This window comes from Sutterella massiliensis, from assembly GCF_016899755.1.
GTDB lineage: Bacteria > Pseudomonadota > Gammaproteobacteria > Burkholderiales > Burkholderiaceae_F > Sutterella > Sutterella massiliensis.
Window position 1 is genome coordinate 1 of the sequence record NZ_JACJJC010000010.1, and the last position, 56,582, is coordinate 56,582.

A 56,582-nucleotide genomic window follows, 5' to 3' on the forward strand; every position below is an offset into this window, starting at 1 on the left:
CGTGGAATGGAAACAACCGTACGGCGCCAGGCTCTTGCCAAGAGTGCGAATAAATGCCCTCCATTCCGGGGTTGAACTGCCCTAAAGAATGGAAATGGAACCGGTAGATTTAACCGGTTTCGGGGAACGGTGATTTGAAAGAGGTCAGGCGGCTGACGCGCAGAATGCCCCGGCGGAACAAACCAAACGAACAAACCAAACGAACAAAGGAAAAGCGCCGCGCGTTTGCACGTGCGGCGCTTCCGAGGTCGAGGACCGGCACCCGGCCGGTCTCATCGGGGCGAATTATTCGTCCTTGATCAGGAGATCGTCTTCGCTGTAGCCCTGCTTGAGGAGGTCGGCCATCCAGGCGGGCTGGCGGCCGCGGCCCGACCAAGTACGGGAACCGTCGGGGCTGCGGAATTTCGGGGCAGCGACGCCGCGGCGCGGACGCACGACCTTTTCTTCCTTGCCGAACTTGAGTTCGCCGGAATTGATCTGCAGCACGGAGATGAGGCGCTGGGCTTCATCCACGGCAAGGCTGCGAGCCTGTTCCTGCTTGACCTTGATCTGGTTCTGAAGCTCTTCAATTTCTTCCAGGATCTTCTGCAGTTCGGGCTTCATTTTCTATCTGTCTCCGAAATGAATAATTGAATTGTCGAATGATTCGCTGATTACGACAAAAAGCAAAGGTGCTGAAAATCTTTCAAGCGCTGCATGAAATACCGATTCTCTCATTGCCGGCTTTCGGCATAAGTATTTTGAGAGGCTATCTCGCCATTGATTCAAAGCACGTCTCGAATTCTATCACCGCTTGCTTCGCATTTATAGATGCGCTTCGATTTCAAAAATAAAGACGGAAAACCGGCGGCATTGCCGGTTTTTCGCCTCAATGAAGAGAAAAGAAGAGCCGATACACAAATTCACGCTTTTTCGTGTTTGAAATGCGTAAAATGGTCGGCGCCTGTTCTCAGGCGCTTTTTCTCTCGGGTTCCGTGCGCCGTAGCGCTGCGAATCTCCGGGAAAAACAAGCATCAAGCAATCGAAGCGGATTGCTGTAAAACCTTTGGCGTTCTTAAAGCGAATCTGCTTGAAGCGGATTATATATGGAAACGGATAACAACGTGACAAAAGCAAATGTGCCTGCGGGCGAAAAGCGTTTTACGAAGCGTGCAGCGATCGGTGCGGCCGCCGTCATTTCCGCGCTTTATGCTGGCATGCTGCTTGCTCAAAATATCGAGGGCAATACGGTCAACGATTCTTTTTCGAAAGCCAAGCGAATGCTTGAGCGTTCGGTGTACTTCGACCACCGTGTGACGCTCTATTGCCGCGCACCCTTCGACGAAAAGAAAAACATAAAGCTGCCCGAGGGTTTTAAGACGCCCAAGCACGAAAAGCGTGCGGTGCGCGTCGAATGGGAGCATGTCGTGCCGGCAGAAAACTTCGGTCGCTTTTTCGTCGAGTGGCGCGAAGGCGCCGACGTTTGCGTCGACAACAAGGGCCGTAGCTTCAAGGGGCGCAAGTGCGCGGAAAAGGCGAACGAAACTTTCCGCTACATGCAGGCCGACATGTACAACCTCTTTCCCGCGATCGGCGCCGTGAACGCGCTGCGATCTAACTACAACTTCACGATGCTTTCGGGCGTGCCCAACACGTTCGGCACGTGCGAAATGAAGATCGACGGGCGCCGTGCAGAGCCGCCCGAATATGCGCGAGGCGAAATTGCGCGCGCGACGCTTTATATGGCGGCCGCCTATCCGCAGTATCGGCTCTCGAGCCAGCAGCGCAAGTTGATGGAAAGCTGGAATAAGCTCTACCCGGCGACCGAGTGGGAGTGCGAGCGCGCCGATCGCATTCGGGCGCTCCAGAAGAACGAGAATCCGTACGTCGTTGAGGCCTGCCGCGCCGCGAGACTTCGCTGATCGGCGGCGCTTTGGTAGCACCACAGGCGCCACGCAAAGAAAAGCCCGAACCGTGCTCAGCGCGATTCGGGCTTCGATTTCTTCGGCGGCCGCCGGCGCTGCCGGAAGTCCCTGGCGGAACTCAAGGCGCAGGCTGCGGCCGCTGACGGCGTCGATTAGTAGTTTTCGGCGCGCACTTCGAAGAAGGCCTGGGCGTAGCCGCAGACCGGGCAGACTTCGGGGGCCTTCGGGCCGACGACGAGGTGACCGCAGACGCGGCATTCCCACATCGCCTGGCCGGCCTTTTCAAAGACCTGCTGCATTTCGACGTTTTCAAGGAGCTTGAGGTAGCGGATTTCGTGCGTGCGTTCGATGTCGGCGACGAGGCGGAAGCGAGCGGCGATTTCCGTAAAGCCTTCGGCTTCGGCTTCTTCAGCGAAGGTCTTGTACATGTCGGTCCATTCGTAGTTTTCGCCTTCGGCGGCGGCCTTGAGGTTTTCAGCCGTCGAACCGATGCCGCCCAGGGCTTCGAACCAGAGGCGGGCGTGTTCCTGTTCGTTGCGTGCGGTCTTCAGGAAGATTTCCGCGAGCTGTTCGTAGCCTTCGCGCTTGGCGACTTCGGCAAAGTACGTGTACTTGTTGCGCGCCTGGGATTCGCCGGCGAAAGCGGCCTGCAGATTCTTTTCCGTCTTCGTGCCGGCGAGCTTGCCGCAGCACTTCTTTTCTTCTTCGACCTTTTCAAAGAAGGACGCATCCTTGTGGCAGATCGGGCAGACGTAGCCTTCGGGCAGTTCGTCGCCTTCGTAGACATACCCGCAGACCTTGCAGCGATACTTCATTTTCTTTTCTCCTAATTTCAAGTCCCGACTTCTGTCGGTGTAGGTCGTATGAAGAAGTTCTTCGGCGAGCGGCGAAAGAGGCTTGCCGTAGAAGCTTCGGTAGAGTTCCTGAATTTCTTCGTTGGCGTCGCTCGCACGGCAGGCGAGTGACGCGTCGCGCTTGTAGAGTGAGGCGTTGCGTGCGGCAATGCGCTTCGTGCGGTCGTCGCCGAAGGCCTTGGGCTGTCCGCCCCCGCCGATGCAGCCGCCCGGGCACGTCATCACCTCGACGAAGTCCCAGTGCTTCTCGCCGCTCTGAATGGCGCGAATCAAACGTTCGGCGTTGGCCGTGCCGTATGTGACGGCAATCGAAATTTTCGCCGCGCCGAGATCGACCTCGGCTTCGCGCACTTCTTCCATTCCGCGAACGGGCTTGAATTCGTAGAACGCATCGGGCGCATCGGTCTTGTTGATGAAGCGGTAGGCCGTACGCAGCGCCGCTTCCATGACGCCGCCCGTGTTGCCGAAGATGACGCCTGCGCCCGAAGCCGCTCCCATGAGATTGTCATAGGGCTCGTCGGGGAGCGACGCAAAGTCGATGCCTTCGGCTTTGGCCCATTCTGCGAGTTCGCTCGTCGTAACGACGTGGTCCATGTCGCGCATCTCGGGCATGCCGAGGTGGCGGCCCGCGGCGTTCATTTCTTCGCGGCGGATTTCGGCCTTCTTGGCGGTGCAGGGCGTGACGGCGACGTTCACGATGCGCTTGGGGTCGAGCCCGCGCGCCTTGGCAAAGTACGTCTTGATCGTCGGGCCCTGCATGCCGATCGGGCTCTTCGCGGACGAAATGTGCGGGCGCATTTCCGGGTGGAACGTTTCGCACCAGCGCACCCAGGCCGGGCAGCAGCTTGTGAACTGCGGCAGCGGCGCCGTTTTCTTCGTCACGCGCTCAATGAGTTCGCTCGCTTCCTCCATGATCGTGAGGTCGGCGGCGAAATTCGTGTCGAGCACGAAGTCGGCGCCGAGTCTGCGAAGCAGCGCCACCATCTTGCCTTCGACGAAGCTCCCCTCGGGAAGGCCGAAGGCTTCGCCGAGCGCGGCGCGAACGGAGGGCGACGTGGAGAAGATCACGATCTTCTCAGGGTCGGCAATGCAGTCCTTCACCGCAGCCCATTCGCTGCGGATGCGGATCGAGTCAACGGGGCAGACCGCCGCGCACTGACCGCAGTGGGTGCAGATGGCGCGCCCGCCCGTCTGAGCGAGATCGTACCTGCCGAGCACGCCGATGGCGTCGCGGCAGACCTGCGAGCAGAGCGTGCACTTGACGCAGCGGGATTCGTCGCGCCAGATGGCGACATTGTCCGCGTCAATGGGAACGCGAATACTCGGATCGAGATGAGTCATTTTTCTGGGCCTCCTATCGGGAAGCAAGCCCCACAGCCGAAACCAGGGCGCGCAAAAATGCCTCTCCGAGTTTGCCGCTGGCAGCGTATCTTGACGGCAGGGACAGAGAAAGGCTTCTTTCCACGGTACACCGAAACCGGCTGCTCACTCTGGAGCTGGGGTCGGCCGTTCGGCGCGGCAGGGGCTACTTTATACCCGTATTCGCATTCTATAGGCAAGCGACTCCTGATAGCGATCTTTTTCGAGCAACGAGTTTCATTAGGGAGAACGCTAATTTACGGCGTACGGGACACAATCGAAGAGGTGGCGGCGAATAGAGGCAGCATATTGCGAAAGACGCTCGAAAACGAACTGTTGCGGCTGTGGCGCAGAGGCGACAATTCGTAACGGCTGCGCAGCCCGGCGAAAATATCGGGGAAGTGCTTGGGAATGCTTATGCGGCAGTCGATTCTAGGTGCTCGAGCGCCGAGGAAGCGGTCGGCCTCGCACGGGCGAGAAGAATTTTGCAACATTTCCGTCCCGCTCTCGAGTACCCGCGCTTCGTCAGGCGGAGAGCGGCGACGGCATAATAGGGCGAAATACGCGGTCGGGCGTCCCATGGCGGCGCCGAGCGGCTTTCTGCAGCGGCTGCGTGAAGAAGAACAACAAGAGGTGCCCGCAGCGGGCGGGCGCTCCAAAATCAACCCCCCCGCCTTCTCGAAGAAGCGCGGGCAATCGAGAGGAAAACGGGCTCTAAGCATGGTGGTTATCTGCGAATTCATCAGAAAGCACTGCTGGGCGGTGAGTGCCGCGTTCATCGTCCTGATTGCGGCCGACGGCCTCTATATCTTGAAGCAGCGCGATCTGCAGGATGACTTGATTGCCGAGCTTGTCGAACCGGGGTCTGTTTCTCCCGCACTTATCATCACGGCGCAGCCGCGCGAGTCGAGCTTTTTCGAGCGACGCGACCGCCTGCGCGTCACGGTCGCTTCGAGCATTCTGAGCGACAATCCGGCCGAAGCGCCCATTACGCTCGACTTTGACGTTGTTGCGCACTTCGGGCCTTTCGGGCTGACGGGTGACATTTTTGCGCTCAACGACACGCCGAGCTCGGCGCGCCTTTTGGCTGCGCTCGAGGGTCGACACCCGCGCCTTTCGATGCGCTACGGCTGGTCGCTCTTTTCCGGCGAATTCCGCTTGGCCTTCGAGGCTACGCCCTTCGATATGCGGCTCGGCACGGTGACTTCCGGAGTCGGCCCGATGACGTGGCACCTTGCTTCGAGCGAGCCGATCAAGCTTTCGCTCACCTTCAGCAAGAGCCGCGCCAAGTCAAAATTCAGTGCGGCAAATCTGCTCACGGAGCTCACGGACCCTGCGGGGAATGTTCTTTCCTTCAAGACGAAGGATGCCGCTGCGGAGAATCTCTTCGATCTGCGCGAAACGCCTGCGGGCGGGCTTGAGTGGTTCCTTGTGAGAAACAACGGCCGCGCCGAACAGGTTGAGGTCCTCGCGGGCGACTGGCGCGGCGGTCTCACGGCGGTATTCCGCGACGTGCGCGCGCAGGCGCACCAGGAAGCCGCGCAAAGCGAGAGCGTCATTTCCGGCCGCTACAACTTCCGGGCCGAGGATGCAGAGGTGAAGCTTCTTGTGAATCGCGAGTCCGCACTTGACCGCAAACTCGAACTTGAGGCGATCGAGCTCGACATGCATGCCGAGAACGTGCCCGTTTCGCTCATGAGGCCCGTCGACGACGTTGAGCTCGAGCGCATCGTGCGCGAGAGCGGCCTGATGCATCTCGCGGTGAAGCCCTTCACCTTCAAGACGGACAAGGGCGAAACGGCGACCTTTACGGCCGAGCTCACGAGCGGTATGCGCGACGGACACAAACCTACGATCGAGGCCTCGATCGAAACACGTGTGCCCGAATCCGTCATGCGGCTCTCCGAAACGGTGCTGCGCGGTTCGCGCCGGGCGCTGAGCGAGCTCGAACTCGCCGACTTCATGAAGCGGGAGGTTTCGGACGAGGGCAACTACTATTCGCTCGACCTCAAGGCGAGTCTCGAAGAGGGCGTCATTCTGAACGGCACGCCGCTCCTCGCGCCGATCGGTACAGCTGCGCCCGAACGCTTCCACGAAGCGCCGCTCGCGCCCATGCCCTGATTGCGGGCGCTGCAGCTGCCGGCGACGCCCACATCGGGGTGGCTTTTACCTACGTATAATTGTTTACTAAGCATTTGGGGGCAAATCTTTTTGGCGCCAATACCTTTTCCCAATGTTGACAGATTGAGCGGACATGTAAAATAACCTCACACATAATAGGTATTTCCCTCAACCTGTCGCTCGTTGGTTTCGGAGCTATCGGGCGATTCCAGTTCAGTTTCCCTGCTATGACCGAACAATTCGATCAAGGTGCGGCCGTAGAAACCAATCGCATGCAGCATTTGCTGCCCGGCTGGACCGATCCTGTCGATCCGGGCATGCTTGTCAAAATTCGTCGTCAGATCCACCGCAATCCGGAACCGGGCTGGTGCGAGTTCGAGACGACGGCGCTCATGGCGCGCATATTCTCCGAGGCCGGCTTTGAGCTCAAGTTCGGTCCCGAGTTCATTGCGCCTGAATTCATTCGAGGCCGCGACGTTCAGGAAGCCGCGCGCGCAAAATCGCGCGCTGCAGCCGAAGGGGCCGATGCGCAGTTCCTCGAGCGCATGGGCGACTGCCCGGGGCTTGCAGCAACGTATGACACGGGGCGCCCGGGCCGCACGCTCGCGATTCGCGTTGAACTCGATGCCATCTACATGGACGAGCCCTCCGATCCCTCGCACATTCCCGCGCGGGAGGGCTTTGCGTCGTCGCGTCCGGGCATCATGCACGCCTGCGGCCACGACGGGCACCTCGCCGTTGCGAGCGGCCTCGCGAAGTTCGTCGCCGCCAACCGCGACCGACTCTCCGGGCGCATCGTCTTCATTTTTCAGCCCGCCGAAGAAGGTTCGCGCGGAGCGTACCCGATTCTGCAGTCCGATCTTTTGAAGGGCGTCGACATTCTGCTTTGCGCACACCTGGGCGTCGATATTGAGGACGGTCTCGTCATTGCGGCGCCGAACAAGTTCCTCTGCACGACGAAGATCGACTTTGAATTTGCCGGCAAGCCTTCGCATGCGGGCATGCAGCCGCAGATCGGGCGCAATGCGCTGCTCGCGGCCGCCAATGCCGCAATTAACGTGATGGGTCTGCCGCGCCACGCCGAAGGCATGACGCGCGTCAACGTCGGCGCGCTTCACGCGGGCGAAGGCCGCAACGTTGTGCCGAGCCACGCCACGATGGAAGTCGAGGTGCGCGGCGAGACGGCCGCCATCAACCGGGAGCTTACCGACGAAGCCTTCATGCGCGCCCGCGGCGCCGCAGCGAGTTTCGGCGTCGAGTGCCGCAGCCGCATCGTGGGCGAAGCGGTCGATTTCATTCCCGACGATTCGATCACGCAGTTCGTGACGGTTTGTGCGCGTCGTGCGCGCTACTGCCGCAAGATCGGTCCGACGATGCCCTACAACGGCTCGGACGACGGCACGCTTTTGATGCGCCGCGTTCAGGAGTCGGGCGGGCGGGCCGGGTACTTTATGGTTGGCGCGGCGCTCCCCGAGCACACGGGGGAAGCAGCCGTCGACTTTGATGAGCGCGCTCTTGTGACGCTTTACGACACGTACGCGCATTTGATTACGGCGTTCCTCAGCTGCTGAAAGTTGGGTTCAATCGCTGCGAGGTCCCGCTTGCTGCTTCGCCAGAGCGCTCGAGAAACCGCCGCTCTTCTTCACACGGAAGGAGAGCGGCGTTTCTTTGCGCGAAGGGAGCCCGGCAAGAAGGGCTGCGCAACTTCGCGCATGGAAACGGCCGCTGGGCGCGGAGCGCGCGGGCGCGAGCCGATTTTCCGATAAGGTTCACGAAATTTTAGAAGCGTATAAAACTTCTCGAGTTGTTTCGGCCCCGCCCACAGGAGATCCGCGTGGATACGCGCACGAGCGGAGGCTAGCAAAGTCGATTTCTTCTAAAAAGGACTCAGGAAAAAATGATGAAGACCACGATTGCCGCCGCCCTCGCTCTCGCGCTTGCTGCCGGCTCCGCCATGGCTGAATTCAAGGACTTCACCGTCAACGGCGAGCTCGTTACGAAGGCTCAGCAGGAATCGGTAGCGGCCGAAGCGCTTGCGAACAATCCCAACGCCAACCAGATGATCGCGTCGCCCGACTTTGAAAATCAAGTCAAGCAGATGGTCACCGAATACAAGGTGATGGCCAAGTACGCTCGCGACAAGGGCATCGACAAGCAGGACGCCGTCAAGCAGGAAGTCTCCACGATGACGGACATGATTCTCATGAAGCATGCCGTCAACGCTTACCTCAAGGACAATCCCGTCACCGAACAGGAGATGAAGGATCAGTACCAGAAGGAAGCCGACCGCTGGGGCAAGCATGAATACCGTTTGCGCCACATCCTCGTGAAGACGGAAAAGGAAGCGCAGGACCTCATCAAGGAAATCAATGGCGGCGCTTCGTTTGCGAAGCTTGCGGCTGAAAAGTCCCTTGACGAACAGTCGAAGTCCGTCGGCGGCATCCTCGATTGGCAGTCCGCTTCCGTCTACACGGGCCAGCTCTCCGACGCCATCAAGGGTCTCAAGAAGGGTGAAATGAGCAAGACCCCGGTGCAGTCGCCCGCCGGCTTCCACGTCCTCAAGGTTGAAGATGTTCGCGACGCGCAGCTCTTCCCGAAGTATGAAGAACGCAAGGAAGAAGTTCGTCACCTCCTGATGCAGCGCAAGGTCCAGGCCTTCATCCACGACCAGATCCTTCGCGCCGACATCAAGGACGTCGAACAGAAGAAGTAATTCCGCTACTGCGGAATGCCGCGGCCGCCCGCCCCGAAAGCTGCGGCGGCCGTCCGCGAAAAGCGCCGCTCCCCGGAATGAAGAGAGCGGCGCTTTTTTCGCTTTCGGAGCCGACGCCCGGCGCGCGAAGCACGTTTGCTGCGCGTTCGGTTGCTGTCGGTGCCGCAAAGCAAACCCTCGCCATAAGGACTTGACCAAGTGACTGCTGAGATCGGGCAATTTGCCCTTATCCTCTCGCTCGTCATCGCTGCTGCGGGCGGCGTGCTCTCGCTTGCGGGTGCGCAGCTCGATATTCGCAGCTGGATGCGTACGGGCACGGCTGCAGCCGTCGGGCTTGCCGTAAGCGCCACCGTTGCGATCGGTGCGCTCGCGTACGCCTTTGTCACGAGCGACTTCTCGCTGTTGAACGTTGCGAGAAACTCCAACCTGCTTCTGCCCTGGTACTACAAACTTGCCGCTGTCTGGGGCTCGCACGAAGGCTCGATTCTTTTCTGGGTGACGACGCTCTGCTGGTGGACGGCCGCCGTGGCGTTCTCCGCGCGCCGACTTCCCGAGAAGGTGCTCGCGCGCATTCTCGGCACGCTCTCGCTCGTTGCCTTCGGGTTCTTCCTCTTTATCGTCGCGACGTCGAACCCGTTCCTGCGTCTTTTTCCGCCCGCCATGAACGGCGCGGACCTGAATCCGCTTCTGCAGGACCCGGGGATGATCTTCCATCCGCCGATGCTTTACCTCGGCTACGTGGGCTTTGCGGTGCCCTTTGCCTTTGCGATCGCCGCACTGATGGGCGGGCGTCTCGACGTCTCCTGGGCGCGCTGGATGCGTCCGTGGACGACGGCTTCGTGGATTCTCCTGACGCTCGGCATTGCGCTCGGCGCCTACTGGTCGTACTACGAACTCGGCTGGGGCGGCTGGTGGGCCTGGGACCCGGTTGAAAACTCGTCCCTGATGCCGTGGCTCACGGGCACGGCCCTCATGCATTCGCTTGCCGTTACCGAAAAGCGCGGCGTCTTCAAGATCTGGACGGTGTTCCTGGCGATCCTCACGTTCTCGCTCTCGCTTTTGGGCACCTTCCTCGTGCGTTCGGGCGTTCTCACTTCCGTGCACGCTTTTGCCTCCGATCCGACGCGCGGCATGTTCATTCTCGTCTTCCTCTGCCTCGTGATCGGCATTTCGTTCCTTCTCTTTGCATGGAAGGGCGCTTCGGTCGGGACGACGAGCGCTTTCGGCTGGTGCTCCCGCGAGTCGATGCTGATGGGCAACAACCTGCTCCTCGTTGCCGCGATGGGCACGGTGCTTCTCGGGACGCTTTATCCGCTCTTGCTTGATGCCGTGACGGGCGACAAGATCACCGTCGGCGCGCCGTACTTCAACGCCGTCTTCGGTTCGATGATGGTGCCGACGACCTTCCTCCTGGCGCCGGGCGCGGTGGCGGCCTGGAAGCAGCAGAATCCGGAAAAGCTCGCGAAGCTTCTCGGGGTGCCGCTTGTTGTTTCGCTCGCTTTCGGGATTCTTGTTCCCGTTCTTTTGGGCGAGTTCGATCTCATTATGGCGACGGGCGCGTTCCTCGCCGCCTGGATCGTCACTTCTGCCGTTGCGGACTGGGTGCGCTATGCGCGCACGGCTGCGGCGCAAAAACGCAGCATTTTCGGTCAGACGCTCCCCTGGTGGGGCATGCACATTGCGCACATCGGCGTTGCGCTCGTGATCTTCGGGGCCGTGGCGGTTTCCGAATACGAAGTCGAGCGCAACATGACCATGTATCCGAAGGATGTCGTCACGATTCGCGATATCACCTTCCGCTACAACGGCTGGGCCGAATACCGGGGCGCCAACTACACGGGCGCGCGCGGTTCGATCACGATTCTCGATGCTTCGGGCAACGAAATCACGGAACTCAATCCCGAAAAGCGCAACTACGACTCCGTGCAGAACATGACGATGACGGAAGCGGCGATCGTACATCTGCCGATCGAAGACGTTTACGTGTCGCTCGCGACGCCCACTTCCGACGGCAACGGCTGGGTCGTTCGCGCCTATGTGAAGCCCTTCGTGATGTTCATCTGGTACGGCACGCTCCTGATGGCCTTGGGCGGGCTGCTCGCGCTTACGACGCGCCGCGGCGCTCGCTTCGGAGGTGAAGCCAAATGATGCAGAAAAACTTTTGGATTTCGCTCGCGCTGAGCGCCGCCATTGCGGCGGGGACATTCTCCGGGGCCGTGCGCGCAGAAGCGCCTGCTTCGCCCGCAGCTCAGCCGGCGGCCGAGCAAACGGGCGCGGATGCCCCGCGCAAGATGGGCTCGGTTGTTTCTTCGGAAAAGAGCCGCGCCGCACAGGCCTTTATGGAAAGTGCCTCGACGGGCGCGCAGGGCTTCAGCGTCGAAAGCCTCAAGCCCAACGAAGCGCAGCCTGCTGAATTCGACCCGAAGACGAACCCGCGTCTCTACGAAATCAGCACGCAGCTGCGCTGCCTCGTCTGCGCGAACGAAAGCATTGCCGAGTCGAATGTGGAGCTCGCCATCGACCTGCGCCGCGAAGTCGCCAAGCAGATCAAGGCGGGCAAAACCGACGAGGAGATCATCGACTTCATGGTCGATCGCTACGGCGACTACGTGCTCTTTAAGCCGCCTTTCAAAGCCAAGACGTACCTGCTTTGGCTCGGTCCGATCGCCTTCTTCGGGCTCGCGATCTGGGCACTCCTTCGCATCGTCTCGAGCCGACGTGCGGCGCGACGCGATCGTCGGGCGAACGTGGATGCGCGCGACATCGAGCGCGCCAAGGCGATTCTGCGCGGGGAACTCGTCTTCAAGAGCGGCGAATTCGTTGAAAAATCTGCGGCTCGACCCCAGGCGGGCGCTTAAGAGAGCGGGGTGAATGGATATGAAATTTCAGATTATTTTCATTGTCATCGCGCTTCTTCTCACCGGGGGCGCCGTCGGCCTTTTCGTCTGGCGTCTGCTCTCGGGCGCCGACGATCCGACGCGCGAATGGCGCCGCATCGACGAAAACGTCGCGGGCCTTCGCTACGAGTACGAGCGCGCCAAAGAGCTGCTTGCGGGCGGGCGCATTTCGCAGGCCGAATTCGAAGAGCGTGAAAACGAGCTCGCGCTTCGCGTGATCGACGAAACGGCGCAGGAAGACCGTGCGCAGGACCGCGCGTCGCAGTCGCTCCCTGCCATCACGGCCGCGGCCGTGGGTGTCTTCATGTTTGCGACGAGTGCCGGGCTCTACCTTTACTACGGCGACTATTCGGCGCTCGACGAAAAGGCGATCGAGCAGGTGCGGCTTACGCAGCAGCAGGCTGCAGCCGAACTCAATTTGGCCGACACGGTCGAGACGCTCGAAAAGTCGCTCGAAAAGAACAAGGACAACCTGGAAGCCTGGGAAATCCTGGCCGACCGCTACAACTCGACGGGCAACCTCTCGCAGGCGCAGATTGCCTATGAGAACGTCGTTCGCCTCAACCCGAAGGATGCCAACGCGTATGCGGAATTGGCCGACGTGCTGATCGCAATCGGCGACGGTCATATTTCCGATAAGGTCGCCGAGTACGCGAAGAAGTGCCTCGAAATCGACCCTTATCACCAGAAGGGGCTCATGATTGGTGCGGCGGCTGCGTTCGAAAAGGCCGATTATGCGGGGGCGGCGATTCTTTTCAATCGCTTGCGCTCGCAGATTCCGAGCGGCAACGAAGTGCACGATGCGCTTTCGCAGCAGATCGATATCGCGCTCCAAATGGGCGGGCTCGATAAGGTGCCGCAGGATCCGGTGCCGCCCAAGCCCAAAAGCGACATCGACAAGATGATGAAGCTCGGCATGCCCGCGGCACCCGAAGCCGGGGCCGACGGCGTGGGACTTTTGCCCAAGCGCCAGTAGTCCAGGCAAAGCGCGTTTTCGGCTGTTCGCTTTTCCTCGGGCGATCCGGGCAGCCGATACGCCATCAATGCAAACGTTTGACCGCAGGAGCCGAAGCGGTCGTTGCGGAGCCGATGCCGTTCGCGGGTCGGCTCTTTTTTCGTGCCTTTTCGGCATGGTGCTCTCGAGCGTTCGGCCTTGTTCGCCGGCTTTGAACGCGGGGCGGCAGCGTTGCATGTTCGCGTTCGCCTCAAGCGCGGCGCCCGAGCGCGCCTCCGGGCCATGGTCGGTCGATTTTGCTGTATGGTGTTGCTTCTCGGCAGCGTTCAACTCATACCAATACGCATGAACAATCAAAAAGAAAAAATGACGCGCATTGCGCTTGCACCCGACGAACAAGAGGAAATGCAGCGCCTTATTCGACTCGCGATCGCCGACTATCGGAAGGCACTTTCCGAGCTCGACGCTTTTATCGAAAAAGGCATTCGCGCTGGGCGCTTTACGCGAGAAGAAGCGCAGGCGGATTTGAACTTTACCGAGGTACGCGCGAGTATTTATGCGACCGACGGCGGCTACCTCACGGCGCTGCGAGCCAAACGCCTCTTTGAAAAGCTCGTTGCGAACGAGCCCGAAGCGGTTCATACGCGGCTCAACGGTTCGCTTGTGCTCCTGCACTGCGGGCTCGTCGAGGCGGCTAGCCGCGAGGTTGATGCGATTCTTGCAGTAGCGCCCGACAATGTCGAAGCGCTTGCATTCGCAGCTTTCTTTGCGCGCGAACTGAAGACGGGGAACGCCGACGCGTTTATGGAACGGGCGAAAGCGATCGGTTCCGACTCGGACGCCTACAAGGTGCTCGTTGAGATTTATAGCGAGGGCGGGGGATTTGCCGAGCTGCAGCGCCGCGCCGTGGTGCGCCCCGTCGACCATCTTCGGTTTGATGACGCGCGGCTCGTTGAAGGGCTTTTGAACCGCTTGATTTGCACGACGTGCGAGCGCGTTGACATCGAGAAGCTCGAAGCCGTGAAGAAGACGCTGGGCCTCGAAGCATTGGCGCCGGTCTTCACGGGTGAAGAAAGCAAAGCTTCGGGCGAGGACGTTTTTAGCTGCGACGATTTCCTGGGTTACACGCAGGGCACGGTGAAGCTCAACGGTCGCGCCGTTCGACTCCTTTTTCCGCTCAACGAAGCGGGCGTTTCGGCGCTGCCGCGGCTTTGGCTCGATGAGGTGCGCAGGCACCTTCTCAAATTCGTGAAGTCGCTCGACGAAAAGCGATCGGACGCGCTTCTTGCGTTTGAAATCTCGCCGCACCGCCGTGTCTGGGCCGTATTTGCCGACAGCGCGAGGGCGACCGGCGCCGCTCGTCTTCGTCGCGAGGAACTCTACGCGTGCCGTCTCTTCTTGGCGCCACCCGGGCTCGAAACGATGCAGGCGCTTTTGAATCTCGAGGCGCCTTCGAGCGAAGAGCTCAAGGAATTCGTGCTCGGGCGTCGACGCATTCGTGCGCTTTTGAGCGGTTCGGAAGCCGATTTCCATGACGAGCACGCTTCGTCGATCGGCGCGGACGGCGTCATCAACATCCTTGACATCAAGGCGGGGATGAAGCAGGCGGTTGAGCTCGTCGAGACGTACGGCATGCGCGGCGCGCTCGCGAAGCTCGACACGCTTCCGGCGGCTTTCCGTGAACTTGCCGTTTTTGAGTACCTGAAACTTGTCCTCATCGTCAACACGGCGGACGCGTCGGATGTCGATGCGATGAACCGACTGATGCTCGAAACGACGATCACCTGCGGCAAGTTCTCGGACACGAAGGAATACGGTCGTCTGATCGGTCTGCTTTTTGCCAAAATAGAGCGTTTTGGGCCGGCTGCGAGCTGTCTGCAGACGGCGCGCACCACCGATCAGACGGATATCGATACGCTCGCGGGGCTTTATCTCGCGCTTGAGTCTTTCTCCTCGCCCGATTTTGCCGAACCCTATCGCGCGCGCATCGAGCGCTTCTGGCGCGAATTCGAAGCGAGCGAGGCGGAGCTTCGCCGCCTGCTCGCAGAGGACAACGACAACGATGCGCTCGAGCGCATGAATGTGCTTGCCGCGCCCTTTAACTGCAACTGGGGCTTCCAGTTCCCGCGGCTTTCGCCCGAAAAGGCGACGCTCGCCTTTTTGCCGATGGGCGACCGTCCGCTGCTTCTCATGATGCTCGAGCTCGTTCGCCGCTGCCCCGACGCGCTCAAAGACCGCTGGTCGGTGATTGTGGGCAATCCCCCGATCATGCTTCCGCAGAGCATCACAATGTTCAACGTAGAAATGGCGATCGATCGGATGACCGTCTGGCCGCAGCGCAGCGGCGAAGGGTATGACTTCGCGATTTATTCGCCCGACTTCGAGCGTTTCCCCGCAGAAGCCGAGCCTCGTCTTCATTTTCTCGCCCAGATGGTGACGCGCTTTGCGATCGGCGACGCGCAGACCGAGCGCTGGGTGAAGAGCTGCCGCGCCATTCTCTCGAAGGACGGCTGTCCGAAGGAAGCGGGCATTTCCTTGGAGGAGCTCGGCGACTATTTCCGTGAAGCGGAGCCCGCGTCCGTCGATTTCGATTACGAAAAGCTTCTGCAAAGCCCCGTGAGCTTCTGGCACAAAGTGTCGTACCCCAAATCGGGCTTTTACTTCGACGTCGGTCCGGGCGAGACCCTTTGCCCGTCGCTCATGAACGAGTTTCTCGCGGACGAGGCGACCGACCAGAATCGCTTCGAGTTCGCGGGCGCCGTGGCGGGCTTCGTCTACTTCTCGTTTGCCGAGGGAGAAATGTCCGCTGAACGTGCCGATGCCGTACGCGAGGCCTTTCGCTCGCACGTTGCCCGCGAGGGCGTCGGCATTGAACACGTGCGCTTCATCGGGCGCGCGGACGGCACGCGCTTCGGGTACCTCGAATTCTTGGCGTGGGACTTCCGCGTCCTCGAAAAGGCGGCCGCGTCCTTCTTTGCCGCAGAGAACGCGCTCACGGCTTCCATTCGGGAGGGCGGCATCAAGACCTATCGGCAGGAGGGGCTGCCTCTCGAGTACCGCGGCGACGTCGTCTTTGAGCCGCTTCCTGAGGGCGAACTTGAAAAGACAGAGTCCGAAACCGAGGCGGATTCGCTTGAGCCGATTCCGGCAGAGTTTTCGGGACTTGAAGATCCCTTCATGCTGAGAGGTCGTGCCTGATCGGGGCGTAGACTAAAACTCAAAAAATCCCCGCAGCCTCATGCACACAAGCTGCGGGGACGCTGCACCTCAGAAAAGGAAGACCTTTGCTGCGAGGAGAGCCTTTCCTTTAGGCGCAGTCTTCAGGTTCTCGGTCAGAACCGGTGACGCATAAAGAGATAAAGGACGGCGTTCGAAGGATCGCGGTTACAGTAATCGTGAAATATGCTGTGTGAACGAAAAGTCCCGTTCGACTTTTGAAATCGAACGGAACTTTTGTGCAAGCCGAAGTCTCGGCGAAGAAGTGTTTACTTCGAGAAGGCCTTCTCAACACTCACCGGGAAGGCCTGATAGCCGAACATGTCGGTGAACTTGATTTCAACGGCAGGCTGCGTCTCGCCCCACTTACTTGCCGGCAGCCCATTTATCTACAAAAACGATGCCGCCGTGGGCTATGTTGCCGCGGGCGAGTTTTGACGTAGGAAGGTCGAGCGTGAGCGTATTGGCGCAGCCGCGTCGGTCGAGCAGCGTTCCGTTCGTTTTCTCCTCGGGATCGAACCACGCGCCGTGGCGAATCACGGCAACACCCGTGCGCACGTCGGCGCTTGCCTGAACGTGTGTGCGGATTCGACCGCGTTTGTTGTACACAAGCACCGCGTCTCCCGTTCTTAGCCCGAGTCTCTTCATATCAGCCGGGTTCAGAAGGACGGGTTCCGTACCGTTGATTTCGGCGGCCGCGCGCGCTCGAGCGGTACCGCCGAGCTGACTGTGCAGGCGATCGCGGCTTTTGGGCGTCACGAGCGTAAATGCGTTGGGTTTTGCCAAGGCTTCTCTTTCGGGCGGTTCGAACCAGCTCGGCAACCCCGGGCAGTCGTCGTAGTGATAGGCCGCAACGCGCGTGCTCTTGAGTTCGATGCGCCCCGAAGGCGTCATGAGCGGATATGCGCTCGGGTCGCGCCGAAAGTCCGCAAAGGCGACGTAGTTCCTTTCGGCCGGGGCTTCCGGGAAAAGCAGCACGCCCGCACGGCGAAACGTCTCAAACGGCGGAAGTGTGAGACTGCGGAAACGGGCTCGGCGACCGAGGTCGTCGTAGACCCGCTCAATCCAGCCCGTTTCGTCAAGTCCCTCGGTCATCTCGGCTTCCATGCCGAGCGCTGCGGCAAGGCCGCGGAAAATCTCAAAGTCGGATTTAGCTTCGCCCACCGGGTCGATGAGTTTCGGCATGTAGGCGATGCCCTCGTTCGGGTAGGTGCCGATCGTCGTGATGTCCGAGCGCTCGAAGGTCGTCGCGGCCGGAAGCACGATGTCGGCGTGCCGGGCAGTGCCCGTCCAGTGCGTCTCGACGCAAATCACCGCTTCGGGCTTGCGCCAGGCTTCGCGAAGCCGCGTTGTCTGCGGTTGGTGCGCAAAGGGATTGCCGCCCGCCCAAAGAATGAGGCGAATGTCGGGAAGCGTCGCTTTGCGGCCGTTGAAGTCGATCGTTTTTCCAGGATGCAGGAGTGCTTCGGTAATGCTCGCTACGGGGACGGGTTCGAGAAGGCGCTTCGGTTTGGACGAGCGAACGGGATCGGGGCGCGCGGAAATACCGCCCAAGCGCGGGCCGTTTGAGTCGGGTAAGCCGCCCGAAGAGTAGTGGAGGTTCGTGAGTATGCCGCCCCCGGGGCGTCCGATCGAGCCGAGGACCGCTGCGAGCGCCCACGCGGCCCATGTCGGCATTTCGCCGAATCGGGCACGCTGCGGCCCCCAGCCGAGCAGAATCAGCGTCTCTTTTCGGGCGAATTGGCGTGTGAGCGTGCGAATCGTTTCGGGATCGATGCCCGTACGCTCGGCCGCCCATTCGGGTGTCTTGTCGATGCCGTCGCCGCCCGCAGATTCGGGTAGGCGCCCGAAAACGTGCGCGCGCAGTTCGCGCCAGCCCGTTGTCGCGCGTTCGAGAAAGTCGATGTCGGCAAGTCCCTCATCAAAAAGGGTTCGAATGAGCGCGAGCAGAAGCGCCGTGTCAGTGCCCGGGTGCACCGGCACCCACCGGGCGTTGAGCGCTTGACCCGAAATTGTACGGATCGGATTGATGTCGAACGCGGGCAGGCCTTTTGCGGCGAGCCCCCGAAAAGCGGCAATGCCGCTGTGACGCGTTGTCGACCAGTCGATGTCGTTCGTCACAAGCGGATCGGCACCCAAAAGCACGACCTGTTGGGCATTCTCGAGAATTTGCGGCCAGGCGGTCGATTTCGGGTCCGGGTAGCCGACGACATAAGGCTGAATCGTCGAGATTGCGGCGGTCGAATAGCTGTTTTTGCACTCGACGTAGCCGCCCATCAGCATGAGGAGGCGGCGCGCGAGCGTGACGGCCGAATTGACCTGGCCCGGTGACATCCAGCCGTAGGATCGGCCCCAAGCGGCATCGGGGCCGAAGTCGTCATAGATGCGCCGGATTTCACGTGCGGCAAGTGCAAAGGCTTCATCCCAGGAGACGGCGACAAAGCGCTCTCGTCCGCGCTCGGCGCGCGAGTCCGGACCACGCTTCAGAAAGCCTTCGCGCACCATCGGCGAAAGGATGCGGTTTTCGTATGGGAGCGACGCGATCGCTTCGGCGTGCCGCGCCGCTAAGTCGGGCGCAAGGTCGCCCGACCACGGGTAGAGGCGCTTGAGACGCCCGTTTTCGACAAGCGCGCGGTAGAGCCCCCAGTGCGTAGCCGTGAGCGGAAGCGTCTCAATGTCGTCTGCGGTCATCTGGAAATCGGTCGGCATGGCGGGCTCCTTCTAGAAAAGAAAACGGACCCGAAGGCCCGTTTGAACACGCGATATCGGTTAATGCGCGAGTTTCAGGCAGACGATGCCGACGACGATCGCCGCAATGCCGGAGACGCGAAGGATCGAAGCCGATTCGCCCAAGATGAGAATCCCCGCGAGTGCAGACCCCACGGCGCCGATTCCGGTCCACACGGCGTAAGCGGTGCCGAGCGGCAGCGACTTCATGCCTTGCGCGAGAACGACAAAGCTCAGAATCATGAAAACGATCGTTGCGGCCGAAGGCCCCAACTTCGTGAAGCCTTCGCTCGCTTTAAGCGAAAAGGACCAGAAAACCTCAAGAATGCCGGCAATCAAAACGCATGCCCAGGCCATGATGAAATACCTTTCGGGGTCGTCCCCGGATGAAAAAATCACCATCGTCCGGGCGGGTCGTCCCGTCCGGCGGTCGTTCGCAGGAGTGCGGACGGCGACGCGAATAATAGCGTTTCCCCGAGTTGCTTGGGTGCGAAAAAAGGACGGCGATCGTGAACGATGCCGTCCGATGGCGAGCGTGCCGCGAAGCGTTGAAAACGAAGGACTTGCGACTTCAGTCGTTCCGCAATGGCGGTTGCGCTTCAAGCTGCTTTTTTAAGGCCGACGAGTTCACTTGCGAGCGCTGCGCCGAGAATGAGAACGGCACCGATGATCCCGGCCGTTGTCATGGCTTCGCCGAGAACAAAGATCGACAGAAGAATGGCGACTGCAGGGTCGACGAAGGAAAAGATCGCAATGCGTGCGGCTTCAAGCTTCGGAATGGCCGAGAAGTAGAGCCCGTAGGCCACCCCCGTGTGAAGCACGGCAACGACAACCGCGAAGAGAATCGAAGTGGTGTCGGGCGAGAAGCTGGAAAAATCGGTCGAAAAGAGTACGTAGGGCAGGAGCACGCATGCCGAGAGCGAAAGCTGCATGCTCGAGGTGTCGTACGGGCCGATGTCTTTGAGAAACTTGTTCGCGAAGACGAGCGTCGAGTAGAAGCACGCGGCGATAAGCCCCATCAGAATGCCGTCGATCTCGGGCGCGTCGCCCGACCAAATGCCCGAGATGAGCGACATGCCGAAAAGCGCTGTCGCAGCGCAGCACATTTTGAAGGCCGACACCCGCTCGCGCAGTACAACGGGTGAGAGCAGGATGATAATGATCGGCGTCATGTAGTAGGCAAGTGTTGCCGAAGCGATGCTCGTGCGCTGAAAAGCCTCAAAGAGGAAGATCCAGTTGAAGCCGAGCGCTGCACCCCCGATGAAGAGTGCAGGAAAATTGCGTCGAATTGCCGAGCGATCGAGTCGCTTGCCGAGCAGCCGAATGATGAGAAAGAGAAAGAGGGCGCCGATCCCGCCGCGGACGAGTGCGATCATTTCGCTCGGCAGATCGATAAATCGAACAAAAAGACCGATCGTGCCGAAAATCGTCATGGCGAGAAGGTATTGGGGCATGGCTTCGGGTGTTCCGTTGAAGAATGTTTATCCGAAGATTGTCGGTCGGCGTGCTCCCGATCGAAATGCGCCACATTGGGAGGATGCCTTAGAGAAGCGCGATTCGCTCAAGGAATGACGTTTTATCTTCGTGTGAAGAGAATGAGCGCTTGTCGGTATGCTTAAGCGGCAGTCGTTTGCGTAGCGACCGGTTTCAGCGCGTGCGTTTCGTGCCGTGCAAGGTCCGCGTGAAAAGGATGCACCAAAGGAGTGCGGCAAGCGCAACGGTGCCGAGAACGACCGGGAGGGCGCCGAGCCTCGCGAAGCGGGCGAAAAGATCGATCAGCACGGCCGCAGCGGCCGGGGCGAGTCCCGCGAGGCAGTAGCCCGCTCCCTGAACACGGCTTGAAAGCCGGAAGGCCTCGTCGGCACTTCGGCTCTCGGTCTGCAGGAGCGTGAAGGAAAGCGTGATGAAAATGCCCTGCGCAACGCCGGCGACGGCGGCAAAGACTCGCCAAAGCGCGGGATCGGATGTCGTGCCGATTAAGACGACGGACGCGGTGAAGAACATGAAGAGAAGCACGGGAAAGCCGGGCCGGCGCATGGCCGAACGAAGAAATGCCGCGGCAAAGGATCCCGGCACCGTCGCAAGGAAAAATAGCGCGACCAACGCGGCGCCTTCTCCAAGGGAGGCGCCGCTCGCGGCCATCGCGGCGGGGAGCCAATTGGCCAAAACCGTCGAAATCGTTGCCTGCAGCGCAAAAATGAAGCCCAGACGCCAAGGGAATGGGCGGCGGGCGCTTGTCGTCATCGATTCGCCCGATGCACTGCTCGATGCCGGAGCTGTCTGATGCTGAAGTCCGACAAGTGCTGCGGCAGAGAATAGGGCGGGCAAAGCCGCGAGTCCCCAGAAGAGGAAAGGCGCCTGCCAGGCGTCGAACGCTTCGATGAGCGGCACCGACGCAACACTGCCGAGACTGCTCGAAATGCCGATCATCGTGCAAAGAAAACCCGTCATGAGCTGCGCTTTGTCGGCGAAGGCGGTTTTGATGACGACGGGGAGAATGACGTTTAACTGCGCAATGGCGGCGCTTACAAGGACGGTGCCCGCGAAAACCGCTGCACTGTAGGGTAACGAGCGAACCAGCGCACCCGCGATGATGCCCGAGAGCGCGAGCGCGGCAATCGATGCGAGCGAACGGCCTGCGAGGCCTCTCGAGAGGAAGGCGAAAACGCCGAACGTCAAAAGCGGCGTCCCTGCAATCAGGCCGAAGAGCCCTGCGTCCATGCCGAGCGCCGACTTCAAGGCATCGGCCATCGGACCGAAAGCATTCACGGGAGCGCGCAGGACGAAACCGGTTGCGGCAATGAAGCAGAAGATGCAGAAACGGCGCAAATTCATGGCATAAGCGCAAGGATTCGGCAATCGAGAACATCGCCGCTCTGATGTCCATTCGGCTTAGAAATCGATTGTCTACAGGAAGTCGAGGATTTTGCCTGAAACGATTCTTGGCGATAATTCGGGTTACTTGGTACGTGGATAACCAAAGCGCACGTTGCGGTCGCACTGCTTAAAGGAGGTGAAAAGGTCATGGACGTTCAGCCGTTTGTATACGGTGAAAGACCTTGGCTCGTGAGCGTCGACGAGCCCGAAGTGGCGGCTTACTTTCGCGCCGAGGGAGCGCTCGAGCTTTTCCCCGTCGGCGCCGACATTGCTTTCGGGCGGGAGCGGCGGCTCTACTTTATTGAGAACGGACTCGTGGCGACCATTCCCGAGCCCGGTGTCGGCATTGCGCGCGTCGTCGGGCTCTTTGGCGCCAATACGACGCTCGGCCTTGTTCGCGCACTGCGTCGCGGCGGCGGGCGCATGAAGCTGCGCGCGGTGACGCTCTCAGCCGTCAGGACGAAAACGATTCCGCTCGACGTTTTTGACGACTGGCTCGCCTCGCAACCTGTGGAACTTCGCATGCGCGTGCTTCAAAACTGCATCTCGAAGTCCGAATGTCAGCTCGAGGGCGTCCTCGTGAACGATCTGCAGTCCGTGAACGCGCGCCTTTTGTGGCTCGTTGAAACGCTCTTTGTGGCGGCAGCCCGTCCCCTCGAACCCGGTTTCGCGCCGCTCCCTTGGCCGATTACGATCTCGACGCTCTCGATGATGGCGCACACGACGCGCGAAATGGCGAGCCGCGGCATTTCGGAGTGGTGTCGTGAAGGCGTCTTTAAGCGCGACGGCCGCCGGCTTCTCGTCGACCGCACGCGTCTGAAGGTCGCGCTGGAAGCGGTCGAATAGCGAGGCTGTCGACGTCAAGCATTTGGCCGGACGCGGGCAGGCATCGATCGAAAAAGTCAAACGTTTTGTTGCAAATATTGGAACGCGTACCAAAAAGAGGTTCGGGTTTTCCGCACGACGTTAAAGAATATGCCGTACCATCTCGCTAACCATGCCGTCTCGCGTCGCACGCAAATGCTTTGGGCGTGTTTCGAGCTAGCGGCATCGAATGTTCTGCATCGACCCCACGGGCCGGTTCGCTTCGAGTCGCACCGATCCGCCCAAAGCGCAAAGTCTTCGGGATCAAGCGCCCGAAGGGCTTCGTGTTTGCGGACGGCACTTTCGGAGAGATCGCGGGCTAGAGCGCCCGCGTTTGCGGCCGCTGCCGACCGCGCTTCACACCCAATACGCATGAACGTTCGACAAATTCAAGCCTTTTTGGCAATCATCAATTACGGCGGCATTCGCGCCGCCGGCCGCGCCATTCATCTGTCGCCTTCGGCGATCACGCGCTCGGTTGCGCAGCTCGAAGAAGAGCTCCATTGCGTGCTTCTCATTCGAGGCAACAGCGGCTCGGGCGAACTCACGGCCGAAGGCAAGGCTTTTTTGCCGTACGCAACCTCCATCATGGAAGAGCTCTCCCGAGCGCAGGAGACGATTTCGCAGATGAACGGCGGCGACGTCGGTACGGTGCGCGCTGCGGTCTCGCCTTTTCTGCCCTCGCACGTTGTCTCCAAGGCCTTTCATCTTTTCAGAAACCGCTTTAAGCGCGTGAACCTTGAAATTCGCGACGGTCTCTACGCGCATGCGCTCCCGGCGCTGCAGGCCGGGCGCATCGACTTTGCCGTGACGCTCATCACCGATACGCTCGTTTGGCCGAACGACAACTTTGCCGTCAAGCGTCTCTTCAACGTTCGCCAGGGGCTCATTGCGCACAAGGATCACCCGATTCACAAGAGTAAAAATCCGCTCGACGTGAGCCGCTACGAGTGGCTGATCACGGCTGACAACCTTGAAGACGCAAAAAACCGCATCGGCGAAACCTTTGTGAAAAAGGGCGTGCCTTGGCCCACCAACATCACGGTCTGCGACTTGGAGCAGCACGATCAGCTCTTGCGCGATCCGAGCTCCGACGTGATCGGCGTGGCGCCCTTGACGCTTCAGGAGGAGAGGGAAGAGAAAAAGGGGATTTTGAAGCTCGTGCGCTTTGAAGAGAGCCCGCTCGAAAAACTACTGATGCTCCCCGATCTGATCGGTGCGTATCTCACGCGAAGCAGCATTCCCCTCACGCCCGCAGGGCAATATTTCGCCGACTGCCTGCTTTATTCGATCGCTTCGTGGCAGAAAGAGAACCCGGAACTGTTCGTTTCAAACGAGTGCAAAGCCGTCGCGTCAAATCCATTCGAAAAGGCTGAAGAGCGCTCTGCCGCAAGCTGATTCAACACCAGCGCAAAAATCTCTATTGCCTCTTTTTGCCTAGCGCTCTAGTTATTTCGGTCCATTGCGTTTTTTAGAACGCGTTTCATAAGTCGCCGATACGACGCCTGTTGCAAAACGTTGCGGCTACCTAGACTCCTATTCGACAGCGCTGAATCGAGCTCGACAACGATTCCTGATCAGGAATCCGCCGAGCTCATCATCCAACAGGTTAGAAAGGACTAGGTAAATGTCAAACAACAACGGTCAGATGGGGCTTCCGGGCGCCGTGGCAATGATCGTCGGCGGCATCATAGGTACGGGCATCTTTACGCTGCCGGCCGCCATCGGCAAATTCGGCATGGCCTCGCTTGTGGGCTTGGGCATTGCGACGGTGGGCGCCATCGCGCTTGCGCTCGTTTTCAGCTCGCTCAGTAAGCGCACGCAGGCTGCGGGCGGCCCCTACGCCTACGCCCGCGAAGGCTTCGGCGACGCCATCGGCTTCTTCAACGCGTTCTCCTACTGGTGCGCTGCTTGGCCGGGCAACTCCGCCATCGTTCTCTCGTGGGTGTTCTACGTTCAGGCGCTCTTCGGTTGGGCACCGGGCCAGAACCCGACGCAGATGATCATCATCGCCATGATCGGCCTTTGGGTGCCCGCCTTCATCAATCTGATGGGCGTGAAGTCGATGGCGAAGTTCCAGGTGATTACGTCGGTCCTGAAGTTCATCCCGATGATCTTCTTGGGCACGGTCGGCATCTACTACGCTTTCGAATTCGGCAATTGGCCTGAATGGAACCCGTCGGGTGAATCCACGATGTTCGCGATCTCGAACTCGATCGCCATCGCGACCTTCTCCTACGTCGGTGTCGAATGCGCTTCGATCGCTGCCGCTAGCGTGAAGAACCCCGAAAAGAATGTTCCGATCGCGACCGTTATCGGCACGCTCGTCTGCGCGGCCGTCTACATCCTCGTGACGGTTGCCGTGCTCGGCATCGTTCCCTACGAAACGCTCACGACCTCGGGCGCTCCGTTCGCCGACGCCTTCAACGCCATCTTCGGCGTCGACTGGGCCGGCAAGGTGGTTGCTGCCTTCGCTGTGATCTCCGGTATCGGTGCTCTCAACGGCTGGACGATGATCGCTTCCGCGGTGCCGCAGGCTGCTGCTGAAAACAATCTCTTCCCGCCCGCCTTCAAGAAGCTCAACAAGAACGGCGTGCCCTACTGGGGCGTTCTCACGGCGACGGCCTTCGCTTCGCTCGCCGTCATCGCCGCGCTCTCGACCTCGGGCGGTGTGGAAGCCTTCTCGAAGATCGTGACCTTCTCGGGCGTTACCGTCGGTGTCCCGTACTTCTTCTCCGTCCTCGCACAGCTCTACTGGCTCTACACGGACGGCCGCAAGATCACGAACCCGGTGAAATTCCTGCGTGAAACGATCATCGCCATCATCGGCCTCGTCTTCACGTACTGGATGGTTATCGGTTCGGGCGACCTCGCCAACTACCTCGCCTTCATCGTGTTCCTCGGCGGTTTCGTGATGATGACCTGGATGTACATCCGTACCGGTCGCTTCGGCAACACGAGCATCGCGGGCGATCAGGCCAAGTAATTCCTGAATAAGCCCAAATCAAGCGGGTCCTCCATTTCCAAAGAGACGCAATCGCGCTCGGAGGGCCCCGCACAAAAAGCTGCAAGCGCCTTGAGGATGCAATGCTCTCAAGGCCCTCGGTAAGCACGAGTTAAATTCCAACTGAGAGGCAAAGAAATGGAACAGCTTTACTACAACGGCAAGATTTTCACCGCACAGCACGAAGACAGCTTCGTCAACGCTTTCCGCGTTGTCGACGGCAAGTTCAGCTGGGTCGGCAACCTTCAGAATCCGCCCGAAGAAGAGGGCGCGATCAATCTCGAAGGCCGCACCGTCATTCCGGGCCTCATCGACGCGCACACGCACCCCTCGTACGTTGCCGGCACGATCGATGCGGTTCCCTGCACGATTCCGAAGGTGCACAGCATCTCGGAAATGATCGAAGCCTTGAAGCGTCACCCGAACGCGGGCAAGGGCCCGGACGAATGGATTCAGGGCTGGGGCTACGACGAGTCGAAGCTCGACGAACATCGCACGCCGACGCGCCACGACCTTGACCTCGTTTCTACGACGCAGCCTGTTTATGTCCTTCGCTCCGACTGCCACTCGGGCATCTGCAACACCCGCGCGCTCGAACTCGCGGGCATCACGAAGGACACGCCGGACCCCGAGGGGGGCCGTTTCGGTCGCGACCCGGACGGCTCGCCCAACGGGGTCCTCACGGAGCTTGCCGCCAATGCCGCCGTTCGCAGCGTGATGGAAAAGCCCAACTTTGAAAATGCGGTCCGTGCGCTTGCCAATACGAACGCGCACTACTGCGAGCGCGGTTATGTGGCTGCGACCGACATGATGGTGTTCTTCAATCCGCTCAACCAGCTTGAAGTCTTCCGCGCTGCGGAAAAGGCCGGTCTCGACATGCAGATCTCGCTTTATTTCCTCTGGACGGGCGGCAAGGACCCGTACGGCATGCGCGACTGCACGCCCGAAGAGCGCAGCGGCCGCGTGAAGTGGGCCGGCATCAAGCTCTTTGCCGACGGTTCGATCTCCGGCAAGACCGCCTGGGTGAGCACGCCCTATGCCGGCAGCGACGACTGCGGCATGTGCACGCTCGACATCGAAACGCTGCAGGCCGCTTACGAGTACGCCAAGCGCAACCGCCTGCAGATCTCGATCCACGTGATGGGCGACCGCTCCATCCAGCGCATCATCGACTTCTTCGACGACAAGGAACCGTGGCTCGACGGCCAGGTCGCCAACGTTCGTCTCGAACACGTGACGCTTCTCAACAAGAAGCAGCTCGATCAGATGAACGCTTCGAAGATGAACTACGGCCTCACCACGCAGATCATCTTCGGCTTTGCCGAGTACGACGGCTACGAAAAGGCCCTGACGCCCGAAGTGTTCAAGCAGATTTACCCGCTCAAGCTTTTCAGCGAAAACATGCGTGCACTCGCGCTCTCGGCCGATGCGCCGGCGACGACCTGGGCCGATCCGGACGACGTCTTCGTTTCGCTCAAAGCGGCAATCACTCGCCGTGCCTACAACGGTGCTTCGATCAATCCGGATGAGTCGATTCCGGTGAACGAAGCGCTGATGCTCTACACGAAGCGTGCCGCGCTCCTTTGCCCGTACGAAACGCCCGTCGGTCAGATCGCCCGCGGTTTCGAAGCGGATTTCAACGTCCTCTCCGAAGACCTCTTCACGGTGGCGCCCAACGAAATCGACCGCGTCCGCATCGATGCCGCCTACCGTCGCGGCGAGCGCGTCTTTGAACGCGAAGCTGCGTGCGAAGCCAAGGAAGGCTGCTGCTGCGAATGCGAGCGTGAAGCCGCCCACTAAGACAGGAACACGCTGACGACCGAGTCGTCAGACAACTCTCTCCCGAAGGGACGCAGCGATCGTCCCTTTGGCACCGAACCGATTGCCTTCTTCGGGTTTGCGCCGAACGGTCCGCGGAGGATCGGGCCGCTCGGCGCTCTTTTTTGGGATTGAAGGAAAAGGCACTATGGAGTCAGGCAATCGGGCCGGCGGAAACAAAAACGGATTCTATTGAAATGAACAAATTCAATGCTTGCCGTCTTGCTGCGGCAGTGCTCGCTGCCGCAGCAGCCTTCGGCACGGCCAATGCGGCCGAAGTCACTGTGTACGGCCGCATGGACACCGGCATTTCCATTTCCGAGCCGAGCAGAAGCGGCGAAAACGGCTCCGTTCAGATGAAGAGCGGCATTTTCGCGGGTTCGCGCTTCGGCATTCTTACGCAGGAAACGCTCACCGATTCCCTTCGCGTTGTCGTGAAGCTCGAAAACGCGTTCGACTCTTCGACGGGCGAATGGAACAGCACGTCGACGAACCGTCTCTTCGGTCGCGAATCGTCGCTCTCGCTCGTGCATGACGACTACGGCACGCTCGCCTTCGGGCGTATCGGCACCGTTACGGGCGGCATGGGCAGCTACAGTTCGCTCGACTGGTACGAACCGTTTGAAACGGGCTTCACTGATGCGAGCCTTGTCGGCACCTGGGCCGACCTCGGTACCGTCGACAAGTCGATTCTCTACATGACGCCGCGCGTGGCGGGCTTCAACGCCAAGTTCCAGTTCGCCTTTACGGACAGCACGCTCGACGGCGAAGGCAACAATATTTACGTGCCCGAATGGTCGAAGAACGCGCGCCCCTGGGCTGCAGCTTTTGAATACCGCGGCATTCCGAACCTCTTTGTCGGTGCCGGCGTTGGCGGATTGGTCCTCGCCAACACGGTTGAAAATCGCGAAAAGGATGATCCGCTCCTCGTCAACTTCGCGATCAACTACGACTTCGGGTTCGTGAAGCCCTTCTTTGCGGCGCAGTACTCCGAACACTTCAGCTACGCCACGGGCGCGAGCGCGGGCGAGATTTCCGGCGACTTCAAGAAGATGGCCTATCTCGTCGGCGTGACGGCGCCGGCTGCGGGCGGTACCTTCCGCGCCGAAATTCAGTACCTCGACGGTGAAGAAGAACTGTCGGGCGAAGACTACGACAAGCAGATCTACTCGATCGGCTACACGTATCCGCTCAGCAAGCGCACGCTCTTTTACAGCGCCTTGTCCTACGCCCAGGGCGGCGGTCTGATCGACAAGTCGAACGAAAAGGCGAGCGCCGAAAACCGCACGATGCTCGAATTCGGCATCGATCACCAGTTCTAAAGAACGCAGAAAACAGAGTTTCTCCGGCTGCCGGTCCGAGCGAGCAGCTCGTTCGGACCGGCGGATCTTTTTCGGGGGGCGGACACCGTTCTCCTCAAGCGTCCTTCCCTCGAAAAAGCCCGAAGCTCACGAAGCAAAGGAGTTTTTCATGGTGTCCGCAACGTCGGCCCGAGACGGCCTCATCGAAGAAATGCTTCTCAAGGACGATCCGCACTACCAGCGTCTTTTCTCGGCGTGGGCCAGCGCAAAAAACACTGCTAAGCGAGCAGCGGCCCGTGCGGCCGTTGAGGTCTACAAAGAAAGCAAGTTCGAAGCGTACCGCACGACGCACCCCGGGCTCTACGACGCCCTGATGCGCGAGCGGCATGCAATCGATCGGCGGCGCGTACGCTAAGCTCTCCATCAAGGCGCGAAATGTCTTCCAGCCACGGTCTACAATCGATCGGTCGTTTTCGAACGACCGATTTTTTTGATTCCTGGAATCGGAAGACACAAAAATGAAAAAAATCTCATCCCTTGCTGCGGCCGTGCTCGCAGCCTTTTGCATGTCTACGGGCGTCTATGCCGAGGAGAGCGATCTTCTCGGCTGGACCGAAGGGGCCCAAGTCCTTGAAGCGCAGGTAACCGAAGGCCGCATCGACACGATTTCGAACGTGATCTACAGCCAGATCCGCTCGACGCGTGCCGTCCGACAGCTTCGCATGTCGCTCATGGTGCCCCGCAATACGGCGAAAAAGCCCGCGATCATTTACTTCCCGGGCGGCGGCTTTACGTCTGCCGACCATGAAAAGTTCACCGAGATGCGCTACGCGCTCGCTCGCGCGGGGTTCGTCGTGGCTGCGGCCGAGTACCGCGTCGTGCCCAACAAATTTCCCGCGCTCGTTGAGGACGGCAAAGCTGCGGTTCGCTATCTGCGCGCGCACGCCGAAGAATACGGGATCGATCCCGCGCGCATCGGCGTGATCGGCGACTCCGCGGGCGGCTACCTGGTGCAGATGCTCGGCACCACGTCGGGCGAGAAGGGGTGGGATAAGGGCGACTTCCTCGAGGCTTCGTCCGACGTTCAAGCTGTCGTTTCGCTTTACGGCATCTCCGATCTGCGCTCGATCGGCGAAGGCTTGGGCAAGGCGATCGAAGACGTGCATCTTTCGCCCGCCGTCACCGAAGCGCTCCTCGTACACGGTCCGGCCTTCAATACGAATCCCGGGAAAAGCATCTTTGACGATCCGAAGGCCGCGGATCACGCGAGTGCGGTCGGTCACGTGGACGGCACCGAGCCGCCCTTCCTCCTCTTGCACGGCTCGGGCGACAAGCTCGTGAGCCCGAAGCAGAGCGCGAAGATTTTCGAACTGCTGCGCGCGAAGAACGTGGACGTCGAGTACAAGCTTTACAAAGACGCCGACCACGGCGGCCTCGTCTGGTTCCAGCAGCCCGTGATTGATCTGGTGGTCGATTGGTTCGAAAAGAAGCTCGGCAGACCCGCCGCTGCGGGTGAAGGTGCTGCGAAGAACCTCTGAGCGAATTGAGCCCATCCGGCCGGGCGTACGGACGCTCGTTTCTTGATGAAAGGCAAAAGAGAAGGCGCATGCTCTCTTGGGAGCAGTGCGCCTTCCTCTTCAATGGCGCTTTAGCCGGGAAGCGTCGCAACGAAGCGATTCTTCGTCATCGGACGCACCGGCATCGGCCGATTGCGCTTAGATCTTGCCGCCCGGCACGATCTGACGCGCGTCGAACTTCGTGCCGAGCGCGATGCGCTGAAGCTGCATCTTGTCCTTGCCCTGACGGAACCAGTAAAGGGGCTCCGAATCCTTGGGCCCCAGCACTTCAATGTCGTGTTCGCCCGTCAGGAGGAGCGCCGTGCCTTCCGGCAGGCCGATCACTTCTTCGTCCTTGTTGTAGCAGAGGAACTCTTCGAGGCGGTCTTCACGGGTTTCGTTGTTGAGACCGGCCGTGCCGCCGCTGATGAAGTGCGGGTTCGTCTGGAACGGGATGAAGCCGAAGGTGTTGAAGCTCGGCGGTTCGGCGATCGGCATGTCGTTCGTCGTGCGAAGCGTCGGGCAGGCGACGTTGCCGCCCGCGGACCAGCCGCAGTAGGGAAGACCGGCGTTGACGCGGTCGCGGATCAGGTCAATGATGCCGGCTTCGTACATGCGGGTGACGAGCGCCCACGTATTGCCGCCGCCCACGGCGATGGCTTCGGCCTTCTTCACGGCTTCCTGCGCGTTCTTGAAGCGGTGGATCGAAACGATCTTGTGGCCGAAGGGCTTGAAGGCGTCCTGAACCTGCTTTTCATAGCCGTCGAAGCTGCCGGCGACGCGGGCATACGGAATGAAGAGGATTTCGTGCTTTTCGGTGCCGAACAAGCGTTCGTACTGATCGCCCGCGAAGTCGAGGTAGCCCGAGGTGTGGTAGCGCGAGCTCGACTGGATGAGGACGCGGCGGCTGGCGCTCACGGCCGACTTCGGCAGCGGCGTCTTCTGCTTGGCCTGAACGGAGGCGGCGCTCACAGCAAGGGCGGCAGCGGCCGAGCCGAGAAGCTGACGACGAGAAAGCATGGAAAGCTCCTTAATAATGATGTTTGGATGCCGCGGCGGTGAAAATCAAGGGTCCGACGGGCATCCGGATGGTCCTGGCGCTTCGCCGTTGGTTGATCGGGAAGCACTGCAACTCTACGGAGTCGATCGAATTTCGCCAAGGCTCGAAATCGCGTCTAGCCTTTCATGAAAGGAGCAGGTAGAATCTACGACTTTTTCTTAGACAATTTGCTTGAACGATTATGTATCTAAGCTGAAGTTACTATGCGTCGAAGGACATCGAAAAAGGTTCGCTTGAGGATCCTTACGGGCCATGTGAACGACTTATGAGGCGATTTCTCGTCCATGCGGATGTTCGAGAGCTCGGATCGAGCATGCACTCACAACTAGAGCGGTCTTCGAACCGTATTCCGGCAGGTACTTACTTCTCGCGCCTCTCTCGGACTTTTCACTGATCTATCTTCAAACAAGTCTTGCGCTTGAGCTCGTTCCCATTCGGGCCGTGTTGACAGCTCGCGTCTCTATAATCGATAAGCACAGAGCGTCCTTTTTTCCGGCGGCGATCCGCTCACTCTCTTTTGTCCACTGCATGAGCCCGAGTACTTTTACGCTGCGAGCGAAGCTTATTTGCGCAATTGCGGTCGTGGTGTCGCTCGTGAGCTTTCCGCTCATGTATCTCGGCTACCGCGATGCCTACGATCATGCGATCGATGCGGCGGTCGACAAGTTCGGCAACATCACGCACATTCTGAGTGAGGCGGCCGAGCTCTCGTACCTCAATACTCAGACGATCGTCACCGAAAAAGTCGTAATCGAAAAGGACGACATTTCGGCCGAATTGGGTGCGATTGAAAAGTGGGTGAACGAAAATCGCCTGCTCGACATGATTCCGACGCTCGACTTCCTCGACGAAACGTGGGGAACGTATACGGCGGTTGTGAACGACTCGGGCGAATTTCTCTACGTTTCGCCCCAGATTCACAAGCTCTGGCGCACCGACGCGCGCGACCTTCTCGGGGTGCCGTTCCGCGAGTTCTTCCGGTCGTCCGGTAAGAGTGCGAAACGCGACGACTTCACGTTCTTTCGCGTTGTCGTCGACCCGTTCACGGGTGAAACGATGCCGTACCTTGCGGGCCTGCGCCGCATGAAGGGGTATTCGGCGATCGTTCTTCAGGAACTCGACTACCTCGAGGAACCTTTCAAGGCGAGCGCGCCGACGCTTGAGGCGAGCCTCAACGACACGATCCGCACGCTCGACATCGGCAAAAGCACGACGATCGTTGCCGTGAACGGAGAGGGTCGGCGCCTCGCCTCGCGCGGTCCGTCGGCCGACGGGCGCTTCTTCGCTCAGGCGGACGGGGTTTTGAAGCGCGCGGCGGCAGAGGGTTTCGTTTCTGGCATTCACTCCGATCGTGCCGTTGCGGGCGGCGGCGAACTCTATGCCGTTCGCTACTTCAAGGCGCTCGACTGGTACTTCATCGCGCGCGTGCCGCTCGAGGTCGTCAAGGTACCTGCCGTTGAGAGTGCGCGAACGCTCGCGGGCTGGGTCGTTGCTGCCTTCCTCTTTGCTTCGCTCTTGGGGATTGCGCTCACGACCTGGTTCTTGAAACCCCTGCACCAGGTTTCCGGTGCCGCGAAGAAGCTCGAAGACTTCGATTTCATTTCCGACAACACGGCCGAGCGCCTTCGCACGGTTTCTGCCGCCTTGCCCGTTGCGCTCACGGACGAAGTGGGGCAGGTCTCGCGCGCCTTCTCGAGCATGGTGAGTGCGCTTGAGAAGAACATCGCCGCGCTCAAATCCTCACTCGCGCGTCAGCACAGCATCGAGGGCGAATTGAACGCCGCGCGCGAAATTCAGAACGGGATGCTTCCCGAAAATGAAGGTGGTTTTCGTGCGCCGGGCTTCGAGGCGGCCGCGTACATTGAGGCCGCCAAGGAAGTGGGCGGGGACTTTTACGATGTTTTTGCGCTCGACGACGGGCGTGAAGCAATCGTGCTCGGTGACGTTTCCGGTAAAGGCGTTTCCGCAGCGATGCTGATGAGCGTGACGCTCACCCTCGTGCGAACGGCCCTGGTCGACGGCCTCGGACCCGCAGCTGCGGTGAAGAAGGTGAACGACCGCATCGCCGCGCGCAATCCGAGCTGCATGTTCGCGACACTCTGGGTCGGGATTCTCGATGCGAAAACAGGGCGACTCGTTTACTGCTGCGGCGGCCACTGTCCGCCGCTCCTCGTGCGCCGGGACGCTGCTTCGGCCGAGAATGGCGCCGCTGCGTTCGAGTGGCTGCGCGACGTGAGCGGTCCGCTCGTCGGGGCGCTCGATATGGCCGAATACGTTGAGTTCGAGCGGCTGCTCGCCCCGGGCGAACGCTGCATCGTTTATAGCGACGGCATCTCCGAAGCCATGAACGAGGCGCACGAACTCTTTGGCGAAGCGGGGATCGAACGTGTCGCGCAAGGGTGCGCCGACGTTTCGAGCGCCGAGATCGTCGACCGACTCGTCGCCGCCGTCGCGGCGCACCGCGGCAGCGCCCCGCAGTCCGACGACATCACGCTCGTCGTCTTCGAGCGGCTCGCGCGCACGAACCAAACAAAAGAGGCCGAATCCGCAGAAGCTTCGGCAAACGAAAAGGAGGCCGCATGCAGCGTCGACGTCTGATTGCCAAAGGGCTCGAAGGCGCGCTTGCGCTCGCGGCCTTTCCTATGCTCCACACTGCCGCGCGGGCGGCCGAGCTCGTTCGCGGGCGCCCGGCACGCGCGATTCTCGTCACGGGCGGCCCGTTTCTGCGCTACCGCAGCATCCTCTTGGGCGTAGCAGCGGGTTTGAAGGCGCTCGAACTCATTGAGCGCGCCCCTGCAATCGAAACGCAGCACGCGGCGTCGGTGCCCGAAGGCGCGCCGCGGCAGTCCGAGCCGCGTTCCGACCCGAGCAAAACGGGCACGGCCGACGTTTGGGCCGAGCTCGCGAAATCCGCGGGCGGCAGCCGACTCGCGTTTCTCGCCGACGGTCACTACGACTACGGCTTCAGCGAGGCGGGCCGAGAGGCTGCGCGCACGGCCGTGCTCGAGCGCCTCAAAACGAAACGCGATGTCGACATCGTCTTCGTTTTCGGCACCGAAGCAACGCTCGACATGGCGGCGGCTGTCAAAGACATTCCGGTCGTTTCGCTTGGAAGCTCCGACCCCGTCCGCACGGGGATAGTTAAGTCGGCCGACGACTCGGGTCAGGACAACCTTCACGCGGTCGTCGTTGCCGACTACTACGGGTGGCAGACCCGGAGCTTCGGGCACGTCTATCCCTTCAAGCGTCTTGGGCTTCCGATCGCAAGCGCCCGAAACGAAAAGTCGGGCGAGCCCGAAATCCGAAAAGCGTGCGAGGAACTCGGGGCCGGCTTCATCCTCAGGGCCTATGAAGAAACAGGCGATGCGCAGGTCGATGACGCGGCGCTTTTGGCCTGCGTCGAAGCACTCGCGAACGAGGGTGCCGATGCGATCATGTTCCCTTGGTTCTCGGCTTCGCCCGAAACGTTCCGAGCGCTTTTGACACTGCTCGAACGACGCGGCATTGCCAGCTTCTCGCAGGCAGGTCCCGACTTTGTTGAGCGGGGGATTCTTTTGGGCGTCGGTTCGGAAACCTTCGAAGGCTACGGGTTCTTCGAAGCGGAAGTGATTCTTCGGATTCTCGAAGGCGACAAACCACGCGAAATCGGGCAGCGCTACGCGCAGCGCGGGCGGCTCGTCGTGAATCTGCGCTCGGCGATGGCGCTCGGTTGGCAGCCGCCCTTCGGCCTCCTCGTTGCGGCGGAAAAGGCTTGGACCACGCAGTCTCCCGTTGCGCACGAGACGCTCGAACCAATCGACTGACAGGCAGGACTCCGGCGCCTGCCACTAGAAGTAGCTCATAAAGAGCCCATAAAGCTCAAAAAAATAGCCAAAGCCCCAAGGCATCCGACGTTTCCGAAAGAGGAAAAGACGAATGACAACTCTCACGCAATATGTGGTGGACGCTTTCACCGACAAGATCTTTGCCGGGAATCCGGCTGCGGTCTGCGTCATGGACTGGTGGCTGCCCGATGCGCTCATGCAGAAAATCGCGATCGAGAACAACCTGTCCGAAACGGCCTTTGCTGTGAAGGTGGGCGACCTCTATCACCTGCGCTGGTTTACACCGGGCGGCGAAATCGAGCTCTGCGGTCACGCAACGCTCGCGACTGCCTATGTCGTCATGCGCTTTGTGGAACATGAACTCCGCGAAGTGCGCTTCACGACCTTGAGCGGCATTCTCGTCGTCACGCGCAAGGACGATTTGTTCTCGCTCGAGTTCCCGACGTTTCCGCTGCGTGAAGTTGAGGAGGCCGACGTCCTTGAAGCTGTCGAAAAGGCGATCGGCGTCAAGCCCGCGAAGATCTATATGGGCCCGATATGGTCTGCGTGCTTGAGAGCGAAGAAAGGTTCGTGCGGTTCGCCCCGACCAAGCGCTTGTGCACGATCTCGAAGGTGTGTGCCTGCACGTGACGGCGCGAGCGAAGGCAGGCGAATACGACTGCATCACGCGCTCCTTCGCGCCCAAGTGCGGCGTAGCCGAAGACCCTGTCTGCGGGCGCGGTCATTGCCACGTCGTCTCGATTTGGGCGAAGGCGCTCGGCAAATCCGAGCTCACCGCGTATCAGGCTTCGGCTCGCGGCGGCGTCCTTTACTGCCGCTATGAAGGTAAAAAAACGATTCTGAGCGGCAGGGCGGCACTCTTTTCCGAAGCGAATATTCATTTCGACGAAGAAGTGGCCTGATGTCGGTGCCGCTTGGGCGGTGTCCCGCAGAGCGGTGTCGGGACAAAATGAGACGCGTATTCCGGAGCGGACCTCAAGCGCTTTTATTTGTTGGAGAGACCGCGGCGTTGCCGCGGTTCCCTGCTGCGCACACTCCGTCAGATGCGGATGCGTGCGATCGGCTGCACGGCGATTTCGGGCGTCACTTCCTGATAGGCCATTACCGGAATCTCGTAGAACTTTGCTTCAATCAAGCGCCGCACATAGCGGCGGATGTCCATGCTCACCATGAGGACGGGCTTTTGCGTACTCGTGCGTGAACGTCCGAGCGCGGCTTCGAGCGCGTCGAGAATGCGCTTGGAGGATCCCGGGTCGAGAGAAAGGAAAGCGCCCGCAGAAGTCTGGCGCACGGCCTTGCGGATCACTTCTTCGACCTGCGGCTCCATGATGATTACGGGGAGCATGTTCTGGCCGCGTGAATGCATGTAGCTGATCTGGCGCTTGAGGGCGCTTCGCACGTACTCGGTGAGCATCACGACGTCCTTTTCCTTGGGCGCCCAATCGATCAGCGCCTGCAGAATCGTTCTCAGATCGCGAATCGAGACGTGTTCCTGGACAAGTCGCTGGAAGATGTCGGCGATGCGCTGAATCGGCAGGAGACGCGTCGCTTCCCGAACAAGATCCGGCATGCGTTCTTCAAGGCGGTCGAGGAGGTACTTCGTTTCCTGCATGCCGATGAAGTTTTCGGCGTGCCGGCTCAAGAGGAGCGAGAGGTGGTACGCGAGGATCTTCGAGTGGTCCATGCAGGAGATGCCGGCGGCTGCGAGCTTCTTTTCGTAGGACTTCGGGACCCAGAGCGACTCGACGTCGGGGAGGAACTTTTCGCCCGTTTCGACGGGGATCCCGAGCATGTCGAGCGTCTCGCGCTTTTCGCGCACAATGACGGCATCTCGCACGAGCACGCCGCGCGCGAGCGGGATTTCGTTGAGATTGAGCATGTAGCTCATCGGAGGCAAATTCGGGTTCGGTCGAATGTTGATGCCCGGGAACGGCACCCCCAGATCGAAATAGAGCGCACGGCGCAGCTCGATCAATTCCGCATTGAGGTCGGCATACTGCATCGATTCGCCGAGGTCGCTCGAAATGTCGAGAATGATCGGCACGGTGGGCGCGAAGTTGTCTTCGCTGCGAACCGCACGCTTGGGCTTCGGGCTTGCGGCCGCAGGCGCGAGCGTTTTTTCAAGTACTTCGGCTTCGTCAGGGGCCTTGGGCATCGACTTGATGCGCGAGAGCACGACGCCGAAGCCGAAAACGGCTGCCGCCATTGTGAAAAGCTGCGGCTTCGGGAACCCCGGGATAAGCGCAAGAAGGAAAATCAGAGCGCCAGCCATCTGAAGCGCGCGCGGCTGACTGAAGAACTGGCGGCCGACCTGCGCGCCCACGTCTTCGCGCGTGTCGCCCGAGCGCGTGATCAAGATGCCGGCGGAAATCGAGACGAGAAGGGACGGAATCTGGCTCACGAGCCCGTCGCCGATCGTGAGGACGCCGTAGAGCTCGAGCGCGTCGCCCGCGGTCATGCCGCGCTGCGAGACCCCGATGATCGTGCCGCCGATGATGTTGATCGCCGTGACGACCATGCCCGCGATCGAGTCGCCCTTAACGAACTTCATCGCGCCGTCCATGGCGCCGTACATCTTGCTTTCCATCTGCACGTCGTTGCGGCGGCGCTGGGCCTCATCCATGTCGATCACGCCGGCGCGCAGGTCGGCGTCGATCGACATTTGCTTCCCAGGCATCGCGTCGAGCGTAAAGCGTGCGCCCACTTCGGCGACGCGCTCGGCGCCCTTGGCAATGACGAGAAACTGAACGATCGTGAGAATCAGGAAGACCACGGCGCCCACGACGAAGTTGCTTCCCGTAGCGAACTCGCCGAACGTGAAGATAATCTCACCGGCGTCTGCCTGCAGAAGAATCAGGCGCGTCGTCGTGATGTTGAGCCCCACGCGAAAGAGCGTCGTAAAGAGGAGCATCGTCGGGAAGGACGAAAACTCGAGGGGCGACTTCACGTACATCGCCATCATGAGCATCATGAAGGAGAGCGTGAGGTTCGCGCCGATCAGCGTGTCGACCAACGGGGTCGGCAGCGGCACGATCATGAGCGTGATGACGACGACCAAAAGCACAACCATCGAAATGTCGTTGTGCTTGGTGACGGTCGAAACGACGTTCGAAGCCTTGGCAAGAAGCGTCATGGATGGTCTCCGTTCGTGCCGTCCGAGAAGAGCCCGTCGGCGGCCGCTGCGCCCGCGCCGCCCAGCTCAAGAAAGCGGTCACGCGCGGCATGCGCTTCGGTTTTTCGGTCGAGTGCCCAGAGAATTTGGGCTTTCAATAGATGGAGTGCGGCTTCGCGCGTCGAGAGGGCAGCGCGGCTGCCGAGCAAGCCGAGCGCTTCGTCGATCGAAGCGAGTGCTTCGGGTGCTGCCCCTGCGTCAAGGCGTGCGGCGGCGAGTCCGGCGAGCGCCAGCCGCCGCTCGCGCGCGAGCGAACCCGTCTCGTCTTCCTGACGCGCTTCGTCAATCAGGGCAAGAAGCGCTTCGTAGAGCCGCGCGGCACGCTCGGCCGCTCCCATGCGAAGAAAGAGAAACGCGAGCACCGAGAGCGTGCGGCGCTCGTCGCTCGTGAAGCGGTCGGCTTCGGGGGATTGCGTTGCAGCGGAAACGTCCGGTGCGGCCGCTCGGTCGGTATTCATTTCAAAATCCGTCGCCATCGCATCAGCCTCCGAGCATCAGGCCGCGGTAGGCGGACAAAAGCATGTCGTTTTCAAGGAGCGGCTCAAGTTCTTCTTCGAGCAGCGCGGCGAGCTTCGGATCCGGGTGCTTTTTTAGTCGCTTTTCGAGCTTCTTCGAAATGTCGCGCAGCGACCGCGCAAACACTTCGGGGCTCACTGGTGTGCCGTCTCCGATATCGGGCGCAAGGCAATGTTCGACGCGTGCACGGGCATTGGCGGGCCCGTAAAGGCTCTCGAGCGTCGAGCGGCCGACGGCACTCGCGCCCACTTCCCGCGCGTCGGGAAGCGGCTCGGCGTCTGCCATCGGCAAGAGCGACTGAATGCCGACCGATGGATTGAAGAGCGTTTGAACGGGCGTTGTCATAGTCGGATGTCCGGTTCGTCAAGGGGCGCTTCGACAAGAGCCGCTTAGTCGCGGCGAAGCGGCTCTGCCGCCTCAAGGAGAAAACGAAGTCCATTTTCCAAGTTTGCCGCATCTATTGCCTCGGGCGGAAATTCGATGGCGAGCACCAAGCGGTCTTGGACGAGTGCGGTACGAACGGCGTACTGCGGCGCCCGACGCCAGCCGAAGCGCTCAAGAGCGCGCTCAAAGCGAGCCGGCGCGTCACCTTGGGACAAGAGTGCAAGCGTGAGCAGAAGCCGTTCGTCTCGCTCCGCCGCGCTCGCCGCTTCGAGGGGATCGAGCACTTCGAGCGTCATCGTGCCGAGCCCATCGACTTCAAGTGCCGCGAGGCCCGACTCGTTCAGGGCGAGTCCCGGAAGGCCGATGCGCTGCCCGAAGGCTTCAATCTCGCGATTTTCCATACCTGCCTCTGTCCATTCTCTTAAATTCGTTTTTGGGTGCCTTCGTCACTCGAGCGAAGCGAGGTACTCGTCTTCGCGCGCGATTGCGGCGTCGAGCGACGTACGAAGCGCATCAACGAAGCTCGTTTTGCCTTCGCCCGCGTCGAGGAAAGCCGTCGGCAGACGCCGCACGGCAGCCAAAAGATCCTGTCGAAAGAGTACTTCGCGCTCGATGTCCGGGGGATTGGCCTTGGCGCAGAGCTGATCGACCGCCGTGTCGCTCACATAAGCGCGCGAACGGAATTCGATGAGTTCGCCCAAAAGGTCCATCGCAGTGAGCGCGGCATTCTTGACGCCGTGCACGTCGCGCCAGCGGGTCATGAGCGCAGAGAGTTCCGTGTAGGCGCTCTGTGCAAGCCGCACTTCCCGCAGCTTTCCGTGCACGCTCTCCAAATGTGCACGCCCCATGCTCGGCGTCTCGCTTTTGATGTCTGCGCTGATTGCCGAGAAGAGAAAATCCATCGCCCGTCCGAAGTCGTCGCCGTATTTGGCGCGAATGCTCTGAAAGACTTCCTTGACGTCGGAAAATTCGCCGACGGCCTCGCGGTAGAAGGCGCCTGCTGCTGCGGCGTCGCCCACTTCCGGAAAGCCTTCCGAGGCGAGCGCCCCCTGAAGGCCGAGCCGAACGGCTTGTGCGTTCTTTTCCATGTGCGCAGCCGCGAGCGACTTCAAGGCCGCCCGTTGATCGGCAGAAACAGAAGCGTCTGCTTCGAACGCTTCGCGTGCACTCTCGAGTGCGGCCCAGATTTCGGTCGGATCCTTGAAGGCTTCACGGACGGCGCGCTCCATGTCCTCGCGCGTTTTGGCATGCTTGAGCGCATCAACGGTCGAATTGAGCTTTTCGCTCTGGCCCGTCTGCTCCATGAGCACTCGGTACTTTTCGAGAAGTCGCTCGGAAATTTCGGAACTCTGCCGCTCCTTGCGCCGTCCGATCTCGTACTCCTTCGTTCGATCGACGGCAAAGCCGAGCTCTTCGGCCGCGTCCGCCAAAAGCGAGCTCGGCGAGGAAACAGTCGACACCGTATGCCCCATGAAGACGCTCGAGGCGCCCGACGTGCCGTGCGCGGCACTCGTCTGGGTAAAGGTCGTGCCGAATGAATTCTGAATGCCTTCGATCGACATGTGTTCGTGCGGCCTCTCTGCGAAATGGATGGTTGAAGGGAAGGGGTAACCAAAAAATTATAGGAGGCACCTTGCTCGAGAAACACGCAAAGCAAAGGAGCTGCGCCTTCTTCAAGCTTGCACTTCCTGCGATCTGTTTATCTGCGGTTTAGGAAAAACCCTTTCGGCAATGGTTGCCGGCCGATTTGTCAGTACGATGAGCTAAAGACGCCGTGCTTTGTGCGCGCTCGGCCGAGGTTTTGCTGTGTTTTTACGCAGAATGCGAGGACAGCCGGTTCATTAACACGGAAACGGCGATTCGTTTGTATGTGATTCGACGGCCCTTGCGGACTTGAGTGCGGCTTGTCTTTTGTCGGTGCGGTGAACTGACGGAAAGCGATTTTTTCGGCCTGGCTGCCGCGCTATCGTGTCTTTCGGCAGTTTTGGCGGCAATGGTCGCGGCATTTGCTAAGGAGTTTTAGATGAGCAAAAAAATCGATTTGGCAAAACAGGCTCAAGCGCTCGAGCGCCTCAAAGCCGAATTTGAGCGGCTCAATCGTCAGTTCGACGAACTGAAGGCAGCTTCTGGTGTCGCATCGGACGACGAGCTTGTTGTTGATGAGTCGAAGCTGCCGCCCGAAGTACGCACCGCTTTTCTTGAGATGAAGGCGCAGGCCGAAAAGAACGGTCGAAATGCTGCGGCATCGATCGAAGCCGAGATTGCTGCCGACGAACCCGCGCCCGCCATGCGTCGTCCCCGTCGCGGAACTTTGGCGATCTGATCGACAAGCCTTCCCCCGAGAGCGGATGTTCTGCGGGGTGTTTCGGGGATCATTGCGAATTTGACAAGCTTTTATCGAGGAGTTCGTTATGACGGAAAACACGAGCGGCGTTACGCCGCTGAAGGAAATTCTTTCCATGATCGATCTCGGACCGACAAGCAGCGTACAGATGGCTTACGCGAAGCTGATGCTTGCGCAGTCGATGATCTGCAAGAACTCTGCCGAGCAGAAAATGGATCAGATCGAGCAGATTCAGGAAGAGCAGTCGAAGGTGGCCGAGTTCCTTTCGCAGGCACGCGTGCTGCAGGAAGAGGCCGATACGGGCAAAAAGTGCACGTCAATGCCAACCGATATGGTTGAGTTCTTCACTAAACACGATTTGGCGTATGACACAGCCAATAACGATTACGCTCATGACAAGGACCAGTGGAACGTAGCCATCCAGTCGCTCACGAATTATCAGGAGTCGATCAGCAATCAAACGCAGACGTTGATGGTCTATCTGCAGGACTTCATCAGCCAGTACAACTCGTACCTGCAGGGCGCCAACAGCGCCGTTCAGGAGGCGAGCAACGTTCTGACGTCCATTGCTACCGGCCGCTGACGCGGTTCTGCTCTTTCGGCACCGAGCAGCACAAAATTCGAAAAAGGAAGCAGTCATGTCCGAGCTTATGTTGTCTCAAGACGATCTCGTCAAACTTCTCGATCTTCTGAGCAAAGGCGCGAGCGTCGCGCAGCTTACCGGTGTCTCGAAGGAGACGCTTGAGGGCTTGTACGGGGTTGCTCGCAATCTCTACGTTGCGGGCAACTACAAGGATGCCCAGGTGGTTTTTCAGGCGCTTTCCATCTATGACGCCAACGACATGCGTTTTTGGATGGGGCTGGGCGGCTGTCGTCAGGCGCTCGAAGAATACGAACGTGCAGCCGAGGCCTATCAGATGGCTGCGGTTGCTTCGAATCTCAAGAATCCCGAGCCGCTCCTTTACGCCGTTCGCTGTCTCGTGAAGCTCAATCGCCGTGAGGATGCGATTGCCGGCCTTCAGGCGCTTCTCACCTTCGGCGGCGACGATAAAGACCCGGCGCAGGCGGCGTGCCTCAAGCAGGCAGAGGCGCTTCTGGAGATGCTGAAAGGAGCACAAAAGTGACTTCGGTTTCGGAACTCGGATTTAAGTCCATTTTCGGACAGTACGGCGCCACGATCGATGAAGAGGGCAAGCGCTCGGACAGCATCCGTCTTGGTGACGACGGCTTGCCCGTCATTGACGGAAAAGACGCTGCTTCGTCAGACGATTTGCCTGTTCTGCCGCTTTCGATGTCGGGCGTGTCCATCGATCAGCTTATGAAGGCGATCGCAGAAGAGGCGCGCCGCCAGGGCGTGCAGTCCGCCGTGGAGTCGCTCGAGATCGACGGCGATAAGATCGCTACCGAAGGCCAGAAGCGCTTGGAAGAGATCACTACGCAGCTCGAAAAGGCCTCCAAACAGTCCTTCTGGGACAAGTTCGTGAAGGCTTTCAAGATCATCGGTGCGGTGTTCGGCGTGATTGCGTCGGCGGCAACGGCTGTTGCGAGCTTTGCGACGGGCAACGTCGCGCTCGGCATTGCCGCGATCGTGGGCGTGCTTGTATCCGTTGACGGTCTCATGTCGGCAGCGTCCGACGGCAAGATCAGCTTGCAGGCGGGCTTCACCAAACTCGGACAAGCCATGGGGATGAGCGACGAAGCGGCCAACTGGTTCGGGTTCGGCCTTAATCTTGCGGTCATGGTGGCCGGCATTGCATTCAGCATTGGCGCTTCTGCTTCTGCGGGCGCGAGTTCGGCAGCCAATATGGCCGAGAAGGGTGCCGAGCTTGCGCTCAAGATGGGCTACATCTCGATCGGTGCAAATGCAGCTTCAGGTGTTTCGCAGGCAGGCGCTGCCGTCGGCGACGCTGCGCTCGCATTCATTCGCAAGGACATCGCCGACAGCAAGGCCAATATGGTCGATATTGATGCGATTCTCGAACAAATCCGAGCGAACATGAAGATGAAAGAGGATTTTGTCGAAGCGCAGCTGAAAGCCTCGCAGTCGATCATGGCCTCAGCCATGGAAATCGTGGAAAACAACGCACAGACTTCAACGTCGATTCTGACGGGGAGTCCTTCTTTGGCATAACGAATCGGAGGTCAATCCATGACCGTCGTTCAAACCGATTATTCCAATCGATACTACGAGGTCGATGCCGCCTTCAAAACTACGGGTACGGATACGCCCGATGCTGTCGGCGGCGACGAAGAAATTACCGAATCGGTCCGCAACCATCCGATGCATACGGCTCTGCCCGGGTTGCCGCCGGGTATTGAATGTCCGCTCGGGGGCACGCCGTCGCTTGGTGCATCCGTGCTTGCTCTCACGGGAGAGTTGGCCGATGAGATGCGTCGAATGGCAACCGAACAGCGCATGATGGAATCGCGGGCCATTGTTTCGGAAATGAAGTCGCAGGCCAACGAGATGCGCGAGCAGGCCAGGACCGCTTTCTGGACGAATCTTGCCGGCGCGGCGCTTTCGTTTGCTGCGGCGGGTATCTCGATTTTCGGTTCCGTGCGTGCCGGCAAGCTCGGTTCGCAAGTTGCAGAGGGCATTTCAGACGCAACTGCCAAAGCACAGCGTCAGGCTTCGGAAATACAGCAGACGCTGCAGCTTTACCAAGGCATCTCGCAGGTTGGACAAACGGCGGGATCTACGACGCAATCGCTCGGTCAGAGCGTCAGCACTTGGTACGAGGCGGCGATCAAGGAAATGGACGCGACGATCGAAGGGATGCGTGCATCCGTCTCGCAGCTTGAGAGTCTGGACGAAGCTTTGAAGGAAGTTATTCGCAAAGCCACCGAGTCGCAGCAGGCGATTCAGGAGAGCATGAATCAAACGCGTACGCGGATTCTGAGCTGAGGCCTGCATAGCGTGCGTACGGCGTCTGCCGTATGCTTGAGGACATGGCGCGGCCGAGTGCGAGCGGCCGCAGAGAGGGAAGTTGCGCGGCGCAACGGCTGCGCATTTTCCGCAAGTAGAACGTGGGAGAAGTTGAGGATGTTCGAGTCGTTAAGAGAAGCCGCCGAGGCGCTCTCGCGTGAAGCCGGCTGGTCGTCGCCCGTCTTTGATGAGGACGGGTGCTGCCGCTACGCGCTCGAAGACGGACTCGAACTCGCGCTCCTGAGTCCGGACGGCCGCGCGTTGCTGCTTCGTGCCGATCTCGGCGAAGCGCCCGATCTGCAAGGGCCTGACGCGTATGCTGCGACAGAGCGCTGGCGCACGGTGGGAATGCTCGCTGCAGCGTCGATGCGAGCACGGCGCTCGACCTTGGGCGCAGCAGACGGCCGTCTGGAGCTTTATCGACTTCTTTCGCTCGACAGGTGTACGTCCGAAAGTCTCGCGCAGGAAGCCGGCGACTTTCTGAACGACGAAGCCTGGTGGCGCGAGCGGCTTTCGGGCGAGGCGCCGGGCGCGTCCGGTGCATCACCTTTCTCCGCTTTTTCGATGCCTTCGAGCAGTTGGTTTACCGGTAATCCTTATTGAGGCGGGCGCAGGATGAACGCAAAGCGAACGGCCAAACATCTGCGAAGCGCGGCGGCGCTCACACTCTCGGCGATGCTCCTTGCTGCGCCGACGGGCACCGTCTCGGCGTCGAGCTTCACCGCGCCCTTTACGCACTATGCCGACGGACAGCCGCTCGGAGCGGTGCTCTCGAGCTTTGCTCGCTCGCAGGGGCTTCGCGCCGAAGTCGAGAGCGACGTAGAAGGCACGGTGAGCGGGCGCTTTTCGCGTGTTTCTCCTCGGGACTTCATGGGGGCGATGCGTGAAGCCTATGGTGTCGGCTGCTACGTGCTCGGCGACACGGCGCATTTCTACAGCCAGCGCTCGGTGAGAAAGGAATTCATCACGATTCCGAACGGCACGAACGACGGTCTTTTGACCGCGCTCGAGCATTCCGGGTTTGTGGCCGACGAGCTGCCGATCAAAACGAGTCCCGAGGGCGGCATGCTCATCGTCGAGGGCCCCGAGAGCTACATTACGCAGATTCAGGCTGCTGCAGCCGCCTATCAGGCTTCGCTTGCTGAAAAGGTCGAGATGCGCGTCTTCCCCCTTAAATTCGCTTGGGCAGACGACATCACGCTTGAAAACATGGACCGCCAGGTGACGGTGCCCGGCATTGCCTCGATTCTGCGCGGCATGGTGCTCGGGCAATCCGTGGGCGGAGAAACCGTCTCGGCCGGACGCGGCGCGAACGTACCCACCGTGCCGAGTCTCACGGGCGAGGGCCTCTCGCGGCAGAGCGTCTATCGCGAAAAGAAGGCCGCTCAGGTCTCTGCAGCTGCAGAACCCGCCTCGCCCGCAGCGGGCAACGTGAGCATCATGGCCGATCCACGCGTGAACGCCGTGCTCGTTTCGGACGCCGCTTACCGCATGCCCTATTACGAGAAGGTGATTAAGGAGCTCGACAAACCCGTGGAGCTCGTTGAAATTCACGCCGCGATCGTCGACATCGACACCAACGCGAGCCGCGACCTCGGCGTCAACCTGAGCGGGCGCGGCGGCAGCGGCAACTGGCAGGGCGGCGGCACCGCAGGTGCGGGCAACAGCGACGGATTCGATTCCGCGGGCAACCCCATCATCACGACGTCTTCCGGTTCGGCGGGCGGTATTCTCTCGACGATTTATACGCACGGCTCGGACTACTTCATGGCGCGCATCACGGCGCTTGAAGAGGAAAACGCCGCGCGCATGCTCGGCCGCCCCTCGGTTCTCACGGTCGACAACGTGCAGGCCGTGCTCGAGAACACGACGACCTACTACATTCCGCTTCGCGGCATTGAAGCCGTCGATCTCTATAAAGTCGAGTCGGGAACGGTGCTGCGCGTGACGCCGCACATTATTCACGGCGAAGACGGCAAGACCTCCATCAAGCTTGCCGTGAGCGTGCAGGACGACCAGAGCGATGCGGGATCGGGCTACCAGAATATCGGCGGAGAAACTTCGGATGCCATCACCGTCTCTCCCATCAAGCAGACCCGCATCAATACCCAGGCAATGGTAGGCGAGGGCGATTCGCTCCTCATCGGCGGCTACTACTACGAACAGAAAACCGAAGGCACGAGCGGCGTTCCGTTTTTAAAGGACATTCCGCTTCTGGGTGCTCTTTTCAGAAGCTCTTCTAAGAGCGGCCGTCAAATGGAGCGCCTCATTCTCATCACGCCGAGAATTGTCACGGCCGAGGTGGACAACGTGCCGACGCGCGTGCGCGTGAACGACTTCAAAAAGGGTGCGACCGACAACGACTATGAACTGCCGCAGGCTGACGACGAGCTGCCGCTCACGCTCGATATCCGAATGCTTGACGGCAGCGGCGAAGCTGAGAAGACGCCGCAAAGCGAGGACGGCGCGCGGGCGCTTCCCGTCACGACGATCACCCATACGACGGGCGTGCAGCCTGCCGAGGTGCTTGACGAAACCGAAGTGCTGACGTTGAAGGAGACGCCATGACGATGGGGAGCGGCGTTCGGCTTCGACTTTATTCCGGCGTCCACATGGGTGCCGAGATCGCGCTCACCGAGGGTCTCTGGGTGTTCGGCCGGGACGACTCGTGCGACATCGTGCTCGCCGATCCCGGACTCGCACCGCGGCACGCGGTGCTCGACGTCAAGGCGAGTGCGCTTCGCTACGAGAACCTCGACGGGCGCGTTGAGTCGCCCGAGGGCGAGGCGCCCGCTTCTGCCGAGCTCGAACCCGGACGCCTCTGGCGCATGGGCCCCGTGCTTTTTGCCTGGGCAGCCGAAGGCGCGGCCGAGAGTCTCTGGGAAGCGGTCGATGCCGAGCGCGCGAAATATGCGGCTGGCGTCGTTGCGGCGCGAGCGCAGACGGGGGGCGTAGAAAAGACGGCGCAGGCGCCTGCTGAGGACGAAAAGCGAGACGCCGCGCCGGTTAATGAGGCCGCTGCGAGCAGCCCGGGGGCAGACGAGCTCGCGAGCGGCGTCGCGGGAGCGGAGCGTGCCGCGAATAGAGCTCAAAGCGCGCACGACCGTTCGGGGCTCAAAACCTTTGCCGTTGTTATCGCCGTGCTTCTTTTCGCCGGCGTTGCGGCGCTTGCCAGCGATTCGATGCGGCTGCGCACGGAAGCGTTCCTGATTGAAAAGGGTGCGCCGCAGGCGGCCGCGGCGATCGAGCGCATTTGGGGTGAAGGTCTGACGCCCCAGGAAGGCAAGGAGCGCGCGGCGGCGATTGCCGAAGCGCTCGCGGCGGCCGGTTTCGAGGGCGTCGTGCTCGAGACGAATGCGACAGCCGAGGTCTGCGGCGACGGTCTTTGGCGCTTGACGGGGGCGGTGACGGACGACCGCGAGCGTGGCCGACTCGTTAGTTTTGCACGCTCGCAGTCCGTGCCGCTTGCGATCGACGTGCGCGTCGAACGCGATGCGACCGATACGCTTGCCGCGGCCTTCAACGCACTCGGGTTCTGGCCTGAAGTGACGGTCGAGCGGCGGGGCCACAAAGACGGCGCCGCAGTAGCCGATGGGACTGAAGTGCAGGATGCACTTGTCGTTGCGGGCTATATGCGGACCGCTTCGGTTGAAGAAAAGGCTTTTGCAGATGTCCGGGCGGCGCTCCCCGGTGACGGTTCGCGTCGCGCCTATCGGCTCGAGCGCCGAATTCGGCACGAAAGCGACTTGGCGCCTCGGATTGACGAAGCGCTCAAAGGGGCGGGGCTTCAAAGCATGCGGGTCGAGTACCTGCCGGGGGCGCTGCAGCTTCGTGCGGCAGCGGCCGGCGCATCGGCGCAGTTCGATCGAGCGGTTGAAGTGATCAGAACGGCCGTCGACGTGCCGCTCAGAATAGAAAGAGGGGCGGCGCAAGCCGAAGCGGTGCCCGAGCCGCCTCAAAAAACCGCGACCGCACCCGTTTCGGGCGGCCCCGACTTTCGCGTGACGGCCGTCTCTGGGAGCGCCATGAAGTTCGTGACGCTCTCGACGGGCGAAAAGGTTTTTACGGGCGGGCGGCTGCCGGGCGGCTACACGCTCGAAGCGATTTCCGCCGAGCGCCTCGTGCTCGTGAAAGACAACAAGCGGATCGTCTATCCGCTCAAATTGAAGGAGAAGCACTGAATGACGACATTTGTATCCGCAGCGGACGCCGCACGCGACGCGTCCTATGAAGATCGGCGCCGCATTCAAGACGAAACGGCCGACATGGCCGTGCGCCTGAGACGCGAGATGGACGCGGGTTTGTCGCCCGAGGACATGAAGCGCGCGCAGGCTGAAAAGGCGGCCGTCGATGCGGCGGCCGACATCCTCGAAAAGCTTTTCAAGTAATCGGAGGCTTCACTATGTCCGACCTCAACATCAATCAAATGTTCCAGTCGCTCGTGGGCTCGATCGAGACGTACGGGGCCGACCTCCAAAAACAGATGAACGCGATCGGCGGCGACGGTGAAAATGCGCAGCTGAGCGACACGGACCTCCTCAAGATGCAGTTCCAGGTCAATCAGTACAACACGCTCCTTGAGATGACGTCGACCGTGTCGAAAGCGCTTGTCGACGAAGCCAAGCAGATTGCGCAGCGAGCGAACTGATGCACGTCGAAACGCCGGCTTCAGCGGCCGGAGAGAAGGACAGCCAAAAGGAAAAGAACCATGCTTACGAACGAGGACGTGCGGCGTCTGCTCGATATTGCCGCCGCAGGCATCAACGCGGGTGAAATCGCGTCTGCGAGAAAGATTTGCGAGGGCGTCATTGCCGGGCACCCGGAACACGCGCCCGCGAAGATCCTGCTCGCCCTTTCGCACATTGCCGTCGGCGAGTACGAAGCCGCGGATCTGATCCTCAAGGACGACGTGCTTCAGAAGACGCCGAACGATCCGGATGCGCTCGTGTACCTGGGACTTTCGGCGCACCTTGCGGGCCGCAAGGACGAGGCGGTCGAGATCCTCGGGCGCGTGCCCGCGGATGCGCCCGCTCAGCGCCTCGCGGCAGCGATTCTTGAAGAGAACGCCTGAGGCGGCTGCTGAGCGCGGGAAAGGCGCTCCGAAGCGCGATCGACTGCAACGGCTGCGGTCGGTCGCCTTGAAGTACGGAGTGCAGTAGAAACCCCGAGCAAAGCGGCCAAGCGAAACTTGGACGGACAGTTTCGGCAGGCATCGACAGGGAAGCACGCGATGACGATCGGCGTTGATCTCGAGACGACACGCCGCCTCGTCGAGGCGGCCGAGGCCTTTTTGCGCCCGCAGGGCGAGGGGCTTGCGGCCGAAACGCGTGCGCCCGTGCCGCGGGAGACGGCAGAGGCGTTTCGCGCGCTTTTGGAGCGTCCCGAAGGTGCTCGATCCAATCCGTCGGCCGAGACGCTGCGGGCGAGCGAGGGCGCTTCGGAGAGCGTTCGCGTGAGCGGTGTCGAGGGCAAGATCGAGCCCGGGGCGCCCGATCGCGTTGAGGCGCCGCAGCCGCACGAGCAGGCGGCCGACCTTTCGTCGATTCGTCCCGAGCCCCTCAGTCCCGTCGAGCTCTATCGCCTGCAGTTCTCGGTCAACATGCATGTTTTCGAAACGAAGGCGATGAAGGGCGTTCGTGATGCCGCCGCGTCGCGTCTTGACGAGATCGTTCGGTCCTCGGGCTGATGCGAACGCAAAGAATCTCACCCGTTGATGTCCGTATAGCTCGAGAGAGCGTCCGAAATAAGAAAAAGAGAACCGATATGAAAGCGTTTACCAACATTGAGGACGACCGCAAGGCGCGCGCAGGCGCTGCTCGCACGACCTTTTCGCTGTGTCTGCGCCGCACGGCGGTCGTGCTTGCGGCCGCTTCGGTGCTGCTCCTTTCGGGCTGCAAATCCGAGGTCTATCAGGGCCTCACCGAACAGCAGGCCAACGTGATGATGTCGGTGCTCATGAAGCACGGGATCGTGCCCGAGAAAGCGGCTTTGAAGGAAGGCTATTCGCTCTCGGTCGAAAGCAGCCAGGTTGCGAGAACGCTTGAACTCATGCGTGAGAACAACCTCCCGCGGCCCGCGTTTGAAAACATGGGTGAGATCTTTGCCGCCAAGGGCATGATTTCGTCCTCGACCGAAGAGCAGGCGCGCCTCACGTACGCGCTTTCGCAGGAACTTGCCGAGACCTTCTCGCAGATCGACGGCGTGCTCACGGCGCGCGTGCACGTGGTGCTGGCAACGAGCGATGCGGCCACAGGGCAAACAACCCCGGCCTCTGCCGGCGTCTTTTTGCGCTACACGCCCGAATCGCAGGCGCCGGACCTCGTGTCGCGCATTCAGGTTCTGACGGCCAATGCCGTGCCCGGACTCGAGAGCAGCCGTGTTTCCGTGATGCTTGTGCCCGTTCGTGAAACGGCAACCATTCCGATGGCGCCGCAGGCCGAAGGCGGCCTCTCAAAGTATGCGGCCGCATTTGCGGGTGTTCTCTTTGCGCTTTCGCTCGGCGCCTTGGGGGCTGCGGGCGTGCTCTACCGGCGCGCCAAAGCGGACGTCCCCGGCGCGTCACGCAAAGCGGACAAAGAAGACGGCAAGCCCGCAGGACGCGATGCCGTGCGTCCGGGCGGGTTCTGACGCCGCCGGAGGACCCTTCGCATGAAGCCCGACTTCTTTTCCGAGGAACTCGGCCGCCGCCCGGCGCTTTTAAAGCGCATCGTGCGCTTTAATGCTGCCGCCGCGCGTACGCCCGGGGCGGCCCTCGGCCGCGGTGCGTCCCCTTCGCTGGCGGCGTTCGCGCCCGACGCGCAGGCGTCCTGGCGCAGCGCACTCGCGCGCCGTCCGGCGCTCGAAGCCGCCTATGCGGATTACGCCGCACGCGCGGCCGGCTCGGAAAGCAGCTTGGAAAGCGAATCGGAAATCGGTGAAGGGAACGCGACGGCTTCGGGTTTCTGGGATTTTTCCGAGCCCTCGCGCCGGCTCGCGCTCCTCTCGAGCGACGCGCTTTCGCGCCTCGGTCGCTCTGCAGCAGCGGCCGTTCTCGGGCACCAAATCGCGACCGTCGTCGAGAAGCGCTCGCGCATGGCGCTCCAGGCGGCGATGGGCGAAGACCTTTACCGCTTTGCCGTACTGCGCGGCCGCTTTATGGCGGGAAGCCTTGCGGACGACGCACGCCGTTGGCGCGCCGACGAGGCGCTCGAAGCGCGCTTTGCGGCCCTGCCGGCAACGCTATTGGACGTTGTTCGCTCGAGCTGGCCGGAACCTCTTCGCGTCCGGTCCGAACCGATTTTTCTGGATGCGCTCGGGCGCGTCGCGTTGGCGCCCGTCGATCGTGTCGAACGCGCAGCCCGCGAAACGGCCGGCGATCCCTTTGATGCGGCCGATCCGGCAGTGCGGCGGCGCGTCTGGCTTTTCATGAAAAAACTCATTGCGCGGGAGCTCGACCCCTCATGGCTCGTCTATTTCGATTGAATCGCACCACGCTCCCCGTACCCGCGGCGGGCGTCAAGGTGATTAAGGCCGACAAATACGCTTCACTTCTCGAGGCGACTGAGATCGTGCGGGCGGCCGAGGCGCGCGCGGCTGAAATTCTTGCGCAGGCTGAGGCCGCCTATAAGAAGCGCTACGACGAGGGCTACGCCGACGGCGTCGAAGCCGGGCGGCTCGAGCACGCTGAGAAAACGATGGAAACGGTGCTCGCTTCGGTTGAATTCATCGAGAACATCGAGAGCACGGTCGTAAGCGTCGTGAGTCAGTCGGTTCGCAAAATCGTGGGCGAACTTGACGAAGACGAGCGTATCCGCCGCATTGTCGCGACGGCGCTCTCGCACGTGCGAGGCGAGCAGAAAGTGGTTGTGCGCGTCTCGCCGCAGGACGAACCGGCGGTGAGCGCGGCGCTCGCGAACTTCTCTTCGGGCGTTGCCGCGTCGAGCGCCTTTCTCAATGTCGTTGCCGACCCGCGCTTGAAGCCGGGCGGCTGCATGCTCGAGAGCCCCATGGGCGTTATCGATGCGTCGCTTGAGACGCAGTTGAAGGCGCTCGAAGCGGCTTTCAGCGCCAAGATCAGACAGTAAGGACCTTCGGCTTATGGCCTTCGAATACATCGGTTCCCTTTTGGAAGAAGCCGTTCGCACGACGCAGACCGTCGAAGTGCGCGGCCGCGTCGAACAGGTGGTCGGCACGATCATCCGCGCGGTGGTGCCCGGGGTAAAAGTGGGCGAACTCTGCATTCTGAAGAACCCGTGGGAGCAGTTCGAACTCAAGGCCGAGGTGGTGGGCTTCATCAAGAACGTGGCGCTCTTGTCGCCGCTTGGCAGCTGTCAGGGCGTTTCGCCCGCGACCGAAGTCATTCCGACGGGTGAAATTCTCTCAATTCCGGTGGGGCCGGAACTTCTCGGGCGCGTTCTCGACGGCCTCGCGCAGCCCTTGGACGGCGGTCCCGTCCTCAAGTGCCGCACGCACTATCCGATCTACGCGCCCGCGCCCAACCCGATGACGCGCCGCGTGATCTCTAAACCCTTGACGCTCGGGCTGCGCTGCATCGACGGACCGCTCACCTGCGGCGAAGGGCAGCGCATGGGCATTTTTGCGGCGGCGGGCGGCGGCAAATCGACGCTCCTCTCGAGCATCCTCAAAGGCTGTTCGGCGGACGTCTGCGTTCTGGCGCTCATCGGCGAGCGCGGCCGCGAAGTTCGCGAGTTCATCGAAAAGGACATCGGTCCCGAAGGGCTCAAGAAGTCGGTTTTGGTCGTTTCGACCTCGGACCGCTCGTCAATGGAGCGCTTGAAGGCCGCGTACACGTCGACCGCCATTGCGGAGTATTTCCGCGACCAAGGCAAAAGCGTGCTTCTTCTGATGGATTCCGTCACGCGCTTTGCGCGTGCGCAGCGCGAGATCGGTCTCGCGGCGGGCGAACCCCCGACGCGCCGCGGCTTTCCGCCTTCGGTCTTTTCAGAGCTGCCGAAATTGATGGAACGCGCGGGCAACAGCGACAAAGGCTCGATCACGGCGCTCTACACGGTGCTCGTTGAAGGCGACGACATGACGGAGCCCGTTGCAGACGAAACGCGTTCGATTTTGGACGGTCACATCATTCTCTCGAGAAAGCTCGCGAGCAAGGGACACTATCCGGCCGTCGACGTCGGGCAGAGCGTTTCGCGCGTAATGAATGCGATCGTGACCAAAGAGCACAAGGATGCCGCAAAGCGCCTGCGCCAGATTCTCGCCAAATACGCCGCCGTCGAACTTCTCGTGCAGATCGGTGAATATAAGCGCGGCGCCGACAAAGAGGCCGACGAGGCGATCGATCGCATCGATCGCGTCAACGCGTTCCTCAAGCAGGGGCTCGGTGAGAAGAGCACCTTCGAAGAAACCTTGAGCGGCATGATCCGCGCCGTTTCCTGACGAGGGACGGTGCGGGCTGAGGAGAACGGGCGATGAGCGAAAAGTACCCTTTGGATGCGCTCCTAAATGTGCGCCACTATCGCGAGAAAGCCGCAGAGCGCGGAATTCTCGCTGCGCGCCATGCACTTGAAGCGGCCAAAGGGCGCGTTGAGGCCGAGAAGCGCGATTTCGAGGCGTGGCGTGCGTGGCGTGCGGCCGAAGTTGAGCGCCGCTACAAAGCGCTCCTCGGACACCCGATTCCGATTGACGGACTGCTCGGCTTCAATAACGGCCTTGCCGCACTTGATGCGCGCGCGCTCGAATTCGAGCTCCGCATTGCCGAGGCGCAGAAGGCGCTTGAAGAAGAGACCGCGAAGCTCGAAGCGGCAAAACTCGCAGCCAAGCGGGCTCGGCAGAATGCGGCCAAAATTGAAAAACACAAGTCGATTTGGGCCGAAGAGGCCAAGATCGAGGCCGAACGCGCCGAAGAGCGCGAATTCGAAGAATTTAAGCCGTTGTCCTCACCAGCGGACTGATGGACGGAGAGACTGACGAGAGGCCTTTCGAGGACGAGACATGACAACGAGCATTCACGATATGCATGAGCCGAGCGGCGCTTACGGGACGTTCGGGGCTGAGGAGACCGACCGGCCTTCGAACGCGTCGAAGGACGTGCGCCGCGACGACGCCTCGCTCAAGGCCGATGCCGACTATTTCCGCGAAGCGCTCGAGCGTCCCGCCGAACGGTTCGCTCGCGCGGCAGAGGCGGATAAATCGGGTCGGGACGGCGCAGCGGCCGAGGACCTGAGCGAACTTTTTCGCTTCGAGAAGTCGACTGCGAAGAAGCCCCTTGAGGACGGCCGCGCGGCTTCGGGCTTCGAACTCGAAGCCGTGCTCGCGCGAGGCGAGGCGGACGCGCTCGCACGGTTCGGCGCCACGGGCGCGGCAGGCGCAGAATCTGCCGGCGCCGCGAAAGGCGCCGGTGCGCCTGCGGGCGACGAGGCGCTCGAAGCGCTCGTTTCCCGCATCCTCGTGGGCTCGCCCGAGCGCGGCGGCACCGAAGTGCGCATCACGCTCGACGCGCGCGTGCTTGCCGACACCGAAATTTCGCTCGTGCGCGGCACGGACGGGCTCTTAAGCGTTCGGATTGCATCCGAGAATCCCGCAAGTTTTCAGACGCTTGTCGCCGCGCGCAACGAACTTGCCGAGCGGCTGAGCGCACTCGAAAAGGGGCCCGTCGCCGTGACCGTCTCGGCGCAGGCCGAGTCCGAAAACAACGACGCGCGCCGCGAATCGCGCGGGCGTACGGATTACGAACCGGAGGAGCTCTAAATGGCGGCAGCGGATTTCAAAAGCGGGGCTTCGGGCGTTTCGCCCTGGCGGGTACCCGCGCGTTCGCCCCTTGCGGTGGGCTTTTTCAACGCGGCTAGCCGCCTCGGCACCCATTGGCGCGCGGCGCTCGACTGCGGCGCAGCGGGGGCGCCGGAGCGTACGGTCGCCCTTCGTCTTCTTTCGCCCGCAGCCTGCGCGGCGCTTGAGGAACGATTCCGTACGGGCGAGGCGCCGCTGCCCGAGGTCCGTCTCGAGATGACCTTTGCCGGCGCGTATTGGACGCTCGGCCTCTCGAGCGCGAGTCTTCTTTCTTTGCACGGGTTCTTTGCCGACGAGGAGATGGCCGGGATAGATCCGCGCTCGCTTCCCGAACCGCTTTGTGCGGCCGTGGCTGACGAACTCACGCGCCCGGTTCGCGAAGCGCTCGGCCGGCTGCTTGGCGACGCCGTATCGCTCGAGCGGTTCGCTTTCAGAGCGCCATCCGTCGAGGGCCGGGAAAGCGCGCTGCCTGCGCCGCTCGCGGCAGCGTTTGCGCTCGACGTGCCGCTTGACGCTGCGGCGACAGCGCCCGCAGCCCCCGCGTCCGGGGCCGTGAAGATGCGGGATGCCCAATCCGTGCTTCTCACGCTTTTTGCGCCGCTCGCACGCGAGGGCGAGAAAGCGCGCCTTGCGGTCGACGCCTTCAATCGGCTTCTCGCCGCGCTGCGCGCGCTGCAGGGGCAGGGAGCGGCTGCGACGGCGGACGACGCGCTCGTGAGCGAATCGGCGCTCGTTTTCGAGGCGGCTTTCGTTGCGGGCCGAACGACGCTTTCGCAAAAGGAATACGCGGGACTCGCAGCCGGGGACGTGATTGTCGCCGACGCATGGCTCCCCGCCGAGAACGCGCTTGAGCTCTGCATTCTCGGTGCGGGCGGGCGCGCCTGGTGCGCGCCCCTGCGGCTAAACCCGGAACTTAACGAAGCGGCGCTTGAAGCGGACCTTGAAGACGCGGCGGGCGCGATGCATGCGGCGGCAGCTGAGGTGCGCCGCGAGGAGAAAGAAATGCTCAATACCGACGAACTCGATGTCACGCTCACCTTTGAAATCGAACGCCAGGCGGTGAAGCTCGGCGACTTGAAGCGCATGAAGGCGGGTTACGTGATGCGGCTCGCAGCCGATCCGGCCTCACCCGTGACTGTGCTCGCCAACGGCCGCCCCGTGGCGCGCGGGCGCCTCGTGGATGTCAACGGCGTGCTTGGCGTCGAGCTCCTCGAGTGCGCGGGCGAAGCTGCCGAATCGGCCGAATCCCCGAGCGGAGCCGCCAATGACGATTGATCCGATTTGGCTCATTCTTGTCGGCGCGGGGCTCGGGCTGCTGCCGCTGCTCCTCATGATGACGACCTCCTACGTGAAGATCGTCGTCGTCCTGATGCTCGTGCGCAACGCGCTCGGCATCCAGCAGATCCCGCCGCAGATGGTAATCAACGGGCTTGCCATGATTCTCTCG

General features: G+C 61.0%; 51 protein-coding genes and 1 pseudogene (1 of these 52 running past the window's edge). 40 read left to right on the plus strand and 12 right to left on the minus strand.

All coding sequences use genetic code 11. From position 1 onward, the window contains the following. Positions 1–285: 285 nt before the first annotated feature. A complete protein-coding gene (locus H6A60_RS07190) occupies positions 286–603 on the minus strand; it encodes an H-NS histone family protein (protein ID WP_205102816.1) in 318 nt (105 codons plus the stop codon). Positions 604–810: 207 nt separating this feature from the next. On the opposite strand from H6A60_RS07190, the gene H6A60_RS07195 reads away from it, so the two are divergent. Both H6A60_RS07195 and H6A60_RS07200 read left to right on the plus strand, forming a co-directional pair. Further along, positions 811–1,107: a hypothetical protein gene (locus tag H6A60_RS07195; protein ID WP_205102818.1), complete on the plus strand. Its 297-nt coding sequence runs from the start codon at positions 811–813 to the stop codon at positions 1,105–1,107. Next, entirely contained in the window at positions 1,104–1,901 is a 798-nt protein-coding gene (locus tag H6A60_RS07200) for an endonuclease (protein WP_338054848.1), read from the plus strand. Before H6A60_RS07195 ends, H6A60_RS07200 begins: the two co-directional genes overlap by 4 nt. Positions 1,902–2,056: 155 nt before the next feature. Here the strand turns inward: H6A60_RS07200 and rbr are convergent, their stop codons facing one another. Next, complete coding sequence (gene rbr, locus H6A60_RS07205) at positions 2,057–4,099, minus strand: rubrerythrin (RefSeq protein WP_205102820.1); 2,043 nt, start codon at positions 4,097–4,099, stop codon at positions 2,057–2,059. Between the two features lie 738 nt (positions 4,100–4,837). Here rbr and H6A60_RS07210 point away from each other — a divergent pair. The 7 genes from H6A60_RS07210 (at position 4,838) to H6A60_RS07240 (ending at position 16,001) form a co-directional block, all read left to right on the plus strand. Then, positions 4,838–6,238 (plus strand): hypothetical protein, encoded by a 1,401-nt coding sequence (locus H6A60_RS07210; protein ID WP_205102822.1) that lies wholly within the window; start codon positions 4,838–4,840, stop codon positions 6,236–6,238. Between the two features lie 227 nt (positions 6,239–6,465). Next, positions 6,466–7,809 carry an amidohydrolase gene (locus H6A60_RS07215; protein WP_205102824.1) on the plus strand — a complete coding sequence of 448 codons (1,344 nt, stop codon included), beginning with the start codon at positions 6,466–6,468 and terminating at the stop codon, positions 7,807–7,809. Between the two features lie 326 nt (positions 7,810–8,135). Next, complete coding sequence (locus tag H6A60_RS07220; RefSeq protein ID WP_205102827.1) at positions 8,136–8,951, plus strand: peptidylprolyl isomerase; 816 nt, start codon at positions 8,136–8,138, stop codon at positions 8,949–8,951. Positions 8,952–9,149: 198 nt separating this feature from the next. After that, positions 9,150–11,099 carry a heme lyase CcmF/NrfE family subunit gene (locus H6A60_RS07225; RefSeq protein ID WP_205102829.1) on the plus strand — a complete coding sequence of 650 codons (1,950 nt, stop codon included), beginning with the start codon at positions 9,150–9,152 and terminating at the stop codon, positions 11,097–11,099. Then, on the plus strand, positions 11,096–11,809 hold the full coding sequence (locus H6A60_RS07230) for a cytochrome c-type biogenesis protein (RefSeq protein ID WP_239477645.1): 714 nt from the start codon (positions 11,096–11,098) through the stop codon (positions 11,807–11,809). Before H6A60_RS07225 ends, H6A60_RS07230 begins: the two co-directional genes overlap by 4 nt. 13 nt (positions 11,810–11,822) lie before the next feature. After that, positions 11,823–12,824 (plus strand): c-type cytochrome biogenesis protein CcmI, encoded by a 1,002-nt coding sequence (gene ccmI, locus H6A60_RS07235; protein WP_239477646.1) that lies wholly within the window; start codon positions 11,823–11,825, stop codon positions 12,822–12,824. Positions 12,825–13,169: 345 nt separating this feature from the next. Beyond that, entirely contained in the window at positions 13,170–16,001 is a 2,832-nt protein-coding gene (locus H6A60_RS07240) for a tetratricopeptide repeat protein (RefSeq protein WP_205102831.1), read from the plus strand. A 384-nt stretch (positions 16,002–16,385) separates the two neighbouring features. Here H6A60_RS07240 and H6A60_RS07245 read toward each other — a convergent pair whose 3' ends face one another. The 4 genes from H6A60_RS07245 to H6A60_RS07260 form a co-directional block, all read right to left on the minus strand. Next, positions 16,386–18,728: a molybdopterin-dependent oxidoreductase gene (locus tag H6A60_RS07245; RefSeq protein WP_205102833.1), complete on the minus strand. Its 2,343-nt coding sequence runs from the start codon at positions 18,726–18,728 to the stop codon at positions 16,386–16,388. A 60-nt stretch (positions 18,729–18,788) separates the two neighbouring features. Continuing rightward, positions 18,789–19,103 carry a DMT family transporter gene (locus tag H6A60_RS07250; protein ID WP_205102835.1) on the minus strand — a complete coding sequence of 105 codons (315 nt, stop codon included), beginning with the start codon at positions 19,101–19,103 and terminating at the stop codon, positions 18,789–18,791. A 242-nt stretch (positions 19,104–19,345) separates the two neighbouring features. Then, positions 19,346–20,200 carry a DMT family transporter gene (locus tag H6A60_RS07255; protein WP_205102837.1) on the minus strand — a complete coding sequence of 285 codons (855 nt, stop codon included), beginning with the start codon at positions 20,198–20,200 and terminating at the stop codon, positions 19,346–19,348. Between the two features lie 193 nt (positions 20,201–20,393). Next, positions 20,394–21,581, minus strand: a complete 1,188-nt coding sequence (locus H6A60_RS07260; protein ID WP_205102839.1) for an MFS transporter — start codon at positions 21,579–21,581, stop codon at positions 20,394–20,396. A gap of 189 nt (positions 21,582–21,770) precedes the next feature. Here H6A60_RS07260 and H6A60_RS07265 point away from each other — a divergent pair, with 189 nt between their 5' ends. The 7 genes from H6A60_RS07265 to H6A60_RS07295 all read left to right on the plus strand — a co-directional run bounded on the left by H6A60_RS07265 (position 21,771) and on the right by H6A60_RS07295 (position 30,148). Beyond that, on the plus strand, positions 21,771–22,469 hold the full coding sequence (locus tag H6A60_RS07265) for a Crp/Fnr family transcriptional regulator (RefSeq protein ID WP_205102841.1): 699 nt from the start codon (positions 21,771–21,773) through the stop codon (positions 22,467–22,469). Between the two features lie 390 nt (positions 22,470–22,859). Further along, a complete protein-coding gene (locus H6A60_RS07270; protein WP_205102844.1) occupies positions 22,860–23,885 on the plus strand; it encodes a LysR family transcriptional regulator in 1,026 nt (341 codons plus the stop codon). A gap of 229 nt (positions 23,886–24,114) precedes the next feature. Continuing rightward, a complete protein-coding gene (locus tag H6A60_RS07275; RefSeq protein WP_205102846.1) occupies positions 24,115–25,473 on the plus strand; it encodes an amino acid permease in 1,359 nt (452 codons plus the stop codon). 156 nt (positions 25,474–25,629) lie between these two features. Next, the gene (locus tag H6A60_RS07280) at positions 25,630–27,291 is read left to right on the plus strand and encodes an amidohydrolase (protein ID WP_205102848.1); all 1,662 of its coding nucleotides are present in this window, start codon (positions 25,630–25,632) and stop codon (positions 27,289–27,291) included. 215 nt (positions 27,292–27,506) lie between these two features. Further along, the gene (locus H6A60_RS07285; RefSeq protein WP_205102850.1) at positions 27,507–28,631 is read left to right on the plus strand and encodes a porin; all 1,125 of its coding nucleotides are present in this window, start codon (positions 27,507–27,509) and stop codon (positions 28,629–28,631) included. A gap of 148 nt (positions 28,632–28,779) precedes the next feature. Then, positions 28,780–29,025, plus strand: a complete 246-nt coding sequence (locus tag H6A60_RS07290) for a hypothetical protein (protein ID WP_205102852.1) — start codon at positions 28,780–28,782, stop codon at positions 29,023–29,025. A 103-nt stretch (positions 29,026–29,128) separates the two neighbouring features. Beyond that, on the plus strand, positions 29,129–30,148 hold the full coding sequence (locus H6A60_RS07295; RefSeq protein WP_205102854.1) for an alpha/beta hydrolase: 1,020 nt from the start codon (positions 29,129–29,131) through the stop codon (positions 30,146–30,148). Between the two features lie 177 nt (positions 30,149–30,325). Here H6A60_RS07295 and pepE read toward each other — a convergent pair whose 3' ends face one another. After that, complete coding sequence (gene pepE, locus H6A60_RS07300) at positions 30,326–31,186, minus strand: dipeptidase PepE (protein WP_205102856.1); 861 nt, start codon at positions 31,184–31,186, stop codon at positions 30,326–30,328. 568 nt (positions 31,187–31,754) lie between these two features. Here pepE and H6A60_RS07305 point away from each other — a divergent pair. The 4 genes and pseudogenes from H6A60_RS07305 to H6A60_RS13880 all read left to right on the plus strand — a co-directional run bounded on the left by H6A60_RS07305 (position 31,755) and on the right by H6A60_RS13880 (position 35,952). Next, positions 31,755–33,824 carry a PP2C family protein-serine/threonine phosphatase gene (locus H6A60_RS07305; protein WP_205102860.1) on the plus strand — a complete coding sequence of 690 codons (2,070 nt, stop codon included), beginning with the start codon at positions 31,755–31,757 and terminating at the stop codon, positions 33,822–33,824. Beyond that, complete coding sequence (locus tag H6A60_RS07310; protein ID WP_205102863.1) at positions 33,806–35,029, plus strand: ABC transporter substrate binding protein; 1,224 nt, start codon at positions 33,806–33,808, stop codon at positions 35,027–35,029. Before H6A60_RS07305 ends, H6A60_RS07310 begins: the two co-directional genes overlap by 19 nt. A 190-nt stretch (positions 35,030–35,219) precedes the next feature. Beyond that, positions 35,220–35,525 (plus strand): annotated as a pseudogene (locus H6A60_RS13875) (PhzF family phenazine biosynthesis protein); the annotation flags it as partial. A 139-nt stretch (positions 35,526–35,664) separates the two neighbouring features. Then, on the plus strand, positions 35,665–35,952 hold the full coding sequence (locus H6A60_RS13880; RefSeq protein WP_338054849.1) for a PhzF family phenazine biosynthesis protein: 288 nt from the start codon (positions 35,665–35,667) through the stop codon (positions 35,950–35,952). A 137-nt stretch (positions 35,953–36,089) separates the two neighbouring features. On the opposite strand, the gene sctV is transcribed toward H6A60_RS13880, so the two are convergent. The 5 genes from sctV to sctW are packed head-to-tail and all read right to left on the minus strand — an operon-like array spanning position 36,090 to position 40,684. Next, on the minus strand, positions 36,090–38,183 hold the full coding sequence (gene sctV / locus H6A60_RS07320) for a type III secretion system export apparatus subunit SctV (RefSeq protein ID WP_205102865.1): 2,094 nt from the start codon (positions 38,181–38,183) through the stop codon (positions 36,090–36,092). After that, a complete protein-coding gene (locus H6A60_RS07325) occupies positions 38,180–38,680 on the minus strand; it encodes a hypothetical protein (RefSeq protein ID WP_205102867.1) in 501 nt (166 codons plus the stop codon). The genes sctV and H6A60_RS07325 overlap by 4 nt, the downstream gene beginning before the upstream one ends. 22 nt (positions 38,681–38,702) lie before the next feature. Further along, positions 38,703–39,083 (minus strand): type III secretion apparatus assembly protein SctX, encoded by a 381-nt coding sequence (sctX, locus tag H6A60_RS07330; RefSeq protein WP_205102870.1) that lies wholly within the window; start codon positions 39,081–39,083, stop codon positions 38,703–38,705. A 44-nt stretch (positions 39,084–39,127) separates the two neighbouring features. After that, on the minus strand, positions 39,128–39,523 hold the full coding sequence (locus H6A60_RS07335) for a CesT family type III secretion system chaperone (protein WP_205102883.1): 396 nt from the start codon (positions 39,521–39,523) through the stop codon (positions 39,128–39,130). Positions 39,524–39,568: 45 nt separating this feature from the next. Next, entirely contained in the window at positions 39,569–40,684 is a 1,116-nt protein-coding gene (gene sctW, locus H6A60_RS07340) for a type III secretion system gatekeeper subunit SctW (protein ID WP_205102891.1), read from the minus strand. Between the two features lie 461 nt (positions 40,685–41,145). On the opposite strand from sctW, the gene H6A60_RS07345 reads away from it, so the two are divergent. From H6A60_RS07345 to sctR, 20 genes are all read left to right on the plus strand, one after another. Then, the gene (locus H6A60_RS07345; RefSeq protein WP_205102893.1) at positions 41,146–41,445 is read left to right on the plus strand and encodes a hypothetical protein; all 300 of its coding nucleotides are present in this window, start codon (positions 41,146–41,148) and stop codon (positions 41,443–41,445) included. A gap of 88 nt (positions 41,446–41,533) precedes the next feature. Beyond that, the gene (locus H6A60_RS07350) at positions 41,534–42,049 is read left to right on the plus strand and encodes a hypothetical protein (RefSeq protein WP_205102895.1); all 516 of its coding nucleotides are present in this window, start codon (positions 41,534–41,536) and stop codon (positions 42,047–42,049) included. Positions 42,050–42,104: 55 nt separating this feature from the next. Continuing rightward, positions 42,105–42,590, plus strand: coding sequence for a SycD/LcrH family type III secretion system chaperone (locus tag H6A60_RS07355; protein ID WP_205102903.1), 486 nt, complete (start codon positions 42,105–42,107; stop codon positions 42,588–42,590). After that, the gene (locus H6A60_RS07360) at positions 42,587–43,597 is read left to right on the plus strand and encodes a hypothetical protein (RefSeq protein ID WP_205102905.1); all 1,011 of its coding nucleotides are present in this window, start codon (positions 42,587–42,589) and stop codon (positions 43,595–43,597) included. Before H6A60_RS07355 ends, H6A60_RS07360 begins: the two co-directional genes overlap by 4 nt. 18 nt (positions 43,598–43,615) lie before the next feature. Then, entirely contained in the window at positions 43,616–44,371 is a 756-nt protein-coding gene (locus tag H6A60_RS07365) for a hypothetical protein (protein ID WP_205102907.1), read from the plus strand. 138 nt (positions 44,372–44,509) lie between these two features. After that, positions 44,510–44,995: a CesT family type III secretion system chaperone gene (locus H6A60_RS07370; RefSeq protein ID WP_205102909.1), complete on the plus strand. Its 486-nt coding sequence runs from the start codon at positions 44,510–44,512 to the stop codon at positions 44,993–44,995. A gap of 12 nt (positions 44,996–45,007) precedes the next feature. Next, positions 45,008–46,960, plus strand: coding sequence for a type III secretion system outer membrane ring subunit SctC (gene sctC, locus H6A60_RS07375; protein WP_205102911.1), 1,953 nt, complete (start codon positions 45,008–45,010; stop codon positions 46,958–46,960). Then, positions 46,957–48,573: a type III secretion system inner membrane ring subunit SctD gene (gene sctD, locus H6A60_RS07380; RefSeq protein ID WP_205102913.1), complete on the plus strand. Its 1,617-nt coding sequence runs from the start codon at positions 46,957–46,959 to the stop codon at positions 48,571–48,573. Before sctC ends, sctD begins: the two co-directional genes overlap by 4 nt. Continuing rightward, positions 48,574–48,780: a hypothetical protein gene (locus H6A60_RS07385; protein ID WP_205102915.1), complete on the plus strand. Its 207-nt coding sequence runs from the start codon at positions 48,574–48,576 to the stop codon at positions 48,778–48,780. A 14-nt stretch (positions 48,781–48,794) separates the two neighbouring features. Beyond that, positions 48,795–49,040, plus strand: coding sequence for an EscF/YscF/HrpA family type III secretion system needle major subunit (locus tag H6A60_RS07390; protein ID WP_205102917.1), 246 nt, complete (start codon positions 48,795–48,797; stop codon positions 49,038–49,040). Positions 49,041–49,100: 60 nt separating this feature from the next. Further along, positions 49,101–49,463, plus strand: a complete 363-nt coding sequence (locus H6A60_RS07395) for a tetratricopeptide repeat protein (RefSeq protein ID WP_205102918.1) — start codon at positions 49,101–49,103, stop codon at positions 49,461–49,463. Positions 49,464–49,622: 159 nt separating this feature from the next. After that, positions 49,623–50,078 carry a hypothetical protein gene (locus H6A60_RS07400; protein WP_205102920.1) on the plus strand — a complete coding sequence of 152 codons (456 nt, stop codon included), beginning with the start codon at positions 49,623–49,625 and terminating at the stop codon, positions 50,076–50,078. 77 nt (positions 50,079–50,155) lie between these two features. Then, positions 50,156–51,019 carry a type III secretion system inner membrane ring lipoprotein SctJ gene (sctJ, locus tag H6A60_RS07405; RefSeq protein WP_205102923.1) on the plus strand — a complete coding sequence of 288 codons (864 nt, stop codon included), beginning with the start codon at positions 50,156–50,158 and terminating at the stop codon, positions 51,017–51,019. Positions 51,020–51,040: 21 nt separating this feature from the next. Further along, a complete protein-coding gene (locus H6A60_RS07410; RefSeq protein WP_205102925.1) occupies positions 51,041–51,853 on the plus strand; it encodes a SctK family type III secretion system sorting platform protein in 813 nt (270 codons plus the stop codon). Then, positions 51,832–52,455, plus strand: coding sequence for an HrpE/YscL family type III secretion apparatus protein (locus H6A60_RS07415; protein ID WP_205102927.1), 624 nt, complete (start codon positions 51,832–51,834; stop codon positions 52,453–52,455). Before H6A60_RS07410 ends, H6A60_RS07415 begins: the two co-directional genes overlap by 22 nt. A 13-nt stretch (positions 52,456–52,468) precedes the next feature. Further along, positions 52,469–53,785 (plus strand): type III secretion system ATPase SctN, encoded by a 1,317-nt coding sequence (gene sctN / locus H6A60_RS07420; protein WP_205102929.1) that lies wholly within the window; start codon positions 52,469–52,471, stop codon positions 53,783–53,785. Positions 53,786–53,817: 32 nt separating this feature from the next. Then, the gene (sctO, locus tag H6A60_RS07425) at positions 53,818–54,300 is read left to right on the plus strand and encodes a type III secretion system stalk subunit SctO (protein ID WP_205102931.1); all 483 of its coding nucleotides are present in this window, start codon (positions 53,818–53,820) and stop codon (positions 54,298–54,300) included. 40 nt (positions 54,301–54,340) lie between these two features. Then, the gene (locus H6A60_RS07430) at positions 54,341–55,096 is read left to right on the plus strand and encodes a type III secretion HpaP family protein (RefSeq protein WP_205102934.1); all 756 of its coding nucleotides are present in this window, start codon (positions 54,341–54,343) and stop codon (positions 55,094–55,096) included. Beyond that, positions 55,097–56,410, plus strand: coding sequence for a FliM/FliN family flagellar motor switch protein (locus tag H6A60_RS07435; protein WP_205102936.1), 1,314 nt, complete (start codon positions 55,097–55,099; stop codon positions 56,408–56,410). Next, positions 56,400–56,582, plus strand: the 5' end (the start) of a protein-coding gene (gene sctR / locus H6A60_RS07440) for a type III secretion system export apparatus subunit SctR (protein WP_205102946.1). The gene runs 468 nt beyond the window's last position; only the first 183 of its 651 coding nucleotides appear in the window; its start codon is at positions 56,400–56,402; its stop codon lies off the right edge, out of view. Before H6A60_RS07435 ends, sctR begins: the two co-directional genes overlap by 11 nt.

Bases quoted from the DNA above. Each gene is read 5' to 3' on its own strand.
- H6A60_RS07190 (WP_205102816.1), bottom strand. From the start codon at position 603: ATGAAGCCCGAACTGCAGAAGATCCTGGAAGAAATTGAAGAGCTTCAG.
- H6A60_RS07195 (WP_205102818.1), top strand. From the start codon at position 811: ATGCGCTTCGATTTCAAAAATAAAGACGGAAAACCGGCGGCATTGCCG.
- rbr (WP_205102820.1), bottom strand. From the start codon at position 4,099: ATGACTCATCTCGATCCGAGTATTCGCGTTCCCATTGACGCGGACAAT.
- H6A60_RS07210 (WP_205102822.1), top strand. From the start codon at position 4,838: ATGGTGGTTATCTGCGAATTCATCAGAAAGCACTGCTGGGCGGTGAGT.
- H6A60_RS07215 (WP_205102824.1), top strand. From the start codon at position 6,466: ATGACCGAACAATTCGATCAAGGTGCGGCCGTAGAAACCAATCGCATG.
- H6A60_RS07220 (WP_205102827.1), top strand. From the start codon at position 8,136: ATGATGAAGACCACGATTGCCGCCGCCCTCGCTCTCGCGCTTGCTGCC.
- H6A60_RS07230 (WP_239477645.1), top strand. From the start codon at position 11,096: ATGATGCAGAAAAACTTTTGGATTTCGCTCGCGCTGAGCGCCGCCATT.
- ccmI (WP_239477646.1), top strand. From the start codon at position 11,823: ATGGATATGAAATTTCAGATTATTTTCATTGTCATCGCGCTTCTTCTC.
- H6A60_RS07240 (WP_205102831.1), top strand. From the start codon at position 13,170: ATGACGCGCATTGCGCTTGCACCCGACGAACAAGAGGAAATGCAGCGC.
- H6A60_RS07245 (WP_205102833.1), bottom strand. From the start codon at position 18,728: ATGCCGACCGATTTCCAGATGACCGCAGACGACATTGAGACGCTTCCG.
- H6A60_RS07250 (WP_205102835.1), bottom strand. From the start codon at position 19,103: ATGGCCTGGGCATGCGTTTTGATTGCCGGCATTCTTGAGGTTTTCTGG.
- H6A60_RS07255 (WP_205102837.1), bottom strand. From the start codon at position 20,200: ATGCCCCAATACCTTCTCGCCATGACGATTTTCGGCACGATCGGTCTT.
- H6A60_RS07260 (WP_205102839.1), bottom strand. From the start codon at position 21,581: ATGAATTTGCGCCGTTTCTGCATCTTCTGCTTCATTGCCGCAACCGGT.
- H6A60_RS07265 (WP_205102841.1), top strand. From the start codon at position 21,771: ATGGACGTTCAGCCGTTTGTATACGGTGAAAGACCTTGGCTCGTGAGC.
- H6A60_RS07270 (WP_205102844.1), top strand. From the start codon at position 22,860: ATGAACGTTCGACAAATTCAAGCCTTTTTGGCAATCATCAATTACGGC.
- H6A60_RS07275 (WP_205102846.1), top strand. From the start codon at position 24,115: ATGTCAAACAACAACGGTCAGATGGGGCTTCCGGGCGCCGTGGCAATG.
- H6A60_RS07280 (WP_205102848.1), top strand. From the start codon at position 25,630: ATGGAACAGCTTTACTACAACGGCAAGATTTTCACCGCACAGCACGAA.
- H6A60_RS07285 (WP_205102850.1), top strand. From the start codon at position 27,507: ATGAACAAATTCAATGCTTGCCGTCTTGCTGCGGCAGTGCTCGCTGCC.
- H6A60_RS07290 (WP_205102852.1), top strand. From the start codon at position 28,780: ATGGTGTCCGCAACGTCGGCCCGAGACGGCCTCATCGAAGAAATGCTT.
- H6A60_RS07295 (WP_205102854.1), top strand. From the start codon at position 29,129: ATGAAAAAAATCTCATCCCTTGCTGCGGCCGTGCTCGCAGCCTTTTGC.
- pepE (WP_205102856.1), bottom strand. From the start codon at position 31,186: ATGCTTTCTCGTCGTCAGCTTCTCGGCTCGGCCGCTGCCGCCCTTGCT.
- H6A60_RS07305 (WP_205102860.1), top strand. From the start codon at position 31,755: ATGAGCCCGAGTACTTTTACGCTGCGAGCGAAGCTTATTTGCGCAATT.
- H6A60_RS07310 (WP_205102863.1), top strand. From the start codon at position 33,806: ATGCAGCGTCGACGTCTGATTGCCAAAGGGCTCGAAGGCGCGCTTGCG.
- sctV (WP_205102865.1), bottom strand. From the start codon at position 38,183: ATGACGCTTCTTGCCAAGGCTTCGAACGTCGTTTCGACCGTCACCAAG.
- H6A60_RS07325 (WP_205102867.1), bottom strand. From the start codon at position 38,680: ATGAATACCGACCGAGCGGCCGCACCGGACGTTTCCGCTGCAACGCAA.
- sctX (WP_205102870.1), bottom strand. From the start codon at position 39,083: ATGACAACGCCCGTTCAAACGCTCTTCAATCCATCGGTCGGCATTCAG.
- H6A60_RS07335 (WP_205102883.1), bottom strand. From the start codon at position 39,523: ATGGAAAATCGCGAGATTGAAGCCTTCGGGCAGCGCATCGGCCTTCCG.
- sctW (WP_205102891.1), bottom strand. From the start codon at position 40,684: ATGTCGATCGAAGGCATTCAGAATTCATTCGGCACGACCTTTACCCAG.
- H6A60_RS07345 (WP_205102893.1), top strand. From the start codon at position 41,146: ATGAGCAAAAAAATCGATTTGGCAAAACAGGCTCAAGCGCTCGAGCGC.
- H6A60_RS07350 (WP_205102895.1), top strand. From the start codon at position 41,534: ATGACGGAAAACACGAGCGGCGTTACGCCGCTGAAGGAAATTCTTTCC.
- H6A60_RS07355 (WP_205102903.1), top strand. From the start codon at position 42,105: ATGTCCGAGCTTATGTTGTCTCAAGACGATCTCGTCAAACTTCTCGAT.
- H6A60_RS07365 (WP_205102907.1), top strand. From the start codon at position 43,616: ATGACCGTCGTTCAAACCGATTATTCCAATCGATACTACGAGGTCGAT.
- H6A60_RS07370 (WP_205102909.1), top strand. From the start codon at position 44,510: ATGTTCGAGTCGTTAAGAGAAGCCGCCGAGGCGCTCTCGCGTGAAGCC.
- sctC (WP_205102911.1), top strand. From the start codon at position 45,008: ATGAACGCAAAGCGAACGGCCAAACATCTGCGAAGCGCGGCGGCGCTC.
- sctD (WP_205102913.1), top strand. From the start codon at position 46,957: ATGACGATGGGGAGCGGCGTTCGGCTTCGACTTTATTCCGGCGTCCAC.
- H6A60_RS07385 (WP_205102915.1), top strand. From the start codon at position 48,574: ATGACGACATTTGTATCCGCAGCGGACGCCGCACGCGACGCGTCCTAT.
- H6A60_RS07390 (WP_205102917.1), top strand. From the start codon at position 48,795: ATGTCCGACCTCAACATCAATCAAATGTTCCAGTCGCTCGTGGGCTCG.
- H6A60_RS07395 (WP_205102918.1), top strand. From the start codon at position 49,101: ATGCTTACGAACGAGGACGTGCGGCGTCTGCTCGATATTGCCGCCGCA.
- H6A60_RS07400 (WP_205102920.1), top strand. From the start codon at position 49,623: ATGACGATCGGCGTTGATCTCGAGACGACACGCCGCCTCGTCGAGGCG.
- sctJ (WP_205102923.1), top strand. From the start codon at position 50,156: ATGAAAGCGTTTACCAACATTGAGGACGACCGCAAGGCGCGCGCAGGC.
- H6A60_RS07410 (WP_205102925.1), top strand. From the start codon at position 51,041: ATGAAGCCCGACTTCTTTTCCGAGGAACTCGGCCGCCGCCCGGCGCTT.
- H6A60_RS07415 (WP_205102927.1), top strand. From the start codon at position 51,832: ATGGCTCGTCTATTTCGATTGAATCGCACCACGCTCCCCGTACCCGCG.
- sctN (WP_205102929.1), top strand. From the start codon at position 52,469: ATGGCCTTCGAATACATCGGTTCCCTTTTGGAAGAAGCCGTTCGCACG.
- sctO (WP_205102931.1), top strand. From the start codon at position 53,818: ATGAGCGAAAAGTACCCTTTGGATGCGCTCCTAAATGTGCGCCACTAT.
- H6A60_RS07430 (WP_205102934.1), top strand. From the start codon at position 54,341: ATGACAACGAGCATTCACGATATGCATGAGCCGAGCGGCGCTTACGGG.
- H6A60_RS07435 (WP_205102936.1), top strand. From the start codon at position 55,097: ATGGCGGCAGCGGATTTCAAAAGCGGGGCTTCGGGCGTTTCGCCCTGG.